General features: G+C 64.3%; 50 protein-coding genes. 20 read left to right on the forward strand and 30 right to left on the reverse strand.

Annotated elements, in window-relative coordinates; translation table 11 throughout:
* Positions 1–218: 218 nt before the first annotated feature.
* Positions 219–1220, forward strand: a complete 1002-nt coding sequence (locus AAFX91_RS08470) for an NADP-dependent oxidoreductase (RefSeq protein WP_394566156.1) — start codon at positions 219–221, stop codon at positions 1218–1220.
* 105 nt (positions 1221–1325) lie between these two features.
* Here AAFX91_RS08470 and AAFX91_RS08475 read toward each other — a convergent pair whose 3' ends face one another.
* Both AAFX91_RS08475 and AAFX91_RS08480 read right to left on the reverse strand, forming a co-directional pair.
* Entirely contained in the window at positions 1326–4496 is a 3171-nt protein-coding gene (locus AAFX91_RS08475; protein WP_394566157.1) for an efflux RND transporter permease subunit, read from the reverse strand.
* Between the two features lie 10 nt (positions 4497–4506).
* Entirely contained in the window at positions 4507–5706 is a 1200-nt protein-coding gene (locus AAFX91_RS08480) for an efflux RND transporter periplasmic adaptor subunit (protein ID WP_394566158.1), read from the reverse strand.
* Between the two features lie 232 nt (positions 5707–5938).
* On the opposite strand from AAFX91_RS08480, the gene AAFX91_RS08485 reads away from it, so the two are divergent.
* The 3 genes from AAFX91_RS08485 (at position 5939) to AAFX91_RS08495 (ending at position 9726) form a co-directional block, all read left to right on the forward strand.
* Positions 5939–6724: a hypothetical protein gene (locus AAFX91_RS08485; RefSeq protein WP_394566159.1), complete on the forward strand. Its 786-nt coding sequence runs from the start codon at positions 5939–5941 to the stop codon at positions 6722–6724.
* A 255-nt stretch (positions 6725–6979) separates the two neighbouring features.
* Entirely contained in the window at positions 6980–8122 is a 1143-nt protein-coding gene (locus tag AAFX91_RS08490) for an FAD-dependent monooxygenase (protein ID WP_165421293.1), read from the forward strand.
* The gene (locus AAFX91_RS08495; protein WP_130581049.1) at positions 8119–9726 is read left to right on the forward strand and encodes a benzoate-CoA ligase family protein; all 1608 of its coding nucleotides are present in this window, start codon (positions 8119–8121) and stop codon (positions 9724–9726) included. The genes AAFX91_RS08490 and AAFX91_RS08495 overlap by 4 nt, the downstream gene beginning before the upstream one ends.
* A gap of 168 nt (positions 9727–9894) precedes the next feature.
* Here AAFX91_RS08495 and AAFX91_RS08500 read toward each other — a convergent pair whose 3' ends face one another.
* The 3 genes from AAFX91_RS08500 to maiA are packed head-to-tail and all read right to left on the reverse strand — an operon-like array spanning position 9895 to position 12219.
* A complete protein-coding gene (locus tag AAFX91_RS08500) occupies positions 9895–11082 on the reverse strand; it encodes a 3-hydroxybenzoate 6-monooxygenase (RefSeq protein WP_394566160.1) in 1188 nt (395 codons plus the stop codon).
* Positions 11082–11597 carry a MarR family winged helix-turn-helix transcriptional regulator gene (locus AAFX91_RS08505; RefSeq protein ID WP_394566161.1) on the reverse strand — a complete coding sequence of 172 codons (516 nt, stop codon included), beginning with the start codon at positions 11595–11597 and terminating at the stop codon, positions 11082–11084. Before AAFX91_RS08505 ends, AAFX91_RS08500 begins: the two co-directional genes overlap by 1 nt.
* Positions 11587–12219 carry a maleylacetoacetate isomerase gene (gene maiA / locus AAFX91_RS08510; protein ID WP_394566162.1) on the reverse strand — a complete coding sequence of 211 codons (633 nt, stop codon included), beginning with the start codon at positions 12217–12219 and terminating at the stop codon, positions 11587–11589. The genes AAFX91_RS08505 and maiA overlap by 11 nt, the downstream gene beginning before the upstream one ends.
* A gap of 105 nt (positions 12220–12324) precedes the next feature.
* Between maiA and gtdA the strand changes: the two genes are divergently transcribed.
* The gene (gene gtdA, locus AAFX91_RS08515) at positions 12325–13365 is read left to right on the forward strand and encodes a gentisate 1,2-dioxygenase (protein ID WP_394566163.1); all 1041 of its coding nucleotides are present in this window, start codon (positions 12325–12327) and stop codon (positions 13363–13365) included.
* 213 nt (positions 13366–13578) lie between these two features.
* Here the strand turns inward: gtdA and AAFX91_RS08520 are convergent, their stop codons facing one another.
* The 4 genes from AAFX91_RS08520 to AAFX91_RS08535 all read right to left on the reverse strand — a co-directional run bounded on the left by AAFX91_RS08520 (position 13579) and on the right by AAFX91_RS08535 (position 17717).
* Positions 13579–14406 (reverse strand): ABC transporter permease, encoded by an 828-nt coding sequence (locus tag AAFX91_RS08520; RefSeq protein WP_394566164.1) that lies wholly within the window; start codon positions 14404–14406, stop codon positions 13579–13581.
* Positions 14399–15172, reverse strand: coding sequence for an ABC transporter ATP-binding protein (locus AAFX91_RS08525; RefSeq protein WP_394566165.1), 774 nt, complete (start codon positions 15170–15172; stop codon positions 14399–14401). Before AAFX91_RS08525 ends, AAFX91_RS08520 begins: the two co-directional genes overlap by 8 nt.
* Positions 15173–15309: 137 nt before the next feature.
* Positions 15310–16314, reverse strand: a complete 1005-nt coding sequence (locus AAFX91_RS08530; RefSeq protein ID WP_394566166.1) for an ABC transporter substrate-binding protein — start codon at positions 16312–16314, stop codon at positions 15310–15312.
* An 11-nt stretch (positions 16315–16325) separates the two neighbouring features.
* The gene (locus AAFX91_RS08535) at positions 16326–17717 is read right to left on the reverse strand and encodes an FAD-dependent oxidoreductase (RefSeq protein ID WP_394566167.1); all 1392 of its coding nucleotides are present in this window, start codon (positions 17715–17717) and stop codon (positions 16326–16328) included.
* A 133-nt stretch (positions 17718–17850) separates the two neighbouring features.
* Between AAFX91_RS08535 and AAFX91_RS08540 the strand changes: the two genes are divergently transcribed.
* Positions 17851–18105, forward strand: coding sequence for a hypothetical protein (locus tag AAFX91_RS08540; protein WP_130581040.1), 255 nt, complete (start codon positions 17851–17853; stop codon positions 18103–18105).
* Between the two features lie 16 nt (positions 18106–18121).
* Here the strand turns inward: AAFX91_RS08540 and AAFX91_RS08545 are convergent, their stop codons facing one another.
* Genes AAFX91_RS08545 through AAFX91_RS08565 form a run of 5 tightly spaced genes read right to left on the reverse strand, consistent with a single transcriptional unit; the run spans position 18122 to position 22796 of the window.
* Complete coding sequence (locus tag AAFX91_RS08545) at positions 18122–19108, reverse strand: Bug family tripartite tricarboxylate transporter substrate binding protein (RefSeq protein ID WP_394566168.1); 987 nt, start codon at positions 19106–19108, stop codon at positions 18122–18124.
* A complete protein-coding gene (locus AAFX91_RS08550; protein WP_394566169.1) occupies positions 19105–20010 on the reverse strand; it encodes an amidohydrolase family protein in 906 nt (301 codons plus the stop codon). The genes AAFX91_RS08545 and AAFX91_RS08550 overlap by 4 nt, the downstream gene beginning before the upstream one ends.
* 14 nt (positions 20011–20024) lie before the next feature.
* On the reverse strand, positions 20025–21200 hold the full coding sequence (locus AAFX91_RS08555) for an amidohydrolase family protein (protein ID WP_394566170.1): 1176 nt from the start codon (positions 21198–21200) through the stop codon (positions 20025–20027).
* Positions 21201–21238: 38 nt separating this feature from the next.
* Entirely contained in the window at positions 21239–21913 is a 675-nt protein-coding gene (locus AAFX91_RS08560; protein ID WP_394566171.1) for an RraA family protein, read from the reverse strand.
* A gap of 28 nt (positions 21914–21941) precedes the next feature.
* Positions 21942–22796: an amidohydrolase family protein gene (locus AAFX91_RS08565; protein ID WP_394566172.1), complete on the reverse strand. Its 855-nt coding sequence runs from the start codon at positions 22794–22796 to the stop codon at positions 21942–21944.
* A 123-nt stretch (positions 22797–22919) separates the two neighbouring features.
* Here AAFX91_RS08565 and AAFX91_RS08570 point away from each other — a divergent pair, with 123 nt between their 5' ends.
* The 5 genes from AAFX91_RS08570 (at position 22920) to AAFX91_RS08590 (ending at position 27988) form a co-directional block, all read left to right on the forward strand.
* Entirely contained in the window at positions 22920–23894 is a 975-nt protein-coding gene (locus tag AAFX91_RS08570) for a LysR substrate-binding domain-containing protein (RefSeq protein ID WP_394566173.1), read from the forward strand.
* Between the two features lie 275 nt (positions 23895–24169).
* A complete protein-coding gene (locus AAFX91_RS08575; RefSeq protein WP_394566174.1) occupies positions 24170–25126 on the forward strand; it encodes an ABC transporter substrate-binding protein in 957 nt (318 codons plus the stop codon).
* 64 nt (positions 25127–25190) lie between these two features.
* Positions 25191–25976: an ABC transporter ATP-binding protein gene (locus tag AAFX91_RS08580; protein ID WP_394566192.1), complete on the forward strand. Its 786-nt coding sequence runs from the start codon at positions 25191–25193 to the stop codon at positions 25974–25976.
* A complete protein-coding gene (locus AAFX91_RS08585) occupies positions 25973–26839 on the forward strand; it encodes an ABC transporter permease (RefSeq protein WP_130582000.1) in 867 nt (288 codons plus the stop codon). The genes AAFX91_RS08580 and AAFX91_RS08585 overlap by 4 nt, the downstream gene beginning before the upstream one ends.
* A 111-nt stretch (positions 26840–26950) precedes the next feature.
* Positions 26951–27988 (forward strand): esterase, encoded by a 1038-nt coding sequence (locus tag AAFX91_RS08590; protein WP_245476628.1) that lies wholly within the window; start codon positions 26951–26953, stop codon positions 27986–27988.
* A gap of 65 nt (positions 27989–28053) precedes the next feature.
* On the opposite strand, the gene AAFX91_RS08595 is transcribed toward AAFX91_RS08590, so the two are convergent.
* Positions 28054–28533, reverse strand: a complete 480-nt coding sequence (locus tag AAFX91_RS08595) for a hypothetical protein (RefSeq protein WP_130582001.1) — start codon at positions 28531–28533, stop codon at positions 28054–28056.
* Between the two features lie 48 nt (positions 28534–28581).
* Positions 28582–30348, reverse strand: coding sequence for a YbaL family putative K(+) efflux transporter (gene ybaL / locus AAFX91_RS08600; RefSeq protein WP_130582002.1), 1767 nt, complete (start codon positions 30346–30348; stop codon positions 28582–28584).
* 219 nt (positions 30349–30567) lie between these two features.
* Here ybaL and AAFX91_RS08605 point away from each other — a divergent pair, with 219 nt between their 5' ends.
* Positions 30568–31245 carry an alpha/beta family hydrolase gene (locus tag AAFX91_RS08605; protein ID WP_394566175.1) on the forward strand — a complete coding sequence of 226 codons (678 nt, stop codon included), beginning with the start codon at positions 30568–30570 and terminating at the stop codon, positions 31243–31245.
* A 24-nt stretch (positions 31246–31269) separates the two neighbouring features.
* Here the strand turns inward: AAFX91_RS08605 and AAFX91_RS08610 are convergent, their stop codons facing one another.
* On the reverse strand, positions 31270–31932 hold the full coding sequence (locus AAFX91_RS08610) for a response regulator transcription factor (RefSeq protein WP_130582004.1): 663 nt from the start codon (positions 31930–31932) through the stop codon (positions 31270–31272).
* Positions 31929–33338 (reverse strand): sensor histidine kinase, encoded by a 1410-nt coding sequence (locus tag AAFX91_RS08615; protein WP_130582005.1) that lies wholly within the window; start codon positions 33336–33338, stop codon positions 31929–31931. The genes AAFX91_RS08610 and AAFX91_RS08615 overlap by 4 nt, the downstream gene beginning before the upstream one ends.
* A 213-nt stretch (positions 33339–33551) precedes the next feature.
* On the opposite strand from AAFX91_RS08615, the gene AAFX91_RS08620 reads away from it, so the two are divergent.
* The gene (locus AAFX91_RS08620; protein WP_394566176.1) at positions 33552–34529 is read left to right on the forward strand and encodes a DUF2380 domain-containing protein; all 978 of its coding nucleotides are present in this window, start codon (positions 33552–33554) and stop codon (positions 34527–34529) included.
* A 51-nt stretch (positions 34530–34580) separates the two neighbouring features.
* On the opposite strand, the gene AAFX91_RS08625 is transcribed toward AAFX91_RS08620, so the two are convergent.
* A complete protein-coding gene (locus tag AAFX91_RS08625; protein ID WP_130582007.1) occupies positions 34581–34874 on the reverse strand; it encodes a GYD domain-containing protein in 294 nt (97 codons plus the stop codon).
* A 156-nt stretch (positions 34875–35030) separates the two neighbouring features.
* Here AAFX91_RS08625 and AAFX91_RS08630 point away from each other — a divergent pair, with 156 nt between their 5' ends.
* Positions 35031–35768 (forward strand): aspartate/glutamate racemase family protein, encoded by a 738-nt coding sequence (locus tag AAFX91_RS08630; RefSeq protein ID WP_130582012.1) that lies wholly within the window; start codon positions 35031–35033, stop codon positions 35766–35768.
* A gap of 98 nt (positions 35769–35866) precedes the next feature.
* Here the strand turns inward: AAFX91_RS08630 and AAFX91_RS08635 are convergent, their stop codons facing one another.
* The gene (locus AAFX91_RS08635) at positions 35867–36649 is read right to left on the reverse strand and encodes an SDR family oxidoreductase (RefSeq protein ID WP_394566177.1); all 783 of its coding nucleotides are present in this window, start codon (positions 36647–36649) and stop codon (positions 35867–35869) included.
* Between the two features lie 196 nt (positions 36650–36845).
* Between AAFX91_RS08635 and AAFX91_RS08640 the strand changes: the two genes are divergently transcribed.
* The 5 genes from AAFX91_RS08640 to AAFX91_RS08660 all read left to right on the forward strand — a co-directional run bounded on the left by AAFX91_RS08640 (position 36846) and on the right by AAFX91_RS08660 (position 40583).
* Positions 36846–37673, forward strand: a complete 828-nt coding sequence (locus AAFX91_RS08640; RefSeq protein ID WP_394566178.1) for a phytanoyl-CoA dioxygenase family protein — start codon at positions 36846–36848, stop codon at positions 37671–37673.
* Between the two features lie 28 nt (positions 37674–37701).
* Entirely contained in the window at positions 37702–38334 is a 633-nt protein-coding gene (locus AAFX91_RS08645; RefSeq protein ID WP_394566179.1) for an acetoacetate decarboxylase family protein, read from the forward strand.
* A gap of 32 nt (positions 38335–38366) precedes the next feature.
* Entirely contained in the window at positions 38367–38507 is a 141-nt protein-coding gene (locus tag AAFX91_RS08650) for a hypothetical protein (protein ID WP_394566180.1), read from the forward strand.
* Between the two features lie 91 nt (positions 38508–38598).
* On the forward strand, positions 38599–39840 hold the full coding sequence (locus tag AAFX91_RS08655; RefSeq protein ID WP_394566193.1) for an ABC transporter substrate-binding protein: 1242 nt from the start codon (positions 38599–38601) through the stop codon (positions 39838–39840).
* On the forward strand, positions 39837–40583 hold the full coding sequence (locus AAFX91_RS08660) for an SDR family NAD(P)-dependent oxidoreductase (protein ID WP_394566181.1): 747 nt from the start codon (positions 39837–39839) through the stop codon (positions 40581–40583). The genes AAFX91_RS08655 and AAFX91_RS08660 overlap by 4 nt, the downstream gene beginning before the upstream one ends.
* Before the next feature lie 195 nt (positions 40584–40778).
* Here AAFX91_RS08660 and AAFX91_RS08665 read toward each other — a convergent pair whose 3' ends face one another.
* The 8 genes from AAFX91_RS08665 to AAFX91_RS08700 all read right to left on the reverse strand — a co-directional run bounded on the left by AAFX91_RS08665 (position 40779) and on the right by AAFX91_RS08700 (position 45041).
* Positions 40779–41549 (reverse strand): IclR family transcriptional regulator, encoded by a 771-nt coding sequence (locus tag AAFX91_RS08665; protein ID WP_394566182.1) that lies wholly within the window; start codon positions 41547–41549, stop codon positions 40779–40781.
* 204 nt (positions 41550–41753) lie between these two features.
* Positions 41754–41960 (reverse strand): hypothetical protein, encoded by a 207-nt coding sequence (locus tag AAFX91_RS08670; protein ID WP_394566183.1) that lies wholly within the window; start codon positions 41958–41960, stop codon positions 41754–41756.
* Positions 41961–42041: 81 nt separating this feature from the next.
* Positions 42042–42167: a hypothetical protein gene (locus AAFX91_RS08675; RefSeq protein WP_282531786.1), complete on the reverse strand. Its 126-nt coding sequence runs from the start codon at positions 42165–42167 to the stop codon at positions 42042–42044.
* A gap of 75 nt (positions 42168–42242) precedes the next feature.
* Positions 42243–42773: a molecular chaperone gene (locus AAFX91_RS08680; RefSeq protein WP_394566184.1), complete on the reverse strand. Its 531-nt coding sequence runs from the start codon at positions 42771–42773 to the stop codon at positions 42243–42245.
* A gap of 117 nt (positions 42774–42890) precedes the next feature.
* Positions 42891–43535, reverse strand: a complete 645-nt coding sequence (locus AAFX91_RS08685) for a DUF3306 domain-containing protein (protein ID WP_394566185.1) — start codon at positions 43533–43535, stop codon at positions 42891–42893.
* 20 nt (positions 43536–43555) lie between these two features.
* Positions 43556–44032 (reverse strand): DUF3305 domain-containing protein, encoded by a 477-nt coding sequence (locus AAFX91_RS08690; protein WP_394566186.1) that lies wholly within the window; start codon positions 44030–44032, stop codon positions 43556–43558.
* Positions 44029–44199: a hypothetical protein gene (locus AAFX91_RS08695; protein ID WP_394566187.1), complete on the reverse strand. Its 171-nt coding sequence runs from the start codon at positions 44197–44199 to the stop codon at positions 44029–44031. Before AAFX91_RS08695 ends, AAFX91_RS08690 begins: the two co-directional genes overlap by 4 nt.
* 71 nt (positions 44200–44270) lie before the next feature.
* Positions 44271–45041: a DUF6352 family protein gene (locus tag AAFX91_RS08700; protein ID WP_394566188.1), complete on the reverse strand. Its 771-nt coding sequence runs from the start codon at positions 45039–45041 to the stop codon at positions 44271–44273.
* Positions 45042–45214: 173 nt separating this feature from the next.
* Between AAFX91_RS08700 and AAFX91_RS08705 the strand changes: the two genes are divergently transcribed.
* On the forward strand, positions 45215–47209 hold the full coding sequence (locus AAFX91_RS08705) for a 4Fe-4S binding protein (RefSeq protein WP_394566189.1): 1995 nt from the start codon (positions 45215–45217) through the stop codon (positions 47207–47209).
* A 4-nt stretch (positions 47210–47213) separates the two neighbouring features.
* Here AAFX91_RS08705 and AAFX91_RS08710 read toward each other — a convergent pair whose 3' ends face one another.
* Both AAFX91_RS08710 and AAFX91_RS08715 read right to left on the reverse strand, forming a co-directional pair.
* Positions 47214–48218, reverse strand: coding sequence for a formate dehydrogenase subunit gamma (locus AAFX91_RS08710; RefSeq protein ID WP_394566190.1), 1005 nt, complete (start codon positions 48216–48218; stop codon positions 47214–47216).
* 55 nt (positions 48219–48273) lie between these two features.
* Positions 48274–48739: 4Fe-4S dicluster domain-containing protein (locus AAFX91_RS08715; protein WP_394566191.1), on the reverse strand; the 466-nt coding region annotated here is incomplete at its 5' end.

The following is a 48739-nucleotide window of genomic DNA, read 5'->3' on the forward strand; positions in this document are numbered from 1 at the left end:
GCGAAACTACTTCGCCGTCGTCGCCATTGCCGCCACTCTGCTCTGGATAAGGTAACTGTCCACACGGCCTAGAGCATGATCCGGAAAAGTGGGAACCGGTTTTCCGGAAAGATCATGCTCAAACAAAAAGACGACCGTGGGCAGCGCACAATCTGTGCAGTCGGCCGCGCAGCGAGCACGCAATTGCATCGGGATTGACCAACAAAGGGAGGAACACCATGAGCGAGGCTATCAATCGTCAGATCCTGCTGGTGGAGAAGCCGACCGGGAAGCTTGGGGCTGAGCATTTCAGGATGGTCAACGGCAGCATCCCGGAGCCGAAGGACGGCGAGGCCCTGCTGCGGCTGCGCTATCTCTCGCTCGACGCCGCCAACCGCGCCTGGATGCATGGCGCGACCTACCGCGCTGCGGTCGAGGCCAACACCGTGATGTCCGGTGGCGGCATCGCCGAGGTGGTGGCGTCGAAGGCGCCAGGCCTTGCGCCAGGCGACATCGTGTTCGGCGACACCGGCTGGCAGGACTATGCCGCGGTGCCGGCAAGGCATCTGAACAAGATGCCGAAGCTCGAGCCGATGACGCACTTGCTGAGCGTGTACGGCATCGCCGGCCTCACCGCCTATTTCGGCCTGCTCCATGTCGGCAAGCCCAGGGAGGGCGAGACCGTCGTGGTCTCGGCCGCCGCCGGCTCGGTGGGTTCGATCGTCGGACAGATCGCAAAAATCAAGGGCTGCCGCGTGGTCGGCATCGCCGGCGGCAAGGACAAGTGCCACTGGCTGACCAGCGAGCTCGGTTTCGACGCCGCGGTCGATTACAAGGACGGCGGCGCCTACAAGGCGCTGCGGTCGGCCGCGCCTGATGGCATCGACGTCTATTTCGACAATGTCGGCGGCGACATCCTGGAAGCCTGCCTGCCGCAGATGAACAACCGCGGCCGAATCGCCTGCTGCGGCGCGATCTCGCAATATGACGGCGTCCCCTCCGCCCACGGCCCGCGCGGCGTGCCCGGATTGATCGTCGTGAAGCGGCTGATCATGCAGGGCTTCATCGTGATGGACTTCATGGACCAGCGCGACGCGGCGCTCGCCGACCTGCAGTCCTGGGTCGCCTCCGGCAAATTGAAGGTGCAGGAAGACGTGATCGACGGGCTGGAGAACGCGCCGGCGGCGCTGATCGGCCTGCTCGCCGGCGAGAACCGCGGCAAGCGCATGATCCGGGTGTAGGCTTGAGCACGCAGTTGTAGGGTGGGCAAAGCGTAGCGTGCCCACCACCACGAGCCGAATGTTTGATGGTGGGCACGCTACGCTTTGCCCACCCTACGACCACTGCTACGGCGCGACGCTTGGCGCCTGCGGGATCGTTTGCGTATCCGGCGTCTTGGCCTTGCGCGACTTGCGCCAGTTCTCGAAGCGTTGGACCACGACGAAGAACGCGGGCACGAACAGCACGGCAAGGCAGGTCGAAGCGATCATGCCGGAGAACACGGTGATGCCGATCGACTTGCGCGCATTGGCGCCGGCGCCGGTCGCGAGCACCAGCGGCACCACGCCGAGGATGAAGGCAAAGGACGTCATCAGGATCGGGCGGAATCTTGCGCGCGCCGCTGCGATCGCCGATTCGATCAGCGGCTCGCGGTCACGCACGTGATGCTCGAGCGCGACCTCGACGATCAGGATGGCGTTCTTCGCCGACAGCGCGATCAACAGGATGATGCCGATCTGGGTGTAGAGATTATTGTCGATCCGCAAGCTCGTGAGCACCAGCATCGGGCCGAGCAATGACAGCGGCACGGCGAGTATCACCGAGATCGGCGCGTACCAGCTCTCATACTGACCGGCCAGCACAAGGTAGACCAGCAGCAGAGCGAGGCCGAATACATAGTAGATCTGGTTGCTGACCGCCTTCTCCTGGTACGACATCGCCGTCCATTCATAGCCCGTACCCGGCGGCAGCGTCTTTGCTGCGATCTGTTCCATCAGCGCCATCGACTGTCCCGAGCTGTAACCCTGCGCCGGCAAGCCGATGATGGAGGCGGACGGATAGAGGTTATAGAGGCTGATCAGCGACGGCCCGACTGACGGCGTGATCGTGGCGACGGTGCCGAGCGGAATCATCTCGCCCTGGCTGTTGCGCACCATCAGATTCTGGATGTCGCGCAGGTTCAGACGGAATTTCGAATCCGCCTGCACATAGACCTGGAAGGTGCGGCCGAATTTGTTGAACTGGTTGACGTAGCTCGCGCCGAGATAGGATGACAGCGTCGAGAAGATCTGGTCGGTCGTGACGTTCAAGGTCTGGGTCTTGGTCCGGTCGACCTCGACGTCGTACTGCGGCACCATGGAGCGGAAGGACGAGCTGACCCGCTGCAGCGCGCTCTGCGTCTGCGCGTTGGCGACAACAGCGCCGGTGATCGCCTGCAGCTTGGCGTAGTCGGCATTGCCGTCGCGCAGCTCGACCTGCATGGCGAAGCCGGCGGCATTGCCGATGCCCTGGATCGGCGGCGGCGGAATCACCAGGATGCGCGCCTCCTCGATCTCGGCCAGCTTGTCGTTCAATCCGAACACCAGAGAGCGCAGATCCTCGCCGGGCCCACGCTGGCTCCAATCCTTCAGGATCAGATAGGCGACGCCGGCATTCGCCAGGCTCGAACTGTTGTCGAGCGCGGAGATGCCGGCGATGGAGACAACCTGCTGCACGCCGGGCGACTTGCCGGCCATCTCGCTGACCCTTTCGAGGACACGTTGTGTCCGATCCAACGCAGCGCCGTCGGGCAATTGCACCGCGGCCAGCAGATAGCCCTGGTCCTCGATCGGGATGAAGCCGGTCGGCACCCGCGACAGGCCGTAGCCGGCAAGCCCGATCAGGATCAGCGCGACCACGACCGACACATTGCTGTGCCTGACCAGGCCGCCGATCAGCCCCGCATAGCCGCGCTCCAGCCGCTCATAGACGCCATTGAAGCCGCGGTAGAAGACATTGCGCTGCTCCGGCGGCACCGGCCGGCGCAGCCACAGCGCGCACTGCGTCGGCTTCAAGGTCGCGGCATTGACGGCGCTGAGCAGCGCGGTCGCGGCGATCACCAGCGCGAACTGTGCATACATCCGCCCCGTGAGCCCGGGCAGGAACGCGGCCGGCAGGAACACCGAGATCAGCACCAGCGTGATGCCGACGATCGGCGCGAACAATTCGTCCATCGCCTTGATCGCCGCGTCATGGCCGGACAGGCCACGTTCGATATTGTGCGCGGCACCCTCGACCACGACGATGGCGTCGTCGACCACGATGCCGATCGCCAGCACGATCGCAAACAGCGTCGAGAGGTTGATCGAGAAGCCGAGCGCCGCCATCGCCGCGAACGCGCCGATGATGGTCACTGGCACGGTGGTCGCCGGCACCAGCATCGCGCGCCAGTCCTGCAGGAAGACGAGGATCACGACCAGCACCAAGAGGCCAGCCTCGATCAGCGTCTTGTAGACCTCGTTGATCGATGCCTGGACGAAGATGGTGGTGTCGAACGGCGTGTCGTATTTGATGTCTTGCGGAAACTGCTTGGCCAGTTCCACCATCTTCTTCTCCACCGCCTTCTCGACCTCGAGCGCGTTGGCGCCGGGCGACAGGAATACGCCGATGCCGGTGGAGGGCTTGTTGTTGAGCGAGAAGATCTGGCTGTAGGTCTGGGCGCCGAGCTCGACCCAGCCGACGTCACGCACGCGGGTGACGTCGCCGACATTGCCGGTCTTGACGATGATGTTCTCGAACTGGCTCGTATCATCCAGCCGGCCGGCGACGTTCAGCGTGTACTGGAAGGCCTGGCCGGGCGGCGTCGGCGGCATACCGACCTGCCCTGCGGTGACCTGCTGGCTTTGCTGCTGGATCGCCTGGATGACGTCCTGCGGCACCAGATCGCGCGCCTGCAACTGGTTCGGATCGAGCCACACCCGCATCGAATATTGACCGGCGCCGAACACGGTGACGTTGCCGACGCCTGATAACCGCGACAGCTCATCCCTGATGTTGATGGTGGCGTAGTTGGAGAGGAACAGGCTGTCATAGGTCTTGTTCGGCGAGGTCAGCGTCACGAACAGCAGGATCGAGGTCGACCGCTTCTGCACCGTGACGCCCTGGCTCTGCACCGACTGCGGCAATTGCGACAGCGCGCTCGACACCCGGTTCTGCACCAGCACCTGCGCGAAGTTGAGATCCGTGCCGATCTTGAAGGTGACCGTCAGCGTATAGGTGCCGTCGGCGCCGCTGTAGGACTGCATATAGAGCATGTCCTCGACGCCATTGACCTGCTGCTCGATCGGCAACGCCACGGTGTCGATCACGGTCTTGGCGGATGCGCCGGGATAGCGGGTCGTCACCTGCACGGTCGGCGGCACCACGTCAGGATATTGCGCGACCGGCAGGTTGAGCAGCGCCACGCCGCCGATCAGGATCATCAGGATCGCGATGACGTTGGAAAGAACCGGCCGCTCGATGAAGAATTTCGAGATCATGGCCGCCCCCTCACTTCGCCGATGCGGAGGCTTCGATCTTCTGCAGTTGCGGATCGACCTTCTGGCCAGGGATCCCGCGCAGCAATCCGGCGATAACGACGCGGTCGTCCGGCTTCAGCCCGCTATCGATGACGCGTAATTCGCCTTGGAGCTGTCCGGTTTCCACTTTGCGCTGCTCGACCACGTTATCGGCGTTGACAACCAGTACATAGCGGCCAGCCTGGTCGCTGCCGAGCGCAGTAGCGGGCACCAGCAGCGCGTCCTGCTGCTGGTCATAGGGCACGCGAACGCGGACAAAGAAGCCCGGCAGCAGCGCGCGGTCGGGGTTGTCGAAAATGCCGCGCACGGGCAGCGTGCCGGTCGACTGGGTGAGGATCGGCGAGATGTAGTCGAGGTTGCCCTTGTGCGGATATCCGGTCTCGGTCTGCAGACCGACCTCGACCGGCAACTGACGCAGCTCGGCCACGGAAAGGCCGCGCCGCCTCGCCTCCTCGCGGATGCGCAGCACGTCCTGTTCGTTGACGTTGAAATTGACCCAGATCGGATCGAGCTGGACGATGGTGGCAAGCTGCGTCGGCGAAGTCACGCCGACGAGCTCGCCGACTGAGACGAGGTGCGCGCTGACGATGCCGTCGAACGGAGCCGCCACATTGGTGTAGCCGTAATTGACCTCTGCGATCCGGGTATTGGCTTGCGCCTGCTGCAGACTGGCCTGCGCGTTGTCGCGATTCGCCGTCGACGTATCGAGTGTCGCCTGCGAGACAGCCTGCCGCTGCACCAGATCGATCTGGCGCTTGAAATCGGTCTCAGCCTGCTTCAGCGTCGCCTGCGCGCCGACCTCCGCCGCCTTTGCCTGCTCGAGCTTCAACCTGTAGGTTTCAGGCTCGATGGTGAACAGCGTGGTGCCTTGCTTGACGAAGGTGCCGTCCCGATAATCGATCGACTGCAGAAAGCCCTGCACGCGCGCCACCAGGTCAACGCTCTTGACCGGCGCGGTGGTGCCGGTTGTCTCCAGGAAACGCGTGATGCTGCGCTGCACCGGAATCGCGACTTCCACCTTTGGCGGCGGTGGTGGCACGAAAGTATTTTGCTCGCAGCCACTTAAGCCAACGAAGGCAGAGAGCAGGAAACCGATACGTAACAGGGGCGTGACGTCCGGCCACACGCCATCGTTCGATCCGCAACAGGCCGATGGGCGCGCAAGCTTCATTTCCGTGCACCAGTTCAACTTGCCCGCAAAGAGGCGTTCATCCGGAGACGACTGTCGCGATGCATCCATAGCAACAATTGGCTTGCAGTGGAACCCGAAACAGAAAATGATACCGCGCACCGAGATTGCTGTGCCAGACTTTTTCAAGAGCGACCTTCTTCAAGAACGAACTTCGCAGGAATGAACTTCGGTTGAAGCGGCGGCTTCCGTCGACAACAAAGGGTTTGCTTACATGATCAAGACATTGAAGCGCGCATGCGGGCGCGCCCTGCCATTTTCCGTCGTGCTGTTTGCAACCGCTGCGCTGGCGCAGGCGCCGAGCGAGGCGCAGCGTGAGGCGATCAAGTCGCAATGCCGCAACGATTACATGGCGCATTGCTCCAGCATTCCGCCCGGCGGCGAAGCTTCGCTGCAATGTCTGCAAAAGAACATGTCGGGTCTATCCGCAGACTGCGCCAGCGCGGTGCGCGCAGTGGAAGCACCGGCCGGGCCGAAGGCGGAGACGGCGCCCAAGCCAGACGCGGCTCCAGCCGCAGCCAAGACGGAGCCGGCGCCGGCGGCAACAACCGCAGCGAAGCCGAAAGCGACGGGCATGCAGGCCAAGCCGACCGAGGCGCAGGTTTCCGCGATCCGCAGCGCCTGCCGTTCCGACTATCAGAAGGTCTGTCCCGGCGTGCCGACCGGCGGCGCCCCCGCACTGCGATGCCTCGAGAAGAACAAGGCGAGGCTCTCGGCGGCTTGCGGTGAGGCGGTTGCGGCCGCGAGCGGTGGTGCAGCGCCAGCGGCAGGCGGCGGCTCCACCGCTGCGGCGGCGCCGCCTGCGGCGGGGATCGTGCTGCGGCCCTTGCGTCCGCGCGAAGAACTGCTCGTCGTGCGGTCGGCCTGCGGCGCCGACGTACGCTCGCTGTGCGGCGGCGTTGCGCCGGGAGGCGGCCGGATCGCGCAGTGCCTGGCCTCCAATGCCGCCTCGCTGTCGCCCGCCTGCAAGGAAGTGCTGGGACAGTTCGCGGCGCGGTGAGCCGCGGCGACCAGCCAGCTACTCGCCGCGGAACGCGAGAATGAGCTGAATAAGCCTGACCGAAAGCGCGATCTAGGCAATCGACATCGCGACCTGATACGCGACATGCCAATTCAACTTGGCGAGCTTGGTGAGCCCGGGCGGGTTCCGGCCACGGCGGTCGCCGCTCGCGCAAATTTTCCGGTGGCGCTGCGCGCGTCCCGCGGATAGTCTGGGCGCAAACTCGTAAGTACACTGTCAATTGGGAGGAATATCGTGCGTATCGCCGTGATCGGCGGAGGTCCCGGCGGCCTCTATTTCGCCTATCTCTGGAAGCGGCGACACCCGGACGCGGTCGTCGAACTGTTCGAGCAGAACCCGGCCGATGCGACCTGGGGCTTCGGCGTCGTGTTCTCGGACCAGGCGCTGGAATTCCTGCGCGCCGACGATCCCGAGACAGTCGACGCCATCGCGCCGAACATGGAAAGCTGGAAGAACATTACGCTCAACCTGCGCGGGGAGAGCGTCGAGATCGACGGCATCGGCTTCTCCTCGATCGGCCGGCTTGCGCTGCTCTCGTTGTTGCAGGAGCGCGTCCGCGCGGTCGGCGTCACGGTTCAATTCGACAAAGCGATCCAGTCGGTCGACGCGCTGCAAGGGGTCCAACAAGGCTATGACCTGATCGTCGCCGCGGACGGGCTGAATTCGCTGGTGCGCCGGAGCTTTGAGGGCGATTTCGGCACCTCGCTGTCCTACTCGTCCAACAAGTTCGCCTGGTACGGCACACAGAGGCGGTTCGAGACGCTGTCGCAGACCTTCGTCAAGACCGAACGCGGCGCCTTCAACGCCCATCACTACCGTTATTCACCGACCATGAGCACGTTCCTGGTCGAGTGCGACCGCGCCACCTGGCACGCCTATGGCTTCGCGAACAAGGACGCCGATCACTCCAAGGCCGTGTGCGAGGAGGTGTTTGCCGAGGCGCTCGGCGGGCAGCCGCTGATCTCGAACAAATCGCTGTGGCGCAATTTCCCGTGGATCTGGAACGAGCACTGGTCGTTCAAGAACATGGTGCTGATCGGCGACGCCCTGCACTCGGCGCATTTCTCGATCGGCTCCGGCACCCGCCTTGCGATCGAGGATGCGATTGCGCTGACGAGGGCGCTCGAAGCCGAAGCGCATGTCTCCACCGCCCTCCACCGCTATGAGGCCGAACGCAAGCCGATCGTGAAGAAGCTGGTTACCGCGGCGCGCACCAGTGCGGACTGGTACGAGAAATTCCCCGAGCACATGAAGCTCGACCTGATGGATTTCGCCTTCAGCTACATCACCCGTTCGGGACGGATCGACGACGCGCGGCTGCGCGCGATGTCGCCGAATTTCATGGCAGGCTACGAGGCCTCGAGGAGCAAGTCATGAACGAGATCGCCGACCAGGTACCATCGGACAGTCCGGGCGCGCGCGAGATCGGCTTTGCGCTGCCCGAGCGCTACAACGCAAGCCGCATCCTGTTCGACAATCTCGCGCAGGGCCGCGGCGAACGATTGGCCCTGACAGGTCCGGCGGGAAAGCGCACCTATCGCGAACTTTGCGCTGAGGCCGCGAGCTGGGGCCACGGCTTCGCTTCACTGGGCCTGAAGCGCGGCGACCGCATCCTGCTGTTCCTCGACGATACGCCCGCCTATCCGGCCGCGTTCTTCGGCGCTATCAGCGCCGGCTTCGTGCCGCTTCTTATCAACACGCTGACGCCGCCGGACCTCCTGCAGTTCTATCTTTCGGATGCGAGTGCGACAGTCGCGGTCACTGATGCCGAGTTCTGCTCGCGCTTCAACACTGAGGCTTGCAAGGATACGCCGCTGAAAACGCTCGTGGTCAATGGCGCGGCCGGCGAGCATGCGGTGCCGCAGGCGCTCCTGGCCGATGAATGGCTGCCGCGTTTTTCGGCCGAGCTCACTGAAGCCGACACCCACCGCAACGAGATGGCGTTCTGGATGTACTCGTCCGGCTCGACCGGCCGGCCCAAAGGCATCGTGCATCTGCACCACGATATGGCCTATAGCGAGCAGGCGTTTTCCCGCAACGTGCTGAAGCTGGCACCCGGCGACATCTGCTTCTCGGTGCCGAAGATCTTCTTCGCCTATGGCTTCGGCAATTCCATCACCTTCCCGTTCTCGGTCGGCGCCGCCACGCTGCTCCTGCCCGACCAGCCGAAGCCGGCATCGATCTTCGCGGCGATCGAGCAGTATCGTCCGACCGTGTTCTTCGGCCTGCCGACGCTCTACACCTCGCTGACCAAGGCCGACGGCGCGGCGAGAGTCGATTTCTCCTCGCTGCGCATGGCGATCTCGGCCGCGGAGGTGCTCTCGGCCGACGTCTTCAACGGCTGGAAAGCGCTGACCGGGCTCGAGATCATCGAAGGCCTCGGCTCGACCGAGGTGCTGCACATCTATCTCTGCAACCGCGCGGACAGAAAGAAGCTGGGTGCTGCAGGCGTGCGCGTCCCCGGCTACGAGATCCTGCTGCGCGACAAGGACGGCCGCGAGGTCGCTGACAATGAGGAAGGGATATTGTGGGTGCGCGGCGATTCCAACACGCCGCTCTACTGGAACCGCCCCGACAAGACCGCCGAGACCGTGCGCGAGGGCGGCTGGATTTACACCGGCGACCGTTTCGTCCGCGACAGCGATGGCTTCCACTTTTTCCGTGGCCGCGCCGACGACCTGATCAAGATATCAGGCCAATGGGTCTACCCGCTCGAGGTCGAGCTCTGCCTCGCCGATCATCCTGATGTCCGCGAATGCGCCGTCTTCGCCGCCGAACTGCCCGATAGACGCATGACGCTGAAGGCCGTCGTGGTGATGAACGACCGCGCGTTCGAGGCGGAGGAGACGGCGAAGCGGCTGCAGGATTACGTGAAGGCAAGGCTCTTGCCCTATAAGTATCCGCGCGAGATCAAGTTCATTGACGAACTGCCGAAGACAGGAACAGGCAAGATCGACCGGCAGGCGGTGATGAAGATGTGATGCATACCGCTTCAGCAAACTCACTGTCGTCCCGGGCTTGACCCGGGACCCATAACCACAAATGTGGGTTTGAGAGAACGCCGGAACGACAATCTCGCACAACAATAACCGCCGGGGGTTATGGGTCCCGGGTCAAGCCCGGGACGACGGCGGGGTGTGAGTTGGTGATCACGCGTTCGACCCCGTGCCGCCGTAGAGCCAGGCGAGATCCTGATAGTAATCCTCGGAGGTCTTCGCGCCCATGATGGCGTTGCGGAGGCGGGCGTGGTCGCCGGCGGGATGGTAGATGTGCTCGCCGATCGCGCGCGACCACAATTGCACCTGCGCAGTGCGTGGGAAACGTTGTGCGCGGTAATGCTCGAGCGCCACTGCGTGGTCGTCATGATGCGACAGCATGTGCGACAGGCACACGGCATCCTCCATCGCCTGGCAGGCGCCTTGCGCGAAATATTGCAGCATCGGATGGGCGGCGTCGCCGAGTAGGGCGACGCGGCCGTCGATCCAGCGCTCGTTCGGATCGCGGTCGCACAACACCCAGAGCCGCCAATTCTTGCCGTGACGAATGATGCTTTGCGCACGCTCATGGACGTGCCGAAAGCCCTGCATCACCTCCTCATCGCCAACCGGCTTTCCCGCGACCGGCTCCGGCGCGTCGTTGTGGTAGGTGACGACGAGGTTGAACACTTTCCAGTCCGAGAGCGGATAGTGCACGATGTGGCACTTCGGCCCGGCCCACAAGGTCGCTGCGTTCCAGCGCAGATCCTCCGGCATCTCTTCGGTCGGAATCACCGAACGGTAAGTGGTATGACCGGACACGCGTGGCGGCCCATCCGAGGTGACCTGCTTGCGGATGTTCGACCATAGGCCATCGGCGCCGATCAGGAGCCGGCCGGTGACGCACTCGCCAGTGGCAAGGAGCGCAGTGACCGAGGCGCCATCCTGCTCGTAGCCGGTCACCTCGCTGCTGACGCGCAGCTCGATCAGTCCATGCTCGCGGCAGGCGCGCAGGAACACGCCGTGGAGATCGCCGCGATGCACCACGGCATAGGGATTGCCGAACCTGACACGGAACGGCTCGCGCAGGTCGACATGGGAGATCTCTTCGGCAGTCAGCGCATCCATCAGGCGGAGCTGGTCGATATAGACGGCCATGCGCCGCGCGGCCTCGCCGACGCCGAGATAGTCGAAGGCATGGAACGCATTCGGGCCAAGCTGGATGCCAGCGCCGATCTCGCCGAGCGTGGCGGCCTTCTCCAGCAGGATCGAGCGGATACCCCTCTGCGCAAGCCCGAGCGCTGCGGCAAGGCCGCCGATGCCGCCACCTGCGATCAGGACCGGCTGGCTATCCTTTGCCATCAGCCCGACTTCCCGAGATGTTCGAGGGCGTCCTCGGCGCGCAGCGGCACGCGCGAGGCCTCGTTGTTGAGATCGACGAGCTGCGCGAGCAGTGCCATCAGCGTCTTGCGATCGGCGGGCTTGAGCGGCTGCAGCATCCGCGCCTGCGCGCGGTCAACCACGGGCATGATCTCGCGCAGCAGCGAAGCGCCCTGCCGGGTGATGGTGAGCAGCTTGACGCGCTTGTCATCGGAATCGGACTTGCGCTCGATCAGGCCCTTGCTCTGCAGCCGCTCGATCACATTGCCGAGCGTGGAGCGGTCGAACGCGATCACCGCGGACAGTCGCGTCGCATCGATGCCGGGATGGGTGTGGATTGCGATCACCGCGGCATATTGCACCGGCGTCAGGTCGAACGCCCTGCACTCCTCGACGAAAATCGAGACCGCGATCTGCTGCATCCGCCGGAATAGATAGCCGGGCGCGGTATAGACCGCGTCCATGGTAACAGGGGTTTGCTTGTTGTTATTCGGCATCGACTTGCTTATCCGGGGCGGCGTCGGCAAACGCCTTCATTGCCTTGGCCGCGGCTTCCGCCTTGAGCAGCCGCGGAAAAGCGGTGACATCGACGCCGAAGCGCCGCGCATTGGCAAGCTGCGGCACCAGGCAAAGATCGGCCAGCGTCGGCACAGCACCAAAGCAGAACGGCCCGACTTCGCCTGCAGCCAATGTCTCGCAGGCCGAAAGCCCCTCGCGGTTGGCCCAGGCCGCCCACTCCGTCACCTTTTCTTCCGGCAGGCCGAGCTGCCGCAGCCGCGCCAGCACTTTCAGGTTCTGCACCGGATGGGTGTCGCAGGCGATGGCCTGCGCGAAAGCGCGGACTTTTGCGCGCTGCAGCGAATCCTCCGGCATTAGCGGCGGTTCGGGATTGACCTCATCGAGCCATTCGATGATGGCGAGCGACTGGGTCAGGATCGCGCCCGCGTCGCTTTCCAATGTCGGCACCAGCCCTTGCGGATTGATGGCGAGATAAGCCGGAGCGCATTGCTCGCCTTTGCGAAGATGATGCGGCAGGTGCTCAACGGTGAGCCCCTTCAGGTTCAGCGCGATTCGCACGCGATACGCGGCGCTGCTGCGGAAATAGCCGTGCAGCTTCATCGGAACCTCCCTGGTGTCTTCTGATTTTTCTTCAAGTTGACGCTAGCCATATTGTCAGTATGCTGTCAATCAGCGAACAACATAGAAATGGACGGGAGGCCAGCCATGGAAGCGGTGCAGAAGACGCCGGAGCGCGAGGCGTTCTACAAGAAGATCGACGGCGAAAGCCTTTCGGCGCTCTGGAACGTGATGAACGATCTTATCACGCCGGAGCCGAGGAGCGCCTGCCGGCCGCACCTGTGGAAGTTCGACCAGATCCGCGACTACATGAACGAGGCGGGCAAGCTGATCACGGCCAAGGAAGCCGAGCGGCGGGTGCTGGTCTTGGAAAACCCCGGCCTGCGCGGACAATCGAAAATCACGACGTCGCTGTTTGCCGGCGTGCAGATGGTGGTGCCCGGCGATATCGCTCCTGCCCACCGCCACAGCCAGTCGGCGCTCCGCTTCGTGCTCGAGGGCAAGGGCGCCTACACGTCCGTCGACGGTGAGCGCACCGCGATGTCACCAGGCGATTTCGTGATCACGCCGTCGATGACCTGGCACGACCATTCCAACGAGACCAGCGAGCCGATGTTCTGGCTCGATGGGCTCGACATCCCCATGGTGCAGTTCTTCGACGCATCCTTCGCCGAGGGCGCGAAGGAGGACCAGCAGCAGATCACAAAACCAGCCGGCGACAGTTTTGCGCGCTATGGTCACAATCTGCTTCCGGTCGATCAGAAGCGCGCCTCGAAGACGTCACCGATCTTCAACTATCCCTACAGCTACACCCGCGAGGCGCTGGAGCAGGCCAAGGCGCGCGACGAATGGGACGCCTGCCACGGCCTGAAGCTGAAATTCTCCAATCCCGAGACCGGCGATTATGCGATGCCGACCATCGGCACCTTCATCCAGCTCGTCCCCAAGGGCTTCAAGACCGCGCGCTATCGCTCAACCGACGCCACCGTATTCGCCGCAATCGAGGGCGAGGGCCGCACCAGGGTCGGCGAGCAGACCTTCGAATGGGGCCCGCGCGACCTCTTCGTGGTGCCGAGCTGGCACTGGGTCACGCATGAGGCGGATGTGGATTCGGTGCTGTTCAGCTTCTCGGACCGTCCGGTGCAGCAGAAGCTCGACCTGTTCCGCGAAGACCGCGGGAATGCGTGAACTGCTCTCTCCTCGTCATTGCGAGCGAAGCGAAGCAATCCATCTTCCCGCTTGCGGAGGCATGGATTGCTTCGTCGCTTTGCTCCTCGCAATGACGGCGGAGCGTGTCACCGCCCGAGAATTGTAGGGTGGGCAAAGCGCAGCGTGCCCACCTTCAAGCACTCCGCTCGTGATGGTGGGCACGCTGCGCTTTGCCCACCCTACAAATCCTGGTCACCGCCAGTGCAGTAGCCTCGCCTCAAGCAAATTGATCAGCTTCCCGACCGCGAGCCCGAACAGCGACAGGATCACGACGCCGGCGAGCAACTGATCGGTCTGCATCAGATTGCCGGCCTGCAGCACGAAGGCGCCGATGCCATACTGCGCGCCGATCATCTCCGCGCTCACCACCAATAGCAACGCGACCGAGGCGGTGATGCGGAAGCCAGCCAGGATCGAGGGCAGCGCGCCCGGCCAGATCACGCGGCGCACGATGGCATGGAACGGCACGTTGAAGCTCTGCGCCATCCGGATCAGATTGCGCGGCACCGCATCGACGCCGCTATAGACCGAGATCGCGGTGGAGAAGAACACCCCCAGCGCAATGGTCGCGATCTTGGGCTCTTCGCCGATCCCGAGCCAGAGGATCAGCAGCGGCAGCAGCGCGATCTTCGGAATCGGAAACAACGCCGAGATGAAGGTGATGCCGACGCCGCGCGCCAGCGTCGACAGGCCGATCGCGAAGCCGACGATGACGCCGGCCGCCGTGCCGAGCAGCCAGCCAACGCCGATCCGCATCACCGACCAGCCGAGATGCTGCCAGAGCGCGCCTGACATCGCGAGCTTGTAGGTCGCGACCGCGATCGCCGACGGCGGGGGCAGGAACAGCGGATTGACCCATCCGGCGCTGCCCGCCAATTGCCACAGCGCGATGACGAGCGCGAGCGCGATCCAGCCGGAGGCGCGGCCCGTGCTCGGCATAAAACCGGCGCCGCGAAATTCGACCGGCCGCGGTTTGGCGTCGATGTCGGACGGCGTCTCCGATGGCGCGCGGTCAAGCATGCTGGACCTCGCGCTCGGCATCGATCGCCTCCTCGCGGATCAGCGACCAGAGCTCCTCCTGCAGCGCCAGCAGTTTTTCGCGCACGTTCCTGTCGCCGCGCTCGCTGCGCGTCATCGCTACCTGCACGACTTTGCGGATGCGCCCGGGCCGGCGCGACAGCACCAGGATGCGGTCCGCAAGCCGCACCGCTTCTTCCAGATTATGCGTGACATAGACCGCGCCCATCGCGCCGTCGGCAAGCAAGCGGACGAAATCCTCCATCAGCAGTTCGCGCGTCTGCGAATCCAGCGCCGACAGCGGCTCGTCCATCAACAGGATCGCCGGCTTCACGGCCAGCGCCCGCGCGATGCCGACGCGCTGGCGCATCCCTCCGGAGAGCTGTTTTGGGTAGGTGCCACGAAAATCCGAGAGTCCGGTGCGGCGCAGCGCGTCGTCGACGATAGCGCGGCGCTCTGCCACGCCGAGCGCAGTATGCTGCAGTGGGAACGCGACGTTTTCCTCCACCGTGCACCAGGGCAGCAGCGCAAAATCCTGGAACACGAAGGTCAGCGGATTAAGGCTGTCCTTTGGCGGCGCGCCGCGCAACTTGGCCGCGCCGCCGGTCGGCCGCAACAGGCCGCCGAGGATCGACAGCAGCGTGCTCTTGCCGCAGCCAGAGGGCCCGACGATCGCGACCACCTCGCCCGCGCGAACCGTGAACGAGACGTCGTCGAGCACGTCGAGCGTGTCGAAGCGGTGGCTAATATGGTCGGCGATCAGGTCCATCTGGCTCTTGCTTGGCTCCGCATTTCGTTCTCGCTCGTCATGCCGGGGGCTTGTCCCGGGCATCCACGTCTTTCTTTCCCTGGTTACAAAGTGCGTGGATGGCCGGGACAAGCCCGGCCATGACGGCGACTACGGTATCAATCCGGCTTGACATATTCCTTTGCGATGATGCTATCCGCGTCAAAACCCTTGTCGACGAAGCCCTGCTCCTGCAGCCAGGAAATCTGGTTGGCAACATTCTTGACGTCGAGCTTGCCGTCCGGATCGATATAGGCGCAATTGCCGACCACCTGCTCGACCGGCAGGTTGGTGTATTTGGCGATGATGTCGAGCAGCGGTTTTGTCTTTTCGTTGATCGGCGCCTTACCATCCTTCATCGCGGCGAGAATCACGTCGTGATATTCGCGATCGGCCTTCACCAAAGCTGCAAGCAGCTTCGTCACCAGCGGCTTGTTCGCCAGCGTCTTGGGCGAGGCGAAGACGGCGCCAAGCTGCCACGGCGTCTCGTCGCCGACCCAGCCGAGGAGCTTGGCACCGCCAGTCTCCATCAGCGGGCGTGCAGTCGAGACCGGCAGCAGCGCGGCATCGACGGTCTCGCCCTTCAGCGCGGCGGCCGCGTTCGAGAGCGATTGCAGCGGCACCACCTTCACGTCCGAAAGCTTGAAGCCGTATTTATCGGCGAGCAGGCCGAGCGAATAGTGAAAGCTCGAGCCGACCTGCGTCACCGCTACGCGCTTGCCCGCAAGATCCTTCGGCGTCTTCAGGCCAGCCGCATAGGCATTATTGCTGGCGAAATAGCCGATCAGGGGATAGCCGGCCTTCTCGCGGCTCATGCCGCCGATCACCTTCAGCGTGCCCTTGCCGGCGAGATTGTAGAGCCCGGCCGTGAAGGCGGTGACGCCGAAATCGACATCACCCGAGGTGGTGGCGACCGCGATCGGCTGCGCGGCGTCGAAGAATTTCAGTTCGACATCGAGTCCGGCCTCACGGAAATAGCCCTTGTCCTGCGCGATGAACACCGGCGCCGAGGACGACAGGCGGAGCACGCCGATCTTGGCTTTCGAGAGCTCATCGGCCCGTGCGATCCCGCTCGCCGTCAGTGCCAGCAGGCCCGCAAGCGCGAGCCGCACAAAACCCTTCATCCGCGTCCTCCTCACAATCCGGCAGGTACTTGCTGGTCGCACCCGATGAAGGCGCCCTGCTGTTTCAGCCCCTGTTGCAGTCTGTCTACCGCGATGTCGCGTGGCTTGGTATTGCCCGACAACGCGAGCGCGGCGGCCGAGCCTGCCGCTTCCCCCATCGCAAAGCAGGCGCCGGAGACCCGCGCCGCCGACTGTCCCTCATGGGTCATCGAGGCGCAGCGTTCGGCGACGAGGAGATTGTCAACGCGCTCAGGCACCAGCATGCGATAGGGCAGTTCGTTGAAGCCGCGCGATTCCGGGATCGGCGGGAACTTGAAGATGACGTCACCGGCGACATGAGCCTCGATCGGCCAGCCATTGACGCCGATGGAATCGTCGAATGAGGCGCAGCCCAGCACGTCCTCGCCGCTGAGCTGGTAGCCACCGACCACGCGTCTTGTTTCGCGGATGCCGAGCTGCGGCGGCAGGTCGACGATGTAGGAGTTCTCGAAGCCCGGCACCGTGCGCAGGAATTCGAACGCCTGGATCGCTTGGCGACGGCCCTCGATCTCGCCACGGGTGAGGTCATTGGGCTCCAGGCCATTGACGGCGGTGCCGTCAGCGCGCGCGAGCTGGGTGAAGTTCACCCGCCACTCGATCGGCGAGCGCTGCGGTCGCACGATCGCGGCCTTGCGCGGAAACTTGTGGGTGCCGGCGGCTTCGGCCTTTTCCATCAGCGCCGGTATCGTCCGCCACGCGTCACCGGCTTTCTCGGGATCGATGCCGTTGAGACGGAACATCATGGATGGATAGAGCATGCTGCCCTTGACATCGCCAACCTCGTACGGCGCGCCGGCCCAGGCGGCGAGATCGCCATCACCGGAGCAATCGATGAAAATGCTTGCCAATACCGCCTGGCGGCCGGCCTTGGTCTCGACCATCAGCGCGCCGACGCGCTGCTCGTCATCCATCACCACGCCGGCGCCGAGCGCATGGAAGAGGATATCGACCTTGTGGCTCGCCAGGAGATCATCGGCCGCGATCTTGTAGGCAGCGGTGTCATAGGCCTGCGCCAGGATCTTGCCGAGGATCAGATGCGGCTTGTTCAGCCCGTTCAGCCGGTCGATTCGATCCAGCAGATCGGAGGCGATGCCCTGCACCACCCGATGCGCTTGCCCATGCACATTGGCGTGGAGGCCGCAAAAATTGGTCACGCCCGCGGCCGTGCCCATGCCGCCGAGGAAGCCGTAGCGTTCGATCAGGAGCGTGCGCCGCCCCGCACGCGCCGCGGCAACCGCGGCCGCAATCCCGGCGGGCCCGCCACCGAGCACCGCGACTTCATATTCGCCATAAATCGGCACGCGCCGTGCGGGTTCTTCGATGGTCTTTGGCACGTTTGCTTCCCGGAAGTGGCCCGCCCTCATGGCCGGCCAGAGGATTTTGTTATCGCAACAAGGGGCTAGCAAAGAAAGCGGCGGCGGGAAATGGCTCGCGCGCAAAGTTGATGTTGCTCCCGTTTCACGGAACTGAGACAACGGGCCGGTAAGGACGGGCGACATGAAACTTTTGAGCCTCATAACCCTCGGCCTCATGGCCGGCGTCGTCCCCGCTTCAGCGGCGGTGGAGCAATGCCGGTTCATCCAGGCGAAGGCCGAGCGGGAAGCCTGCTACGAGCGGCAGGCCGTGGCGCTCGATGCCAAGCGCAAGCCGGAGCCGGTCTACGACAGCAAGCCGATGGAATCGCTGCAGCAGATGCGGCGGGATGACGAAGAGGTCTACAAGAGCTTGCGCAGCATCTGTCGCGGCTGCTGACCCGCGTCCCGAAAGATCACTCGGCCTTGATCTTGGCGGTGCGGATGATGTTGCCCCAGCGTTCCGTCTCGGACTTGATGAAGGCGCGGAAATCCTCCGGCGAACCGCCTTTGACCACGGCGCCCATCTCGCGAAGGCTGTCCTTCACCTTCTGATCGCCGAGCGCGAGGTCGATCTCCTTGTTCAGCCGCGACACGATCTCCTTGGGCGTGCCGGCCGGAACCAGGAAGCCCCACCAGACGGTGGCCTCGACGCCGGGGAAACCAGCCTCGGTGACGGTCGGGACATCCGGCAGCAGCACCAGCCGCTCGCGCGAGCTGACGGCGACCGGCCGGAGCTGGTTGGCGCGGATCTGCGGCATGCCCTGCACGGGATCGACGAACATGAAGGAGACGCGGCCGGCGATGATATCGACCATCGCCTGCGCGCCGCCCTTGTACGGCACGTGCAGCGCCTGGATGCCGGTCACCTGCTTGAAGATTTCCGCGGCAAGGTGGCCCGAGGTGCCGGTGCCGGCGGAGGCAAAGGTGAGCTTGTCCGGCGCCGCCTTGGCCATGTCGACGATGTCCTTGACGGTCTTGGCCTCGAATTGCGGCTGCACCACCAGGATCAGGGGCGAGTAGCCGACAAGGGCGACCGGCTCGAGGTCCTTCTCCGCGTTGAAGGGCAGGCTGTCGAACAATGCCTCATTGGTCGCCAGATTGTTGGCGGCGATCAGCACATTGTAGCCGTCGGGATCGGACTTGGCGACGAAGGCGGTCGCGATGTTGCCGCTGGCGCCGGGCCGGTTCTCGATCACGACCGGCTGGCCGAGCTGCGGACCGGCCTGCTGCATCACGGTGCGCGCGACGATATCGACCGCGCCGCCCGCCGAGAACGGCACCGCGACATGGATCGGGCGCTCGGGATAACCGGCGGCGCGGGCCATTCTGGGCAGGCCGGGCAATAGCGTAGCGCCGGCAAGCAGCGACAGGACGGTGCGTCGGTTGATCTGGTCGGTCACGGGTGGGCCTCATTTGATGTTGCTGGTTTGACGGCGCCCCCCGCCTCGGGCCAACGCAGCAGCGCCGCGGCTGTGCCGCCGAGAACCTGCCGGCGATCGTCATCGGTCAGGAACGGAAGCTCGCGCCGCATATGGTCGAGACATTCGAGATAGGAGCACGGCAGACGCGTGAGATCGGATCCCCACATGATGCGATCGGCGCCGAACGCCTCGAAGGTTCGCCGCAGATAGGGCTCCAGGCTGGCGAACGGATAGGCGCTATCCGTGTAGCACGGCAGCGAGCTTGCCTTGATCGCGATGTTCGGAAACCGCGCCAGTGCGAGCAATTCGTCGAGGTCGGCGAAACAGGCTTCATCGCGCAGCGCGCTCTGCCGCGCCATGTGATCGAGGATGATGGTGAGGCCGGGATAGCGCTCGGCCAGCGCGGCGATCTCCTTGACCAGGCCGGGCGCGAGCGCCATCAGCGGAATGCCCAGGCGCTGGCAGTCCGACCAGAACCATTCGATGCTGCCGGGCACGAGCCAGCGCGCCCATTGCGGCTTGTAGAAGGTCATGCGGATGCCAAGCATCCCCGGCTGGTCGAGCCAGGTCTGCAGGCGATCGCGTGCGCCGGATGCATCCGGATTGAAACGGCCCATCACCGCGAACCGCTCCGGAAAACGCTGCGCCGCCTCCAGCGCCGTATCGTTGGAATCGCCGACCGGGGACGGCGGCACGATCACCGCTCGGTCGATGCCGGTGCGGTCCATCATCCCGATCAATTCATCCGCGCCCAGCGGCTCGGGACGATGCGGCCGCGCGCCGGGGACCGCGACGAAGGATGGCTTGCCGATCTGCTCCGCCGGCCACGGCCGATCGGGGCGATGCGCCTCCCAGAGATGAACCTGCGAGTCCGTGATCAATGCGCGCTCCCGTCTCAATTGAAGATGTCTGCGGGAATGCGGCTGAACACGCGCCGCGCATTGCCGGCGAAGATAGCGCGCTTCTCGTTCGCGCTCAGCAGCGTCGAGTCGTCGATGTAACGCCGCGTGTGGTCGTAGTTGAAACCGGTCTCGGGATCGATGCCCTTCACCGCACCGACCATCTCCGAAGCAAACAGGATGTTCTCCGCCGGGATCACCTTCGTCAGCAGGTCGATGCCGGGCTGGTGATAGACGCAGGTGTCGAAGAACACGTTCTTCAGCACACTTTCGGAGAGCGGCGGCCGCTTCTGGTCCTGCGCGATGCCGCGGTAGCGGCCCCAGTGATAGGGAATGGCGCCGCCGCCATGCGGGATGATCAGCTTCAGTGTCGGAAAGTCCTTGAACAGATCCGACATCAGGAACTGCATGAAGGCGGTGGTGTCGCCATTGATGTAGTGGCTGCCGGTGGTGTGGAAGACCGGATTGGCGGCGGCGCTGACATGGATCATCGCGGGCACGTCGAGCTCGACCATCTTCTCGTAAAGCGGATACCACCAGCGGTCGGTCAGCGGCGGATCCTTCCAGTAGCCGCCGCTCGGGTCCGGATTGAGGTTGCAGCCGACGAAGCCGAGCTCCTCGACACATCGCGTCAGCTCAGTGATGCAGTTCTTCGGCGCAACGCCGGGCGATTGCGGCAACTGGCAGACGCCGATGAAATTCTTCGGATAGAGTTTTGTCAGCCGATGGATCAGGTCGTTCGAGACCCGCGACCAGGCCTCGCTGACCGCGGCGTCCCCGATATGATGGCTCATGCCGGAGGCGCGCGGCGAGAACAGCGTCACCGACGTGCCGCGCTCTCGCTGCAGCCGCAGTTGTGCGCCTTCGACCGACTGCCGCAACTCATCGTCGCTGACATTGAGCTCGTCAATCGAAGGCATCTGCGAGCGATCGCCGATCGCCGCGATCTGACGCTTGCGCCAATCGAGCAGCGCCTGCGGCTCCGTGGTGTAATGGCCGTGGCAGTCGATGATCGGCCCGCTCGAAGCCTGTGCGCGCCGCAGCCCTTCCGTCGCCTCGATATTGGTCGGAGGCGAAAAAGACCTGCCCGAAGCCATCATGGCCTGGAACACAAGCGGGCCGCCGCAACACGAACAGCCGTTCGAGTGGACCGATCCGGAAAAAGCAAACACGGCATACTCCCTTGCGAACGTCGCGTACGACGTCGCGATCAAACGTCAATCTTGCAACCGAGCCGGGTCAGCGTGGCGTCGACCCAGGAGCGGTCGAGCTTGCCCTCCTTGATCAAAGCGAGCTGCTTGATCTCGGCCTGGTGCTTGGCCTCGGTCGCCTTCAGCACTTCGGCCGTGACATCGAAGGGCACACAGACGATGCCGTCGCCGTCGCCAACGATCAGATCACCAGGCGCGATCACCATGCCGTCGATCGCGACCGGCACGTTGATCTCGCCGGGGCCGTCCTTGTAGGGGCCGCGATGGGTGACGCCGGCGGCATAGACCGGGAACGTGCCGGCGCGGAGCGTGTCGTAGTCGCGGATCGCACCATAGATGACGATGCCGGCGATCCCGCGCCGCTCGGCCTGCGCCGCCATCATCTCGCCGATCAGGGAATTGGTGAGGTCGCCGCCGCCGTCGACCACGATCACATCACCGGGTTCGGCGATGTCGATCGCCTTGTGCACCATGAGATTGTCGCCGGGACGCGTCTTCACCGTGAAGGCCGGACCCGCAAGCACACCCTCCTTGTGGATCGGCCGCAGCGCCGCGCCGCCCGCGGTCATCCGCGACATGGAGTCACTGATGTTGGCGACCGGCAGCTCGCGGAACTTGGCGACGGTGTCGGCATCGACCTTGCGCGCGCGTTTGCAAATCTGGAATCCAATCATCGCCTCGCCTCCCTTGCCTCCTCGGTTATCATTTGAAGAGATCGCGGCCGCCGGCTTGCTTGATGTATTTGATGAAGTTGCCGGCGAAGATCGCCTTGCGATCTGCTTCGTTGAGGAAATCGCATTCCTCGCTGATGAAGGTCACGGACTGCGGATAGGTGCAGGCGCGCAGCACCGGCGGATAGTTCGATCCCCAGATCATCTTGTCCGGACCGATATGCTCGTAGAGTTCGCGGAAGCGCTGCTTCGAAGTCGGATGCGGATATTTCTCGTCGTCCGGCGCGGCCTCTGGAAAATACGACACCTTCATCCAGATGTTTGGCTGTTCGCCGAGCTTGAGGATTTCGGGCCAGTTCCAGTAGCGGTCGGTGTAGGGCGGCATGCGGCGCAGCCCCATGTGGTCGAGCATGATCAGGATGCCCGGATAGCGCTTGACCATGTCGTGCAGCTCTTCGGTCTGGTACGGCGCGAACAGTTCGAGCGGGATCTGGAGCTTTTCTATCGCGGCGAGGAAATCATTCAGCAGGCCCTGCCGCAGCCAGCTATTGTAGGGCGGCTGGTGCAGCGTGATGCGCACGCCCAGCATGCGCTCCTGCGCCATGAACTGTTTCAGCCGGCCCTCATTGTCTGGCAGCAGCGGATCGAACCGACCGAACACCCCCACCACCCGATCCCTGTGTTTGGCCGCCGCTTCCAGCGAATAGCGGTTGTCGTAGCCCATCAACGACGCCGTGACCTGGACGATATGGGTGACGCCGGCCTTGTCGGCCTCCTTCAGGAGATCCTCCGCGAGCATCTCCTCGCCCCAATGGATCCCGTTGGGATCGTGCGGGCGCTCGGGGGTGGATCGTTCCCAATAGTGCAGATGCGTATCGATGATCATGGGACAGGGCCTCTAGCAGGGCGTTCCTCGGATTATCGGTGGTTTCCGCCGGTGTAGGCGCAGCCGGCCCATTCCGTCCAATATGATATTGACAGCCCGGCTATACGTTTTGACTATAAGAAGATGGATTATCGCCAGCTTCGCTATTTCATTGCCGTGGCCGAAGAGCTCAGCTTCAGCCGCGCCGCCCGACGCCTGAACATCAGCCAGCCGCCGCTCAGCATCCAGATCAAGGCGATCGAGGCCGAGGTCGGGACGACCCTGTTCAGCCGCAATCGGCGTAAGGTCGAACTGACGCCTGCTGGCGAGGTGCTGCTGGACAATGCGCGGCGCGCGGTGAAGCAGCTCGAGCAGACCACCGAAGCGGTGCGCCGCGCCGGCCGCGGCGAGGCCGGCACCATCCGGCTCGCCTTCACCAGCTCGGTTCCGATGCGGGAGGCCTTCGCGCAGATGCTGCGCGCCTTCCGCAGCCGCTATCCCGACGTGCAGATCGAATTGCAGCACATGGGCACCGGCTCGCAATTCGCAGCGCTCGCCGACGACCAGATCGATTTCGGCATCCTGCGGCCGCCCGCTGTGCTGCAAAAGAACCGGAATATCAAGCTGATGCCGTTGTGGCGCGACCGCTCCCGGCTGTTCTTTCCATCGACCCATCGCCTTGCCGCGTCCACGGCGCCAGTCGAGATGACCGAGCTGGTCGATCAGCCGTTTGTCGGCGTCGAACCGATCGTCAATTGCGGCATGCATGAACATCTGATGACGCTGTGCGGCGCGGCCGGCTTCACGCCGCGCATCGAGCAGGAAGCGCGTGAGCTCAACACCGTGCTCGGCCTCGTCTCGGCGGGGCTCGGCATCGCCGTGCTGCCGGAGTGCTATACCTGCATGGCGATACCGGGTGTCTCCAGCCGCCCGATCGCAGGTATCGATGCCGAGAGCTGGCTCATGATCGCGACGCGCGATCGCAACATGCCACCGCTGATGCAGCGCTTCACCGACGTCGCCTGCAACCTCGGCGGCGCGGACGCACCGCATCTGGTGCCGTCGAAGACGGTCAACGAACGCGCCAAGGCACAGGCGAAGATGGTCCCATTGCGCTGAGCCTTCGCAGCCGCGAAGCCGGCAGATCGCCTCCGTGCATCGTGTGATATCGAAAAGCTAGCACTCCGATATCTTTCGCAAATCCAAGCGAGAAGAATTTCGCGTGGCCGCGCTTCCGACGCGCGCGAACCGTTGACATCTGCCATGCGCCGGGTCTGATGTTGGCGGCGTAACAACAAACACGACAACAGAGATCGAGGGAGGGGCAGTTGATCATCACGCGACGACACGCCCTTATGGGAAGCGCTGCATTGCTCGCAGCTCCGGCGCTCATCGTGAGAACGTCAGCGCCGGCGCGCGCGGAGGAAGGACAGATCAGGATCGTCCGGCAGCCCGGCATGGGTCATCTGCCGCTGACCCTGATGATGGAATTGAACCTGCTGGACAAGCATCTGAAGGCGGCCGGCATCGACAAGCCTAATGTCAGCATGCGCGTCGTCAGCGGCAGCACCGCGACCTCCGACGCGGTGATCTCGGGCAACGCCGACATGACCAGCGGCGCGCTGACCTCGCTGCTCACGCTGTGGGACAAGACGAAGGGCAAGTACCAGGCGCTGTGCGCCATCACCACGCAGCCGATGCAGCTCGACACCATCAATCCCGCGGTGAAATCTGTCGCCGATTTCACCGACAATGACCGCATCGGCCTGCCCGGGGTGAAGACGTCCTATCACGCGATCGTGCTGCAGATGGAGGCGGCGCGGCTCTGGGGCGTCGACCAATATGCGCGGCTCGATCATTTGACCGTGTTCATCTCACCGCCGGATGGCGTGATCGCGATGCTATCAGGCAAGTCGCAGATTTCAGCGCATTTCACCTCGGCGCCGTTCATGTATCAGGAGCGCGAGGGCGGCAAGGCGCGCAAGATCCTCGATTCCTATGACGTGCTCGGCGGCCCGCATGTGTTCGGCACGATCTGGGGCTCGGCGGCCTATTTCGAGAAGAACCCGGTGACGACGAAGGCGCTGCTCGCAGCGCTGTCTGAAGTCATGGATCTCGTCAAGAACGATCCGCGCGGCATGGCGCAGACCTATATCAAGGCCGACAACCTCAACTTCCCGCTCGATTTCGTCGAAGGGATGCTGCGCGATCCGCAGAACATCTTCGAACTCGCGCCGCGCAACAGCATGAAGTTCGCCGAATTCCAGAACAGGATCGGCTTGATCAAGACCAAGCCCGCGAGCTGGAAAGACTATTATGCGCCGGCGATCCACCACCTGCAGGGTTCGTGATCCGTCGTTTGGGAGGTCACCATGATTGAGCGCAGGCATTGCTGCTTCCAGCATCGGCAAGGACATGGCTGAGCCGCTTCTCGACGTCGACCGCGTCACGCTGCGTTACAAGACGCCGCAATCGCTGGTGACCGCCACCCATCGCGTCAAGTTCCGCGTCGAGCGCGGCGACCGCTACGTGCTGCTCGGGCCCTCCGGCTGCGGCAAGTCGACCCTGCTCAAGGCGGTCGGCGGCTATCTGATTCCGAGCGAAGGCGCCATCCGCATCAACGGCCGCAAGGTTGACGGCCCCGGCGCCGACCGCATGATGGTGTTCCAGGAGTTCGACCAGCTCCTGCCATGGAAGACGGTCGCCGAAAACGTGGCGTTTCCGCTGCGCGTCGCGCGCAAGCTCTCCAAGGCCGAGGCGAATGAGCGCGCCCGCGCCTATATCGACAAGGTCAACCTGACCAAATTCGCCGACAGCTACACGCACACGCTTTCGGGCGGCATGAAGCAGCGCGTCGCGATCGCGCGCGGCATGGCGATGGAGCCGGACATCCTCCTGATGGACGAGCCTTTCGCCGCGCTGGACGCGCTGACCCGGCGGCGCATGCAGGATGAACTCCTGCAATTGTGGGCCGATACGCACTTCACTGTGCTGTTCGTGACCCATTCGATCGCGGAGGCGATCCGGATCGGCAGCCGCATCCTCCTGCTCTCGCCGCATCCGGGTCGCGTCAAGGCCGAGATCGAGGACGTGGCCGCCGTCGGCGGTGACAGCCGGCGCGCCGGCGAACTGGAGAAGCAGATCGACGACCTCCTGTTTTCAGCGGAAGGCGCCGGCGCCGATCACGAGACTGCCTCATGAACGCACCGCGCATCATCCTGAGTTCGGCCACCGTCATGAATGACGGCATGGATCAGCCCGAGGTCGAGCGGCAATTGTCGGCCGCCGAGCGGCTTTGGAACAATGCCGCGCTACGCAAGGTCCTCATCCTGATCGTGCTGGCCCTGATCTGGGAGGCCTATGCGCTCTATCTCGATGACGCGCTGCTGTTCCCGACGTTATCCGACACGCTGAAGGCCCTGTTCGATCACATCATGGATGGCTCGCTGTTCGCACGCACCTGGACCTCATTGCAGGTGCTGCTGCTTGGCTATGCGATCGGAATTGCGCTTGCGGGGATCTTGACGGCGCTCGCAATCAACACGCGGCTGGGGACCGATCTCCTGGAAACGCTGACCGCGATGTTCAATCCGCTGCCGGCGATCGCGTTGTTGCCGCTGGCGCTGATCTGGTTCGGGCTCGGCGCGGCGAGCCTGATCTTCGTGCTGGTGCATTCGGTGATGTGGGCGGTCGCGCTCAATACCCATGCGGGATTCCTCGCGGTGTCGCCGACGCTGCGGATGGTCGGGCGTAACTATGGATTGCGCGGCCTGCCCTATGTCCTGGGGATCCTGATCCCTGCCGCCTTTCCATCGATCCTCACCGGGCTGAAAGTGGCCTGGGCATTTGCCTGGCGCACCTTAATCGCCGCCGAGCTTGTGTTCGGCGTCGCGTCCGGCAAGGGCGGGCTCGGCTGGTTCATCTATGAAAGCCGCACCGTGCTCGATATCCCGGCGGTGTTCGCCGGCCTGTTGACGGTAATCCTGATCGGCCTCTTCGTCGAAAATCTGGTCTTCCGCCTGATCGAGCGCCGCACCGTGCGAATGTGGGGAGTGCAATCATAGAGCGTTTTCAAGCGAAGTGGACACCGGTTCGCGTGAAGAAAACGCGTCAAAATAAGAATCTAGTACCGACGTCACGTTTTCAAAAAAACATAACATATCGAGGAAACGCCCATGCTGAAGCGCCTGGTCCTTGCCTTCATTGTTTCGGGAAATTTTCTCGCGGCAAGCCACGCCGCGGAGGCGCCGCCATCCGGCCCCCTCACCATCGCCAAGCAGGGCAGCTTCTTTGTCGGCGGCCGCGAGGTGAAGAGCGACGCGCTCTCGACCATTCCGACGTTCGGCGCCACGGGCACGATCACCGTCGACCAGATGTATGTCCGCTACCAGACCCCGCTGCAGCCCAAGGACTATTCCATCACGCTGATCCACGGCTGCTGTCTGACCGGCAAGAGCTGGGAGACGACACCCGACGGCCGGATGGGCTGGGACGAATATTTCCTGCGCCGCGGCTTCTCCGTCTATGTCATCGATCAAGCCTGGCGCGGGCGTTCGGCCGCGAGCCCCGTCGCCGTCAACAACGTGAAGACCGGCAAGGCCGCGCCCGACACGCTGCCCGCCTTCATCTCAGCCGGTCATGAGCCAGCCTGGGCGATCTTCCGCTTCGGCACCGAATATCCAAAGGTGTTTCCCGGACTGCAGTTTCCGCTGGAGGCGCAGGACGAGTTCTGGAAGCAGATGGTGCCGGACTGGCACTATTCGATGACGCCGCCGGTCCCGACCGTGAAGGCGCTGTCCGAACTGTCCGAGCGTCTCGGCAAGACGGTGCTGGTCAGCCATTCGCAATCCGGCATCTTCCCGTTCCAGACGGCCGCAATGAGCCCGAAGGGAATAACTGCCATCATCTCGATCGAGCCGGGAGCATGTCCGGGCGGCGACTTTAATATGACGGCGCTCAAGCAAATCCCGACACTGGTCCTGTTCGGCGACTTCGTCAGCCAGTCGGAGGTGTGGAGCAAGCGGCTGGAAGGTTGCAGAAGCTTCGTCCAGGCCGCGAAGGCCGCCGGCGTCGACGCTGAAGTCGTCGCGCTGCCGGACGTCGGCATTCACGGCAACTCGCACATGCTGATGCAGGACAAGAACAACCTTCAAGTCGCCGACTGGCTGATCGATTGGCTCGCGACGCACGTCGAGAAGCGCGCCGCGAAATGACGCGCGCTTCAGCGGAGGAAAGGTACCGCCTTTTCCCGCACAAGGTGGTGTCAGGCTCGGCGCGGCTATGCCAATTGCTGCGGGCTCAGGCTGCCGAGCCACATGCGGGCCGAGTGGATGTTGTGAAAATCCTTGATCGCAATCTCTTTGGCCAATTTCGAATGGATGCTCCCGATTGAGACCTTGCCGAAGAATGTCAGCGACACGGCGGTAGCGACGGCCTTGAGACCCGCCGCCCGCGCCCGTGGCAGCCAATCTTCTACGATCCACTTCTGATCTTCGGCGTGGACGATCGGCAAGTCCGAATCATCGCCCAGGATCCTGTCGGCGGCATGCTGCGTGAGCATGCCAAGGATGATTTCATGAATGAAGCGAAGCTGAGCGCTGGTCGCGTATTTCCGCCACACGACCGCGATACAGGAAATGCTTTCATCGTAAGAGAGCGAACAGATCGGGTTGTCGTGCGGACTGTTCAACAACTGGATCCCGTCGATGGATTCGCCTTCGATGATCCGCTTCAGCTCCGTCAGAGAACTCGCGCCCATTCTGACCCCTCTTCTACCGCCTGCATCCCCACGCGCAGCGGCGGTATACTAGCGATCTGCCGGCGCATTTGGAACACCGTGCAGAGCGATCACGGTCGGCGCGTCCTGCGGTTCCACCTGCCGCCTTTGCGGCTGACGCTGCAGGTCTTCAATCATCGCCCGTGCGATCTCGCGCTCGCCCATGATGACGGTATCGGCGCCCAGTCGCGTGAGATGATCGACCTCGGCGTCCGAATGCGCGCGGGCGATGATTCGGATCTGCGGATTGGCGGCGCGCGCCTGCTGGACGATCTGTCCGGCTTCGAACGCTTCGGGAATCGCGACCACCAGATATCGGGCCGCGGATGGATTGGCGGCGGCGAGCACGTCGGCGCGGACGGCATTGCCCATGATCGCCTCGATATCCTTCTGCTTGAGCCCAGCGACGATCGCATCGGCATCTTCGATGACGAGGAACGGTTGGCCCGCCTCCTTCATGGCGCTGCCGACGATGTTCCCGACCCGGCCGTAGCCGACCAGGATAGCGTGACCGGTCAGGCTTGTGACCGGGATCGGTTCGCGGGCGGCAGGAGCGGCGGTCTTCGGCGACGCCCGCCTCGGATCGAGGCGCGGTATCAGCCAGTCGACACCTGCGAAGATCAGCGGATTGAGCATGATCGAGAGGATCGCTCCGGCCAGGATCAGGTCGCGACCTTCCTTCGGGAGCAGATTGGTTACAACGCCGATCTCCGCCAGGATGAAGGAGAACTCTCCGATCTGGGCGAGACTGGCGGAGATCGTCAGCGCCGTGGAGACCGGATGCCTGAAGGCCAGCACGATAAAGAAGGCTGCCACGGATTTTCCGATAGTGATGATGAAGATCGTAGCGATCAGCGGCCACGGCTCGCGGATCACACTCATCGGATCGAACAGCATGCCGACGGAAACGAAGAACAGCACCGCAAAAGCGTCCCGCAGCGGCAGCGACTCCTGTGCCGCGCGCTGGCTGAGCGGGGATTCCGTCAGCATCATCCCGGCGAAGAAGGCGCCGAGCGCGAGCGAAACGTCGAACAGCTTTGTCGCGCCGAATGCAACGCCGAGCGCGATCGCCAGCACGGCGAGCCGGAAGAGCTCGCGGGAGCCAGTGTGCGCAACGTAATGCAGGATCCAGGGGATGAGCCTGCGTCCCACCACCAGCATCAGGGCGATGAACAGGCCGACCTTGGCGACTGTGAGCAACAATGTGCCCGTGAGTCCAAGACCAAGGCGCGCCGCGAGCGGACCGGCGGTCTGCGCATCGCCGTTTCCACCGAGCACGCTCGCAAGGGCCGGAAGCAGCACGAGCGCGAGCACCATCGCCAGATCTTCCACGATCAGCCAACCGACGGCGATCTTGCCGCGGTCGGTATCCATCAACCGGCGCTCCTGCATCGCGCGAAGCAGCACGACGGTGCTGGCGACCGACAATGCCAGCCCGAACACGAGGCCCGCTCCGACCGACCATCCCATGGCCTGAGCAAGTCCGAGCCCCATCAGCGTCGCAACCGCGATCTGGACGACGGCACCGGGCAGCGCGATGGCGCGGACAGACAGGAGATCGTTGAGAGAGAAATGCAGGCCCACCCCGAACATCAGCAGGATGATGCCTAGCTCCGCCAGCTCCGTTGCCAGCGCCTGGTCCGCGACGAAGCCGGGCGTAAAGGGGCCGGCCGCAACTCCCGCGAGCAAATAGCCGACCAACGGTGGAAGCCGGAACCGCTGGGCGAGGGCACCGAACACAAAAGCCAGTCCAAGCCCTGCGACAATGGTCGCGATAAGTGGCGTATCATGCAGCATTTTCAGCTTTTGGCACAATCTGTCGCCGATGTCCCGCGGACCTTTTGTGGCGGCATGTCGCACTTGCTGCTTGCGTTGATTGGCGCAGTCGCTACCTGATGAGATGAGCTGCAGCCTCGTAGCCCGGGTGGAGCGCAGCGCAACCCGGGACCTCTGCATCAACGTTTACGAGCTGTCCCGGGTTACGCTGACGCTCCACCCGGGCTACACATCACGACGATGAAAACTGACACGCAGTCCCTCAAGATCGAGATCGGCCATGCTGGCGCGGTCTCGGCGCTGCTGCTTCGTCCGCCGCAGGCTCACGCGATCTATGTGTTTGCGCACGGCGCAGGCGCCGGCATGACGCATGGCTCGATGGAGGTGATTGCCACGGGCCTCGCCGCGCGCGGCATCGCGACGTTGCGTTACCAGTTCCCCTATATGGAGAAGGGCAGCAAGCGGCCAGATCCACCCGCGATTGCGCATGCCACCGTGCGCGCTGCGGTGGCAGAGGCCGCAGAGCGGTGCGCCGGCCTGCCGCTCTTTGCCGGCGGAAAATCCTTCGGCGGGCGGATGACCTCGCAGGCGCAGGCGGTCAAGCCGCTTGCCGGCGTACGAGGCCTGGTGTTTCTCGCCTTCCCGCTGCATACAGCCGGAAAGCCATCCACCGAGCGGGCAAAGCATCTCGCTGACATCAAAATCCCCATGCTGTTCCTGCAGGGCACGCGCGATGCGTTGGCGGACTTGAAGCTGCTCGAGCCGGTGGTCAAGGAGCTCGGATCATTGGCGACGCTGCATCTCGTGAAAGAAGCCGATCATTCCTTCCATGTGCTGGTCCGTTCGGGCCGCAATGACGGCGAAGTGATGGACGAGGCGCTCGATGCATTCACGGCGTGGGTGGATTCGATCCTTTGAAGGCGCTCAAGTGAGTGGCTCCCCTCACGCCTCCCCAAGATCGATCTGCGTCAATATCCCCTGCCGCAGCGCCAGCCGGACCAGTTCGATATCCGAGCCGACGCCGAGCTTGTCCTTGATCAGGGAGTGCAGGTTCGCCACCGTCTTGGGACTGATGTGAAGCGCCTCGGCGATCTCCTCGGTCGTCCTCTCGGCAAGTAGCATGCGCAGCACTTCGAACTCGCGCGCGGAGAGGACATCCGCGACGGCGGCCTCGCCGGCAAGCCGGCTGAGCGCGAGTTCATGGTCGATATCGGGACTGATGGCGATCTTTCCGGCCAGAACATCCATCACAGCGTGCACGAGCGTCTCGGGCGGGCTTGTCTTGGTGACATAGCCGCGGGCGCCGGCACGGATTGCCTGCACCGCAAAGGCCGCGTTCTGGTGCATCGTGAACACGAGGATCCTGGCGCGCTTGTCCCATTGCCTGATGCGCCTGATCGCCTCGATGCCGCCGATGCCGGGCATGCTCAGATCCATGATGACCAGGTCGGGCTCGGTGGCCTTGAACAGCCGATAGGCCTCGGCGCCATCGGAGGCTTCAGCAACGACGCGCAATCCCGGCTGCTTCTGCAGCACCGAGCGATAGCCCTCGCGAACGACGGCGTGATCGTCGACCAGCATGATGGCTCGGCCGCTGCCATTCATGCCGCGTACTCCAGGGCGACGCCGTGCTGGCGAGACGGCGCGACGGGAATAACGACGCGCAAGGCAAAGCCACCGTTTTGCCCGGCCTCGAAGCTCAGCCGCCCTCCCAATGCCGCGACGCGTTCACGCATCCCGAGCAAACCCATTCCGGATTTCACGGCTGGATCGCTGAGCCGGCCGTCATCCTCGATGTCGAGCTCGATTGCGGCGTCGTCCGAGGGAGCCTCGGCTTCACGCATCCCCAGTCGCAGCACGACCCGCGTTGCGCCTGCATGCTTGGCCGCGTTGGTGAGCGCCTCCTGCACGATGCGGTAGAGATTGGCGCTGACCGCCGCGGGCAAATTCTCGAACGTGCCGGAAAAGGCGATCTTGAAGCGGGGCCGTCCCCGGCTGCGCCCGTTCCAGCCGGCGACCAGACCTTCCAGGCTTGCGGCCAGGCCAAGTTCCTCGACGTCGGGCGGACGCAATCTGAACAGCGCGCCGCGCAGCGTCTCCATCATGTCGGTCGCAATCCGCGCAATGCCGTCGCATTCGGCGAGCATGGCAGGACAATCCTGTCCCGCTGTATGACGAGCCGATGCCGCCAGCGCGCGGATCGCGGTGAGCGACTGCCCGAATTCATCGTGCAGCTCCCGCGCCAGATGCCGGCGCTCCTCGTCCTGCAGCGCGATCAGCCTGCGGGTCAATTCACTGCGCTCGGCCAGCGCCGTGCCGAGGCTTTCCGCGAGGTGATTGAACACGTCGCGGATGGTCGAAAGCTCGGCAAGATCGAAGGGCGGCAGGCGCGCCGTGAGGTCGCCTGCGGCGATCCGCTCAAGACCGCTCAGGATCAACCGCGTTGGCCGAAGTGCGCGTGCAAGGGCCGCATAGACCAGAGCGCACAATAACGGCAGCGCGATCGCAAGCACGGTCATCAGACGGCCCGCTTCGTGCCAGGCCTCGGCCGTGAGCACGGCTGGATCAACCCAGACGACGGCTTCGCCGACGATGGCGCCGCGAGAAATCACAGGTCGCGTGGCCTCGCGACCGGGATCAAACAGGCTGCGATAGAACGTTGCGAAAATTTGTGGCGGCGCGCTGTTCTCGTTCGGCGCACCACCGCAGAATCGCTGCCGGATATCGCCATCGCTTGCGCGAAAGGCGAGACAGAGTCCGGGCGTTATGACCGCAGTCGCGACATTGTCGAGGTCGGGAAATCCTGACCGCGGATTATTCACCCACTGGAGCTTGTTTTGTTGCAGCTCCAGCGTCTTTGCCGCGACTTCGGCGATCGCATTGATCCTGGCGCGCACGGACCTATCGGCATCGATGAGGAAATAGGCCGAGATGGCGGCAAAGCAGAGGGCCGATACGGCCGCAACGCGCAGCGTCAACCGTACCTTCAGATCGCTCCTGTGGTTCCACATCTTGCGGATACCCCTCGCGGATGATTTTGGACTCCCGGTCTGCGAGCGGGAGCCATACATTTAACGGCAGAATGCAAGCGGCGCAAAGCGTTGCCCGCAACCCGAAAATGACGTCGTGAAATTTTCCCGGCTCTCGTCGGGAGGCGCTCAGCTTCGGCGGCAGACCTGGTCGGCATAGCCTTCAGGCCCACATGATCGCTGAAAGGTCCGCCGATGCGCCGATACTCTCTTGATTTGCTGACCGTCACTGTGCTTGGGCTCTTGCTGGGTTTCGGTTCCGCCAGTGCCGATAGCGGCGCGCCCGCAGCGCGGACCCTGGGCGTCACGATTGAAGACTTCGGCTATCTCGACACCTCGGGCGAGCCCATCGATCAGACAGCCGCCCATCTAGGGCGCCTGCAAACGTTCATGGCCGCGCTGAGACGCGACGTCGAGGCGGACGGGCACTACCGCCTCGTCCCGCCCTCGACCGACGATCGGGCAACGTCCGCCGAGCGCATGCGGGCTGCCGCGCAAGGCGGCGCCAATGTCCTGATCACCGGCGCGGTGCAGAAGATGAGCACCCTGGTCCAGTTTGCAAGCGCGGCGGTCGTCGACGACGATACCAAGCGGATCCTGTTCGAAAGGCGCTACACGTTTCGGGGCGACAATGACGAGGCGTGGAATCGTGCCGAGACCTTCCTGTCCCGCGACATCCGCGCGGCGCTGGCGGCGCAGCTAGCCGCATCTCCGGCGGTTGCGTCGACGCCGATCGCGCTTGCGGTGTTCGACTTCGAACTGGAAGATACCACCGCCGCCGCTCAGGCAAGCGGCGTCGCGGCTTCGGATGCCGCACAATTGGCCGATGTCACCAACGGCGTGCGCGAGCTGTTCGCGCAATCGGGCCGCTTCCGCATGATCGAGACCAGCGGCACGAACGCGGAAGCGGTCAAGGCACACACGCTGCGCGACTGCGGCGGCTGCGAGGCCGGCATCGCCACAAAGCTCGGCGCGGACCAATCGCTGATCGGCGTGGTGCGGCGGGTCAGCCGCACCGAATACACGATCGGATTTCAGGTCCGCGACTCCAGGACCGGCGCCATCGTTTCGCGGGCCGACAGCGGGCTTCGCATGGGCGCCGACTACTCCTGGCGGCGGGGCGCCGTGCGCCTCGTCAAGGACCATCTGTTCGAGAACCGAGCTCAGCAGTAAGCCGGCGCGCGGTACCCACCTTTGATGACGGCACCGACCTGGATGCAATCGTCAGAGCATGTTGCCGACGATCTTGGTCATCTCGGCTGCCGAATACGCCCGCAGCGTTTCGCTGCGAACATTGCCGAGCGCGCCGAGGCTCAGGCTGAGCGACATGGCCGACGACTCATCCGGCGCTTCGATGAAGGTCACGACGTCATATCGGCCCTGGGTCCAGACGATCTCCTTCACCTTCACGCCGAACGTCTTGGCCATTTCCTTGAAAGCTTCCGCTCGCTTGGGCGACTCCTTGGCGTTGCGGATTCCCTGATCGGTGAACTTCGTCAGCACGACATAAGTTACCATGGCCGTCCTCCTCGGGTTAGGACCTTGTGCAACTTGGCATGAGGAAGTCGCGCCGAGCATGCCACAGCGGCACCGGCACAGCCACAGGCTCCTTGAGGAAGGTCATGGGACGTGACCATTTTTGCCAGGCAGCTTCAACCGGGCTACGATGGCGCCATGGCACCGACACGAATCCTGATCGTCAATCCGAACACCACCGTCACGATGACCGAGACCATCGCCGCCGCGGCGCGCGCGGTGGCATCTCCGGGCACTGAGATTGCGGCCGTCACCTCGGCGATGGGGCCGGTCTCGATCGAAGGGTATTACGACGAGGCTTTCGCGGTCCCCGGCCTGATCCAGGCGCTGTTGAGCACAAAGGACGCCGACGCCGGCATCATCGCCTGCTTCGACGACACCGGATTGGATGCGGCGCGATCGGCGGCACCATTCCCGGTGGTCGGCATTTGCGAGGCGGCGCTGGTCACTGCCGGCCAGCTCGCAAAGCGCATCGCGGTCGTCACCACGACGCCGCGCTCGGTCGTGCCGCTGCAAGAGCTGGTGCGTCGCTATGGATTTGCCGAACGGGTCTCGGTGACGGCATGCAATGTCGCGGTGCTCGATCTGGAGAAACCGGGCTCGGGCGCGGAGGAAAAGCTCTGCGCCGAGATCGAGCGGGCGCTGGAAAAGGGCGCGGAAGCGATCGTGCTGGGCTGCGCCGGCATGGCCGATCTTTCGGCCGCGCTGTCGCAGAACTTCGGTGTGCCGGTCATTGATGGCGTCGCCGCCGCAGTGAAGCAGGCCGAGGCGCTGGTCGGCCTGAAGCTCACGACCTCGCGCCGTGGCGCCTACGCGTTTCCAGGCGCGAAGGGCTATACGGGCCTGCTCAAACAATTCGCGCCGAAGACTGTGTGAGCCCGTCATTGCGAGGAGCGACAGCGACGAAGCAATCCATATCTCCGCAAGCGGCACCATGGATTGCTTCGCTTCGCTCGCAATGACGGAAAGAGTGTTTATGCTGACGACGGTGCGCCGTAGATCCGGTCACGCAGGCGGCGCATGCCGGCGAGCCAGCGGTCGCGATTGGATGCTTTCCGCTCCATGTATTCCTGCACCTGCGGGTGCGACAGGATCAGGAAACGCTCCTCCGCCATCGCCTCGATCACGATGCGCGCGACTTCGGCCGGCTGCATCACGCCATCGACCCGCGCCGCGCTCGGGCCCGGCGTGGTCATGCCAGTCTGCACCGACTGCGGGCACAGCACGGAAACGCGGATGCCGCGGTCGCCATACTGGATGGCAAGATGCTCGGCGAGCGCGACGGCGGCATTCTTGGTCACGCCATACGGCATCGAGTTCAGCGAAGCGAGGAGACCCGCGGCGGACGCCGTGTTGAGGAGATAGCCGGAGCCGCGCGCGAGCATGCCGGGCACCAGCGCCCGCGCCGCGAACACATGGCTCATCACATGCACGCGCCAGCTCACGTCCCAGTCGGCGTCGGAGGCCGTCTCCTGTCCCTTGCGCGACAGCCCGGCATTGGAGAAGAAGACGTCGACCGGGCCATATTTGGCTTCCGCCGCCGCGACCAGCGCCTTGATGTCCTCTTCCAGCCCGACGTCGGCGGTCACCGCTAGCCCATCGATGTCGCCGGCGACGCTCGCAAGCCGCTCGCGCGTGGTCTTGAGATCGGCGACGACGACACCGCGGGCGCCAGCCTCGGCATAGGCCCGCGCCACCGCTTCGCCGATACCACCAGCCGCTCCGGTGACGACGCAGACCTTGTCTTTCACTTGCACGACGGAGCACTCCGTTTTTCGGTTTGACTCTATCTTTTCGCCGCCCGGCGGCACTGGCAACCGCTTTCTGGACGGCGCCTCTAGGCCCGATTCGGACGCAATCTGGACCCGCGGAACCGCTCACCCCGGCTTGACTCGGGTTTGAAATCTGATTTCATATATGCAAATAAGAAGTCATATATAAAATGAGGAAACCATGGCCCTCCTGCCCGAAGCTGCGATCAACCACTACCGCGAGCACGGCTATTACGCGCCGATCAGGGTCATGTCGGCAGCCGAGGCCGAAGGCATTCGCAGGAAACTGGAGGCGCATGAGGCCGCGCACGGCCTGCTGAAGGGATCGATGCGGCACAAGAGCCATCTGCTGTTCACCTGGCTCGATGGCCTGATCCGCCATCCGGCCATTCTCGACGCGGTCGAGAGCGTGATCGGCCCCGACATCCTCTGCTGGAGTTCCACCTTCTTCATTAAGGAAGCCCGCGACCCCGGCTTCGTCTCCTGGCACCAGGACTCGACCTATTGGGGGCTCGACCCCGCCGATATCGTCACCGCATGGGTCGCGCTCTCCGAGAGCACCGCCGAGAATGGGGCCATGCGCGTCATTCCCGACACCCAGACACTGGAGCAGGTCGCCCACCGCGACACCTTTGCCGCAGACAACCTGCTGACCCGCGGGCAGGAGATCGCGGTCGACGTCGATGAGAGCAAGGCCGTGATGCTGCAGCTTCAGCCCGGCGAGATGTCGCTGCACCACGTCCGCCTGATCCATGGCAGCGACCCGAACCCGTCGGCGAAGCGCCGGATCGGCTTTGCCATCCGCTATCTGCCGACCCATGTGCGGCAAATTGTGGGAACGAACGACAGCGCCACGCTGGTGCGCGGCCTCGACCGCTACAGCAATTTCGCGCCGGAATATGCTCCGGAGAGCGACCTGTCCGACGCCGCGATTGCCTTCCACGCCCACGTCATGGGCGACCAGCAGAAGGTCTTGATGCGGAACACGCAAGCGAGCGCCATGCGATGAGCATGCCGCCGAAGGAGAGCAAGCCCAGATGACCGACCTGATGACCGACCCCAACGATCCCCGGCGCCGCATGTTCGGCGATTACCGGTTGAAGCCGAACAGCGGGGTCAATCCACCCTACTCGCCGGCCTATCCCGTGGAGTGGGGCTGCACCTTGCGGACGGTCGAGATCATGACGCGCGTCGAGCCGGGCAAGGTGTCGAGCCTGCTTGCGGATACCCCGTTCGAGATCGCGAGCGACCGCGTCGCCTTCCGCTTCATGGTGTCGCCGGGCCATTCGCTGGCGGTGCATGCCGGGCAGATGTTCGATCTGATGATCACCGTTCCCGTGCGCTACAAGGGCCTGTTCACCGAGACGCATATCTTCATGTATTGCAGCGACCCGATGGGAATCTGCGCCGGCCGTGAGGTCTTCGGCTACACCAAGAAGGATGCGCACTACACCTTCCATGAGCAGGCGGACGGCTCGATCAACGGATCGGTCAGGCGGCGCGGCATTGCGCTGGCCGATTTTTCCTTCACGCCCGATCCAACGGCGCGGTCATCCGCATCGTCGACGGCAACGAACTGCCCGCCGGCGAGATCCATGTCCGCCGCCTGCCGCATCCGGAGCGACTGGAGACGGCCTATGCCGATATCGCCTATCGCCGCACGCCGCTGAAGTATTCGGCGCCGCTACCGGGCCGCGCCAGGATGACGCTGCACTCAAGCGAATACGACCCGATCGCGGATCTCGCGCCGGAAATCCTGGGGGCGCAATTCATGGTGTCCGAGGTCTATGGCGGCGGTTTCGAGGTCGAAGACCGGCGACTGATCGAGCGCCTGATTCCGTGAACGACAACATCGACCCGCGCGCTAAGCACGCGCGGGCATAAACATCCGTGCGAGAGCGTGGGCCACATAAGGGAGGGTTTTGGATATGAATATGATAAAGCGTTTTTCGTTGAATCGCCGCCGGCTGCTGGCCGGCCTCGGCGGCATGGCATTGGGCATCACGAGCTTTGGTGCACAGGCGCAAGAGCCCGGGCCGCTTCGGCTCGGCGTGCTCACGGATATGTCGAGCCTTTATGCCGACGTCACCGGGCCCGGATCGCTGCTGGCGGCGAAGATGGCGGTCGAGGATTTTCAGGTCTCGCCGCACAAGATGACCAGGCCGATCGAAGTCATCAGCGGCGATCACATGAACAAGGCCGATCTCGCCGCCAACATCGCGCGCGAATGGATCGACCGCAACAATGTCGAGGCCATCATCGACGCGCCGAATTCCTCGGTGGCGCTGGCGGTGCGCAACGTCGTGCAGCAGAACAACAAGACGCTCTTGGTGTCGGGCGCGTCCTCGTCCGATCTCACCGGCAAATCATGTTCGCCAAACCTCGTGCACTGGACCTACGACACCTACGCGCTGTCATCGGGCGCCGCGCGGGCCGTCGTCGCCAGCGGCGGCAAGACCTGGTTCACGCTGACCGCCGACTATGCGTTCGGGCACGCGATGGAGGCGGACGTCAAGAACGTCGTGCAGAAGCTCGGCGGCAAGGTCGTCGGCGGCGTACGCACGCCGATCAACAGCCAGGATTTCTCCTCCTTCCTGCTGCAGGCGCAGGGCTCGAAGGCGGAGGTGATCGCCCTGATCAATGCCGGCGGCGACACCATCAATTCGATCAAGCAATCGGTCGAGTTCGGCATCCCGCAGGGCGGCCAACGCGTGGTCGCGACCGTGCTCTATCTCAGCGACGTGCATTCGCTGGGGCTGAAGACGGCGCAGGGCCTGCAGTTCACCGAATCCTTCTACTGGGATCTCAATGACGATACCCGCGCCTGGTCCAAGCGCTTCGCGCCGCGCAACGGCGGCCGCTATCCGACTGCGCTGCAGGCCGGGGTCTATGCCGCTACGCTGCATTACCTCAAAGCCGTCGACGCGCTCGGAGCCTCCGGCGACGGCAAAGCGGTGGTGCAGGAGATGAAGAAGCTGCCGACCGACGATCCCCTGTTCGGCAAGGGCAGCGTTCGCGCCGATGGCCGCAAACTGCACAACATGTATCTGTTCGAGGTCAAGAAGCCGGAAGAGTCGAAATATCCCTGGGACTATTACAAGCTGATCAAGACCATTCCGCCGAGCGAAGCGTGGCGACCGCTGGAGGAAGGCGGCTGCGACTTCCTGAAATCATGAGCAGCGAAGTAGCGCTCGTCACCGGCGGCGGTGGCGACATCGGCAGGGCAATCGCGCTCGCGCTGGCCCGGACCAGCCGGGCCGTCGCGATCGTCGATATCGATGAAGCGGCGGCCGCGGCGACGGCGCGCTTCGTTGAAGCGGCGGGCGCCGAGGCGCTGGCCATCCGCGCCGATGTCTCGAGCGCGGCGGAGACCGCGGCCTTTGTCGAAACGATCGAGCAGAAGCTTGGTCCGATCGGCATCTTCGCCAACAACGCCGGCATCGAGGGCGTGGTCGCGCCGCTGCACGAATACCCTGACGATACGTTCGACCGGCTGTTGCAGGTCAATGTGAAGGGCGTCTTCCTCGGTCTCAAATACGTGCTGGCGAAGATGAGGCCGCGCGGCCAGGGCGCGATCGTCAACACCGCATCGACCTCGGCGATCCGTGGCCGTGCGGGGCTCGCCGGCTACGTGACATCCAAGCATGCGGTGCTCGGCCTGACCCGCACCGCCGCGCTGGAGGTGACGGGAACGAAGATCAGGATCAACGCGATCCTGCCCGGCCCGATCGAGTCGCGCATGATCCAGGAGCTCGAGGACCAGGCGCGCGAGCGGTCCGTCGCGCCACGGCGAAGCGGCGGTGCGCCATATGGGAAGCCGGAGAATATCGCTGAAGTCGTCACGTTTCTCGCGTCCGACGCCGCCGCGCATGTCAACGGCGCGGCCTGGGTCGTCGACGCCGGGATGACGGTGGGCTAGCGCTGGACGAGATCGGGTTTCGAAGGCCCATCCGCAAACTCGCTCCACCTCTGCCACTTGCGGGGGAGGTCGACGCGCAGCGCCGGGTGGGGGCTCTCTCCCCACAATCGAACAGCGTGAACCGCGGAGATACCCCCACCCCGGCCCTCCCCCGCGAGCGGGAGAGGGAGCGCAGCTCCATTGTGGCTGCTACTTCTACGGCACGCCGCCGATCTTCTCCGACACGATCTTCGCGGCGGCGCGCAACTCGGTGGCGATGCTGGCGGCTTCGCCGGCGGAGATGCGGCCCTCCCGCACCAGCGGCACGGTCAGCGCAGCGACCGCGCGGCCTGACGCTTCGACGATCGGGCAGCTATAGGCGAGGATACGCGTATAGCCGTCGTCGTTGGAGAAGTTGCCGCCCTCCTCCGAGATTCGATCCAGCGCCGCGAGCGCCTTCTTGCCGCTGATGCGATCATTGGCGGCGATGACCTCCGCGAGCTCCTGGCGCCGGCCCTCGAGCTGGAACGCCGCCAGCACCTTGGCCGACGCATATTGCTGGGTCAGCGGAAACACGGCGCCGACCTTGACCGACCAGCCCATCAGCCATTCCGGCTCGATCCGCGCGATCACCATGAACTGCTCGCCGTGCAGCACGGTGAGATGGCAGGACAACCGCACGCGGCCGGCAAGCTGCTCCATCACGGGCAGCGCGGCCTTCAATAGCCGCTCGGTCGGCGGGAATTGCGAGGCGATCCGGAACAGTTGCAGGGTCAGCGTGTATTCCCCCGTCGCCGGATCGCGCGTGACATAGCCGCGGCGCTCCAGCGCCACCAGCATGCGGAAGATCTCGCCGACGGAACGGCCGACCCGCTCGGCCAACTGCTTCTGGCTGAGACCGCGCGCCTCAGCCGACAGCGCTTCCAGAAGATCCAGCCCCTTTTCAAGGGCGGGAGCGCCCGGTTGCACATTCTTTGCCTTCTTCATCCGTGAAGCCTTGGGACATGCCAGCACATCATCTCCCCGCCGCAGGCGGCAAGGGAACGAAGCCTGGATGTACCTGATCACCCGCGCGACGAAAAGTTATCTGCGCGGTTGGCCCACGTGGACAACCTCCACGGCTGTGAATTGCCTCAACGATCCGCGGTGGACGCCAACTGGATGTGCTCGGGGATTCCGGCGACGAACGATCTATTTCGTCGGTGTCGGATAGACCAACGATTGATCGTCGATGTCCTGAGCGGGCAATTTCTCGACGCCGACCATCGCATGCAGCTGCGCCAGCGGCGGCATGGCCATAGCGGTCAATTCAATCGAACGCGAATGCGGCCGCCACAGCAAGGTTCCAATAACAATGACGACGGCAATGGCGATCACTGAAATCATTGAGCGGATCATAGGGTATCTCCCTCTCCACTCAAATGAGTCTGCGCTATCAGCCTGGGGTTCGAGACCCGCGCCGATTGCGGATCATCGCTGCTAAACCCTGGCGCTCGGCAACGCGAAGGCTGTCGTCGCCGATTCCTGCACGAAATTGTCGAGAATCACCGCCGCTCCAACTGCGACGACGACGGCGAACAGGCAGGCCAGGACGAACGCGCGCATCGTGTTTCTCCTCTTCACGTCATTTTGTACCACAGTTCTGCAGCGGATGAGTCGCGCCGCGGGCAAAAGCGGCGTTCAGGCGGAAAGTGCGAACGCCTCGGCTTCGATGTCGATGAAGGTGCGCCCGAGCGCCCCAACCGATGCATAGAAATCGGCCGATTGTGCCCGTTCCAGGTCGATGAAGAAGCGCCTGATCCAGGGCGAAAGATGCCGCTCGAAGAAGTCGCGGTCGGCGCCGTCGGGCGCGGCGATGCTGCCGCCAGCCAGACCCGCCATGATCTCGCAGAGGAATCCGGCGTGATCCTCCGGATCGCTCCGCCCCGGTGTCTTTTCGATGCCGAGACCATCAAGCGTTTCCCGCACCCGGACCAGCGGCCGCCCATACAGCGTCTCGGCGAGATAATGCGACGCAAAGGGCAGCAGCGCCCCCTCCCCCAGCCCGGCAAATAGCGCAAAGAATTCGCGCGACGCGCGCTCTTGATCGGTCCGCCGCGCCGCTTCGGCCAGCGCTATATGCACTATTCCGATCGGGCTGGCATCGCCACGCAGGGCGGCGAGACGGGAAAGAAGTTCGGCGTCCGGGCTGCGCGTCAGCAGGGTCGCCAATAGCGCGTATTCCTGCGCCCGTGCGCGGTCGATCTCATCGACAACGCGCCCGGCAGCGCCGTTTGAAATTGAATCCGTCATGGTTCGATCCCAAAAGACATGCCGCCTTGTCGATCGCTATCGCGGCAACGCGCTGCCATGACGCCGCTTTCGGGGAGAATCCTGCGCTTCCTCGACAGGCGCTTGCTCGCCCTGCGCGCCCAAGTCCGGCATTTCGTTCGACTGCGCAGCAGCACCAGCAAGCGACGGCCCGTCTGTCGCGGGCGGCGGATCGAGGACGGGCTCAGCGGAATCCGCCGTTTCGGGACTAACCGGACCAGCCGGCGACGTCGTATCCACAAGCGCATCCGGAATCTGCTCCAGCCGCCGCGAGACCTGCGCCAGAACATCGGCGGCGCTTTCCGTTGGATCGAGCGGGCCGAACCCCGGAATTGCGTTCGGATCGTTGAAGTCCCACTGGTTCTCCGCGATGCCGACGAAGTCGCGAATGGCGGGGTCGCTGGTCCAGGCCCGGCGCAACGCCGCGCGGGCCAATTCGGCCGGAACGCCGGCGCGCAGGAACGCGGTAATATCGGTATTGGCGGCGATCGATTCGATTGACGGCAGGCTGGCGAGGTCCAACGGCTCACCGCTCGCCGCGTCGGCCGCAGGCAACGCGGCCGCTTCTTCACTGTCGGTCGGAGAAGCCTCCGCATCCTGGCGCTCTTTCGCGGCCTGCTTCAGCCGCGCCCAGCGAAGGAAAACATTGTGCTCTTCAGCCACGGTCGGTTCTCTCTCATATCCTACGTTGGCGGCCCCCGCCGATCGCGCTGCCGCTTGATGAAGGGGCGCTCGACATGATGCGCGGCAACAAATCGCTCAACGATTTCAACGATACTTGCGGGCATCGGCACCGCGTCGACCAGATTGCTGCCGGCGTCGGTGAACGCCTCGCCTTCGGCCGGATCAGCGGTGACCGCGAGCAGTTCGTAAGGTGGCTCGGAGCCGGTCGGGCGCAGGTTGACCCATAGTGCGGGCGAGCCCGATGCGAGATTGTCGCGATAATTGGCGGTCTCGGTGCGGTGCAGTTCGATCACCGCCTCGCCAGCATAGAATAACGTCACCTCTCCTTCCCTATCGAGCGGCGTCCATGGGTCGGCCGACGGGTTTCCGGCCAAAACCGAAATCGGCCGCCACAGGAAGTCGGCCCAGGCACTCCTGCCCTTGCGCCGCTCGACCACAACTCCCACGGAAATGCGCTCCAGCGCCGTCGATATCAATTGACTGCCTCCGCATTCGCAATCGGCAAGCCGGTGATGAGGTTTTGCGGCTTCAACCGCAACACCCCGTCGGTGGTCATGGCGAGCAGCAGATGGACCGGCTCGCCCCTGACCTTTTCGATCATACAGGTGGGATCGCGGAACGTCAGCCGGAACAGGCCGACCAACTGGGCGTGCGAGCCGTCATCGAGATCATCGCCATGCCAGATCGCGTCGCCGATGCGCGTGGCATCGGAGCTCAGTCCGACATACCAGTTCCATGAGCCTCGCGCAGTTCCGCCACCGGCTCGACTTCGACCTCGATCGCCAGCAGGTGCAGAAGCCATCGGCCAATGACATCGCCAAGCGCGGCCAGACCGCGCCCGCCCGCGGCCAGATCGAGCGCCATGTCGAACCGGTCGCTGCGCTCCCAATAGCCGCCCGCCGTGGACTCGTTCAGCACGTCGACCTCGGTGGCGTCAGGCAACCCGAGCAGCGCCATCAGCGGCGACGCCGAATGCCGGCCGGTTACGGAGCCGCGTTCCTCGTCGACGGCGAGGACCGAGGCCCCTTCGATCATGAGCTTCTGCGGGCGGAAAAACATCTCGGCGGCGCGCAGCATGAAAGCATCGCGGCAATCATCCAACGCATTGCGCAGGATGACCTGCACCAACTGACCGACGAGGACCTGGGGAAAGGCAATATTGCGCCTGACGATCGCAAGATAGGCGGCCTCGAGGCTTCCGTGCTTCGCTAGGTGATCCCGCCAGGCGATCATCGTCTGCCAGTTCTCGCGCGCATCGGCGTCGGCGATCACCTCGATATGCCCGGCTGCGACCGACCGCCGCGGGTGACGCAGCAGCGCGCGATGCAGCTCCTGCTCCGCCGCGCAGGCGTCCGGTGGGGGCATCAGCTCGGGCCGCGCCAGATAGACCTTCAGGAAGTCGTCGGTGACCAGTAGCCGGTCATTTTCGTCGCGGTCGAGCAGATGATGGCCGCAAGCGAGCCAGAAATCACGCGGCGCGCTCATCGGGTGCTCCCTGCAAGTCCGCCATACCGGCATCGTATTTTGCCGCAGAGCCAGTATATACTTTCCACAAACTCCCGGCCAGTTTTGCCGGGCGTACCGCACAGCCACAAGAGTTCGTGACCGCAATGGCTGATTCTGCGCGAAGCGTTCTGGTCTGCTCGTGCGAGGGCACGATGCCACTCGACGGCGATGCTATGCGTCGCGGCTGCCATCATGAAATGACGACGGCAACGCAGCTCTGCCGCGTCGAACTCGATCGCTTCCGAGCCATCGCCGCTGAAGACGGCCCGCTCACGGTCGCCTGCACCCAGGAAGCGGCACTGTTTTCCGATGTGGCTGAGGAAAGCGGCCGCACGCAATCCATAGAATTCGCCAACATCCGCGAGACCGCCGGCTGGTCCAATGACGCCGCGCGCGCGGGACCGAAAATGGCGGCGCTGCTTGCGGCGGCGGCCGAGACTGCACCGCCGGCGCCATCGGTTGAGCTCGAAAGCGGCGGCGTCATCCTGATCTGCGGCCGCGATGAGACCGCGATCGAAGCCGGCAATCTGCTCAAGGACCATCTCGACGTCACTGTTCTGATCGAACCGCCCGCCGCCGTCGCGCCGCCGCGCAATGACGAATTCCCGGTGGCGAAGGGAAAGGTGACCGCGGCGCGCGGCCATCTCGGCGCGTTCGAGGTTACGGTCGACGATTTCGCCGAAGCCGCGCCCTCGTCGCGTAGCACGCTGCTGTTCGGCCCTTCCCGCAACAATGCGCGATCGAACTGCGACATCATCCTCGACCTGACCGGCGGCGCGCCATTGTTCCCGGCTGCGGATTTGCGCGACGGCTATCTCCGCGCCGATCCCGCTTCCCCCGCGGCGATGCTGCAGGCCGTGCTCAAGGCACGCGATCTCGTCGGCACTTTCGAGAAGCCGCGCTATGTCACGTTCGACGCCAAGCTGTGCGCGCATTCGCGCTCGGGACGCATCGGCTGCACCCGCTGCCTCGATCTCTGCCCTGCAGGCGCAATCACGCCGGCTGGCGATCATGTCGCGGTCGATCCGAACATCTGCGCCGGTTGCGGCCAATGCGCGGCGGCCTGCCCGACCGGCGCCGCGTCCTACGCGCTGCCGCCGGCAGATGCGCTGATGCGCAAATTGCGCGCGCTGCTGATCGCCTATCGCGAAGCCGGCGGCGAACAGGCGATCGTGCTGGTGCATGACGACGCACACGGCGCGCCGCTGATCGACGCGCTGGCGCGGTTCGATGATGGGCTGCCGGCCAACATGCTGCCCTTCGCAGTCAACGAGGTCACGCAGATCGGGCTCGAGAGCATCGCTGCCGCCTTCGCCTATGGCGCGTCCGCGATGCGCTTCCTGCTGCGGACAAAACCGCGCCATGACGTCGCGGGCCTGACGCGGACGATGGCGATCGCCGATCCGATCCTGGCCGGGCTCGGCTTCGGCACGGAGAGGATCGCCACCATCGAGACCGACGATCCGGACACGCTGCTCGAGACATTGCGCGCAATCCCGTCATTATCATCGGCGCCGCGCCCGGCGAGTTTCCGGGCCACGGGAAAGAAACGCGACGTGCTGCGTTTTGCGCTCGGCGAATTGCATCGCGCCGCGCCAGCGCCTGTCGATATCATCGCGCTGCCCGTGGGCGCACCGTTCGGCGCCGTGGAAGTCGATGCGTCCGGCTGCACGCTGTGCCTGTCCTGCGTATCGGCCTGCCCGACCAGCGCGTTGCGCGACGATCCCGAGCGGCCGGTGCTGCGTTTCGTGGAGGATGCCTGCGTCCAGTGCGGCCTGTGCAAGTCGACCTGTCCGGAGCACGTGATCACGCTAGTGCCGAGGCTTGATTTCGACGCGGCACGAGCCCCTGCCCGCATCCTCAAGGAGGAAGAGCCGTTCTCGTGCATCCGCTGCGGCAAGCCGTTCGGCGTCAAGAGCACGATCGAGCGCGTGGTCGCCAAGCTCGAAGGCAAGCACTGGATGTACAAGGATTCGCCGCGCAAGCTCGACGTCATCAAGATGTGCGACGATTGCCGCGTCAACTTCGTCGCCGAACAGGGCTTTGAATCCTACGGCGTGGCGAGCCCGACCGTCCGCACCACCGACGACTATCTGCGCGAGCGCGACGCGCAACCGCCTCGCGGCGGCAATCGCGACCGAAAATGAGCAGCTATTCCGCCGGCGTCGCCGTGGGGTCGGCGCGCCCCTCGCCCGCCAGCTTCTTGGCGAGCCACTGGTCGTGATGTTCCTTGGCCCAATTGAGGTCGACCTCGCCGGTGCCCATCGCTTCGAACGCGCCCTCCATCCCGACCGTGCCGATATAGATGTGGCCGAGGATCAGGGCGATGAACAGGATGGCCGTCACGGCGTGCACCACCTGCGCGAGCTGCATGCCGAGGATATCGGTCCCATAAAACGGAAACAGCAGCAGGAATCCCGAGGCTGACACGGCAATGCCCGCCGCAATCGATAGCCAGAACACCATTTTCTCGCCGAAATTGAAGCGGCCCGACGGCGCGTGTCTGTTCTTGATGAAGCCGCCGCCCTGCTTGAGCCAGTCGATATCCACCTTCTCCAGGAGATTGTCCCTAAGGAAGATCACCAAGATCAGGACGAGGCCTGCCACGAACGCGAAGCTCGTGAAGTTGTGTACGTATTTGGCGGCCTGCGAGATGGCGGCGAACGTGTCCGGCCCGACGAGCGGCAGCAGCACGGCCTTGCCGAAGGTGATGTTCAGCCCGGTCAGTCCGAGGATCACGAAGGACGCTGCCGTCAGCCAGTGCGCGAAGCGCTCGAACGCCTTGAAGCGAACCACTTTCTGGCCCGAGCGCCCGGCTGAGATCGGGAGCCGCCCGAGGATCAGATAGGCGATCGCCAGCAACGCCACCGTGCCGAGGATCACAATCGCACCGCCCCAGCGCAGCAGAACCTGGTGGAAATAGTCCCAGGTCCGTCCCGCCGGCTGGATCAGCACGCCGGCCTTGGTGTCGGGAATGTCGATGCGGCCGGTGATGCGCGGCACCTGCTGCAGCAATTCGCGTTGGCTGGTGACGCTCGCGGTCGGGTTGGGCGCGCCGTCAGGACCGAACTTCTGCGCGAGCGCAGGCGCCGCCACGGCGACCGCAAGCAGCGCCAGGACCAAGGTCGCCAGACGAAAGCGTGCGAGAAACGTCATGACCGTTACCCTGTTCTCATCCCGCGTTCATCGCAGGCCGTATGAGCCTATCCGCTCAGACCCCGACGTCGTTGTGATAGGCCGTGGTCCAGCCCCAGGCGCCGGAACCATAGCCCCGCTTGCGCACCCGCTCACCGTAGATCTGCGCGATGATGTCGCCGTCGCCGGCGAGCAGCGACTTGGTCGAGCACATCTCCGCGCACATCGGCAACTTGCCCTCGCCGAACCGGTTCGAGCCGTATTTGGCGAATTCCGCGGCGCTGCCCGGCGCCTCCGGTCCGCCGCCGCCGGCGCAATAGGTGCATTTGTCCATCTTGCCGCGCGAGCCGAAATTGCCGACTTGCGGATATTGCGGCGCACCGAACGGGCAGGCGTAGAAGCAATAGCCGCAACCGATGCACTGGTCCTTGTTGTGCAGGACGATTCCGTCCTCGGTCGGGAAGATGCAGTTCACCGGACAGACCGCCGCGCAGGGCGGGTCCGTGCAATGCATGCAGGCCATCGAGACCGAACGCTCGCCA

Source organism: Bradyrhizobium sp. 31Argb (assembly GCF_043638955.1).
Taxonomy (GTDB): Bacteria; Pseudomonadota; Alphaproteobacteria; order Rhizobiales; family Xanthobacteraceae; genus Bradyrhizobium.

Excerpts from the sequence above, each read along its gene's own strand:
- AAFX91_RS08520 (WP_394566164.1), bottom strand. The coding sequence starts at position 14,406 with ATGCTTGACCGCGCGCCATCGGAGACGCCGTCCGACATCGACGCCAAA.
- AAFX91_RS08620 (WP_394566176.1), top strand. The coding sequence starts at position 33,552 with ATGCGCCGATACTCTCTTGATTTGCTGACCGTCACTGTGCTTGGGCTC.
- AAFX91_RS08615 (WP_130582005.1), bottom strand. The coding sequence starts at position 33,338 with ATGTGGAACCACAGGAGCGATCTGAAGGTACGGTTGACGCTGCGCGTT.
- AAFX91_RS08610 (WP_130582004.1), bottom strand. The coding sequence starts at position 31,932 with ATGAATGGCAGCGGCCGAGCCATCATGCTGGTCGACGATCACGCCGTC.
- AAFX91_RS08480 (WP_394566158.1), bottom strand. The coding sequence starts at position 5,706 with ATGAAGCTTGCGCGCCCATCGGCCTGTTGCGGATCGAACGATGGCGTG.
- AAFX91_RS08710 (WP_394566190.1), bottom strand. The coding sequence starts at position 48,218 with ATGACGTTTCTCGCACGCTTTCGTCTGGCGACCTTGGTCCTGGCGCTG.
- ybaL (WP_130582002.1), bottom strand. The coding sequence starts at position 30,348 with ATGCTGCATGATACGCCACTTATCGCGACCATTGTCGCAGGGCTTGGA.
- AAFX91_RS08660 (WP_394566181.1), top strand. The coding sequence starts at position 39,837 with ATGAGCAGCGAAGTAGCGCTCGTCACCGGCGGCGGTGGCGACATCGGC.
- AAFX91_RS08670 (WP_394566183.1), bottom strand. The coding sequence starts at position 41,960 with ATGATCCGCTCAATGATTTCAGTGATCGCCATTGCCGTCGTCATTGTT.
- AAFX91_RS08570 (WP_394566173.1), top strand. The coding sequence starts at position 22,920 with ATGGATTATCGCCAGCTTCGCTATTTCATTGCCGTGGCCGAAGAGCTC.
- maiA (WP_394566162.1), bottom strand. The coding sequence starts at position 12,219 with ATGAAGCTGCACGGCTATTTCCGCAGCAGCGCCGCGTATCGCGTGCGA.
- AAFX91_RS08640 (WP_394566178.1), top strand. The coding sequence starts at position 36,846 with ATGGCCCTCCTGCCCGAAGCTGCGATCAACCACTACCGCGAGCACGGC.
- AAFX91_RS08500 (WP_394566160.1), bottom strand. The coding sequence starts at position 11,082 with ATGGCAAAGGATAGCCAGCCGGTCCTGATCGCAGGTGGCGGCATCGGC.
- AAFX91_RS08495 (WP_130581049.1), top strand. The coding sequence starts at position 8,119 with ATGAACGAGATCGCCGACCAGGTACCATCGGACAGTCCGGGCGCGCGC.
- AAFX91_RS08675 (WP_282531786.1), bottom strand. The coding sequence starts at position 42,167 with ATGCGCGCGTTCGTCCTGGCCTGCCTGTTCGCCGTCGTCGTCGCAGTT.
- AAFX91_RS08665 (WP_394566182.1), bottom strand. The coding sequence starts at position 41,549 with ATGAAGAAGGCAAAGAATGTGCAACCGGGCGCTCCCGCCCTTGAAAAG.
- AAFX91_RS08630 (WP_130582012.1), top strand. The coding sequence starts at position 35,031 with ATGGCACCGACACGAATCCTGATCGTCAATCCGAACACCACCGTCACG.
- AAFX91_RS08625 (WP_130582007.1), bottom strand. The coding sequence starts at position 34,874 with ATGGTAACTTATGTCGTGCTGACGAAGTTCACCGATCAGGGAATCCGC.
- AAFX91_RS08700 (WP_394566188.1), bottom strand. The coding sequence starts at position 45,041 with ATGAGCGCGCCGCGTGATTTCTGGCTCGCTTGCGGCCATCATCTGCTC.
- AAFX91_RS08580 (WP_394566192.1), top strand. The coding sequence starts at position 25,191 with ATGGCTGAGCCGCTTCTCGACGTCGACCGCGTCACGCTGCGTTACAAG.
- AAFX91_RS08585 (WP_130582000.1), top strand. The coding sequence starts at position 25,973 with ATGAACGCACCGCGCATCATCCTGAGTTCGGCCACCGTCATGAATGAC.
- AAFX91_RS08530 (WP_394566166.1), bottom strand. The coding sequence starts at position 16,314 with ATGAAGGGTTTTGTGCGGCTCGCGCTTGCGGGCCTGCTGGCACTGACG.
- AAFX91_RS08595 (WP_130582001.1), bottom strand. The coding sequence starts at position 28,533 with ATGGGCGCGAGTTCTCTGACGGAGCTGAAGCGGATCATCGAAGGCGAA.
- AAFX91_RS08540 (WP_130581040.1), top strand. The coding sequence starts at position 17,851 with ATGAAACTTTTGAGCCTCATAACCCTCGGCCTCATGGCCGGCGTCGTC.
- AAFX91_RS08475 (WP_394566157.1), bottom strand. The coding sequence starts at position 4,496 with ATGATCTCGAAATTCTTCATCGAGCGGCCGGTTCTTTCCAACGTCATC.
- AAFX91_RS08560 (WP_394566171.1), bottom strand. The coding sequence starts at position 21,913 with ATGATTGGATTCCAGATTTGCAAACGCGCGCGCAAGGTCGATGCCGAC.
- AAFX91_RS08590 (WP_245476628.1), top strand. The coding sequence starts at position 26,951 with ATGCTGAAGCGCCTGGTCCTTGCCTTCATTGTTTCGGGAAATTTTCTC.
- AAFX91_RS08525 (WP_394566165.1), bottom strand. The coding sequence starts at position 15,172 with ATGGACCTGATCGCCGACCATATTAGCCACCGCTTCGACACGCTCGAC.
- AAFX91_RS08655 (WP_394566193.1), top strand. The coding sequence starts at position 38,599 with ATGATAAAGCGTTTTTCGTTGAATCGCCGCCGGCTGCTGGCCGGCCTC.
- AAFX91_RS08505 (WP_394566161.1), bottom strand. The coding sequence starts at position 11,597 with ATGCCGAATAACAACAAGCAAACCCCTGTTACCATGGACGCGGTCTAT.
- AAFX91_RS08650 (WP_394566180.1), top strand. The coding sequence starts at position 38,367 with ATGACGCTGCACTCAAGCGAATACGACCCGATCGCGGATCTCGCGCCG.
- AAFX91_RS08485 (WP_394566159.1), top strand. The coding sequence starts at position 5,939 with ATGATCAAGACATTGAAGCGCGCATGCGGGCGCGCCCTGCCATTTTCC.
- AAFX91_RS08605 (WP_394566175.1), top strand. The coding sequence starts at position 30,568 with ATGAAAACTGACACGCAGTCCCTCAAGATCGAGATCGGCCATGCTGGC.
- AAFX91_RS08645 (WP_394566179.1), top strand. The coding sequence starts at position 37,702 with ATGACCGACCTGATGACCGACCCCAACGATCCCCGGCGCCGCATGTTC.
- AAFX91_RS08705 (WP_394566189.1), top strand. The coding sequence starts at position 45,215 with ATGCCACTCGACGGCGATGCTATGCGTCGCGGCTGCCATCATGAAATG.
- AAFX91_RS08565 (WP_394566172.1), bottom strand. The coding sequence starts at position 22,796 with ATGATCATCGATACGCATCTGCACTATTGGGAACGATCCACCCCCGAG.
- gtdA (WP_394566163.1), top strand. The coding sequence starts at position 12,325 with ATGGAAGCGGTGCAGAAGACGCCGGAGCGCGAGGCGTTCTACAAGAAG.
- AAFX91_RS08535 (WP_394566167.1), bottom strand. The coding sequence starts at position 17,717 with ATGAGGGCGGGCCACTTCCGGGAAGCAAACGTGCCAAAGACCATCGAA.
- AAFX91_RS08470 (WP_394566156.1), top strand. The coding sequence starts at position 219 with ATGAGCGAGGCTATCAATCGTCAGATCCTGCTGGTGGAGAAGCCGACC.